64 protein-coding genes and 2 pseudogenes (2 of these 66 only partly in view) are annotated in these 55105 nt (G+C 53.1%); 13 read left to right on the forward strand and 53 right to left on the reverse strand.

The window, feature by feature from the left end; translation table 11 throughout:
• Nucleotides 1-62, reverse strand: a pseudogene (locus BFV65_RS21715) (Tn3 family transposase); it reaches 2925 nt to the left of the window's first position.
• 167 nt (nucleotides 63-229) lie between these two features.
• Here BFV65_RS21715 and BFV65_RS21720 point away from each other — a divergent pair.
• Together BFV65_RS21720 and BFV65_RS21725 are read left to right on the forward strand one after the other, a co-directional pair.
• On the forward strand, nucleotides 230-874 hold the full coding sequence (locus BFV65_RS21720; protein WP_047716076.1) for a recombinase family protein: 645 nt from the start codon (nucleotides 230-232) through the stop codon (nucleotides 872-874).
• Nucleotides 875-1020: 146 nt separating this feature from the next.
• Nucleotides 1021-1551, forward strand: a complete 531-nt coding sequence (locus BFV65_RS21725) for a GNAT family N-acetyltransferase (RefSeq protein ID WP_047716077.1) — start codon at nucleotides 1021-1023, stop codon at nucleotides 1549-1551.
• Between the two features lie 89 nt (nucleotides 1552-1640).
• Here the strand turns inward: BFV65_RS21725 and arsH are convergent, their stop codons facing one another.
• The 11 genes from arsH to BFV65_RS21780 form a co-directional block, all read right to left on the reverse strand.
• Nucleotides 1641-2363 (reverse strand): arsenical resistance protein ArsH, encoded by a 723-nt coding sequence (gene arsH / locus BFV65_RS21730; protein ID WP_047716078.1) that lies wholly within the window; start codon nucleotides 2361-2363, stop codon nucleotides 1641-1643.
• 8 nt (nucleotides 2364-2371) lie between these two features.
• Nucleotides 2372-2695: an ArsR/SmtB family transcription factor gene (locus tag BFV65_RS21735; protein WP_047716080.1), complete on the reverse strand. Its 324-nt coding sequence runs from the start codon at nucleotides 2693-2695 to the stop codon at nucleotides 2372-2374.
• Nucleotides 2696-2806: 111 nt separating this feature from the next.
• A complete protein-coding gene (locus BFV65_RS21740) occupies nucleotides 2807-3820 on the reverse strand; it encodes a permease (RefSeq protein ID WP_069597124.1) in 1014 nt (337 codons plus the stop codon).
• A gap of 275 nt (nucleotides 3821-4095) precedes the next feature.
• Entirely contained in the window at nucleotides 4096-4608 is a 513-nt protein-coding gene (locus BFV65_RS21745; RefSeq protein WP_165764077.1) for a phosphatase domain-containing protein, read from the reverse strand.
• Nucleotides 4609-4771: 163 nt separating this feature from the next.
• Nucleotides 4772-5281 carry an arsenate reductase ArsC gene (locus BFV65_RS21750; RefSeq protein ID WP_047716084.1) on the reverse strand — a complete coding sequence of 170 codons (510 nt, stop codon included), beginning with the start codon at nucleotides 5279-5281 and terminating at the stop codon, nucleotides 4772-4774.
• 72 nt (nucleotides 5282-5353) lie between these two features.
• On the reverse strand, nucleotides 5354-5782 hold the full coding sequence (arsC, locus tag BFV65_RS21755; RefSeq protein WP_047716085.1) for a glutaredoxin-dependent arsenate reductase: 429 nt from the start codon (nucleotides 5780-5782) through the stop codon (nucleotides 5354-5356).
• A 57-nt stretch (nucleotides 5783-5839) separates the two neighbouring features.
• The gene (locus BFV65_RS21760; protein WP_047716086.1) at nucleotides 5840-7129 is read right to left on the reverse strand and encodes an arsenic transporter; all 1290 of its coding nucleotides are present in this window, start codon (nucleotides 7127-7129) and stop codon (nucleotides 5840-5842) included.
• Nucleotides 7130-7169: 40 nt separating this feature from the next.
• Nucleotides 7170-8936, reverse strand: coding sequence for an arsenical pump-driving ATPase (arsA, locus tag BFV65_RS21765; protein ID WP_025714556.1), 1767 nt, complete (start codon nucleotides 8934-8936; stop codon nucleotides 7170-7172).
• Entirely contained in the window at nucleotides 8933-9325 is a 393-nt protein-coding gene (arsD, locus tag BFV65_RS21770; RefSeq protein ID WP_047716088.1) for an arsenite efflux transporter metallochaperone ArsD, read from the reverse strand. The genes arsA and arsD overlap by 4 nt, the downstream gene beginning before the upstream one ends.
• A 24-nt stretch (nucleotides 9326-9349) precedes the next feature.
• Nucleotides 9350-9829 carry an arsenate reductase ArsC gene (locus tag BFV65_RS21775; RefSeq protein WP_025714554.1) on the reverse strand — a complete coding sequence of 160 codons (480 nt, stop codon included), beginning with the start codon at nucleotides 9827-9829 and terminating at the stop codon, nucleotides 9350-9352.
• 56 nt (nucleotides 9830-9885) lie between these two features.
• A complete protein-coding gene (locus BFV65_RS21780; RefSeq protein WP_025714553.1) occupies nucleotides 9886-10239 on the reverse strand; it encodes a metalloregulator ArsR/SmtB family transcription factor in 354 nt (117 codons plus the stop codon).
• 118 nt (nucleotides 10240-10357) lie between these two features.
• On the opposite strand from BFV65_RS21780, the gene BFV65_RS21785 reads away from it, so the two are divergent.
• The 3 genes and pseudogenes from BFV65_RS21785 to BFV65_RS21795 all read left to right on the forward strand — a co-directional run.
• Nucleotides 10358-10540 (forward strand): hypothetical protein, encoded by a 183-nt coding sequence (locus tag BFV65_RS21785; protein ID WP_025714552.1) that lies wholly within the window; start codon nucleotides 10358-10360, stop codon nucleotides 10538-10540.
• 117 nt (nucleotides 10541-10657) lie between these two features.
• Nucleotides 10658-11200 (forward strand): sigma-70 family RNA polymerase sigma factor, encoded by a 543-nt coding sequence (locus tag BFV65_RS21790; RefSeq protein WP_047716089.1) that lies wholly within the window; start codon nucleotides 10658-10660, stop codon nucleotides 11198-11200.
• Nucleotides 11201-11356: 156 nt separating this feature from the next.
• Nucleotides 11357-11713: pseudogene (locus tag BFV65_RS21795) on the forward strand (permease); the annotation flags it as partial.
• Between the two features lie 8 nt (nucleotides 11714-11721).
• Here BFV65_RS21795 and BFV65_RS21800 read toward each other — a convergent pair.
• From BFV65_RS21800 to BFV65_RS21810, 3 genes are all read right to left on the reverse strand, one after another.
• Nucleotides 11722-12024, reverse strand: a complete 303-nt coding sequence (locus BFV65_RS21800; protein ID WP_047716092.1) for a hypothetical protein — start codon at nucleotides 12022-12024, stop codon at nucleotides 11722-11724.
• A gap of 501 nt (nucleotides 12025-12525) precedes the next feature.
• Complete coding sequence (locus BFV65_RS21805; protein ID WP_047353084.1) at nucleotides 12526-12774, reverse strand: hypothetical protein; 249 nt, start codon at nucleotides 12772-12774, stop codon at nucleotides 12526-12528.
• A gap of 108 nt (nucleotides 12775-12882) precedes the next feature.
• Entirely contained in the window at nucleotides 12883-13095 is a 213-nt protein-coding gene (locus BFV65_RS21810; protein ID WP_069597125.1) for a hypothetical protein, read from the reverse strand.
• A gap of 285 nt (nucleotides 13096-13380) precedes the next feature.
• Between BFV65_RS21810 and BFV65_RS21815 the strand changes: the two genes are divergently transcribed.
• The 6 genes from BFV65_RS21815 to BFV65_RS21840 all read left to right on the forward strand — a co-directional run bounded on the left by BFV65_RS21815 (nucleotide 13381) and on the right by BFV65_RS21840 (nucleotide 16567).
• Nucleotides 13381-13683: a type II toxin-antitoxin system HigB family toxin gene (locus tag BFV65_RS21815; protein ID WP_047716093.1), complete on the forward strand. Its 303-nt coding sequence runs from the start codon at nucleotides 13381-13383 to the stop codon at nucleotides 13681-13683.
• A gap of 5 nt (nucleotides 13684-13688) precedes the next feature.
• Complete coding sequence (locus BFV65_RS21820; RefSeq protein ID WP_029403836.1) at nucleotides 13689-14048, forward strand: helix-turn-helix domain-containing protein; 360 nt, start codon at nucleotides 13689-13691, stop codon at nucleotides 14046-14048.
• Nucleotides 14049-14107: 59 nt separating this feature from the next.
• Nucleotides 14108-14602: a thermonuclease family protein gene (locus BFV65_RS21825; protein WP_047716094.1), complete on the forward strand. Its 495-nt coding sequence runs from the start codon at nucleotides 14108-14110 to the stop codon at nucleotides 14600-14602.
• 12 nt (nucleotides 14603-14614) lie between these two features.
• Nucleotides 14615-15112, forward strand: a complete 498-nt coding sequence (locus BFV65_RS21830; protein ID WP_047716095.1) for a hypothetical protein — start codon at nucleotides 14615-14617, stop codon at nucleotides 15110-15112.
• A 346-nt stretch (nucleotides 15113-15458) separates the two neighbouring features.
• Nucleotides 15459-16229, forward strand: coding sequence for a TraX family protein (locus tag BFV65_RS21835; protein ID WP_047716097.1), 771 nt, complete (start codon nucleotides 15459-15461; stop codon nucleotides 16227-16229).
• A gap of 14 nt (nucleotides 16230-16243) precedes the next feature.
• The gene (locus BFV65_RS21840; protein WP_047353078.1) at nucleotides 16244-16567 is read left to right on the forward strand and encodes a hypothetical protein; all 324 of its coding nucleotides are present in this window, start codon (nucleotides 16244-16246) and stop codon (nucleotides 16565-16567) included.
• Here BFV65_RS21840 and BFV65_RS21845 read toward each other — a convergent pair.
• The 37 genes from BFV65_RS21845 to BFV65_RS22020 all read right to left on the reverse strand — a co-directional run bounded on the left by BFV65_RS21845 (nucleotide 16545) and on the right by BFV65_RS22020 (nucleotide 52997).
• The gene (locus BFV65_RS21845; RefSeq protein WP_047716098.1) at nucleotides 16545-17348 is read right to left on the reverse strand and encodes a DUF4225 domain-containing protein; all 804 of its coding nucleotides are present in this window, start codon (nucleotides 17346-17348) and stop codon (nucleotides 16545-16547) included. The two genes, BFV65_RS21840 and BFV65_RS21845, sit on opposite strands and share 23 nt — an antisense overlap.
• Before the next feature lie 1051 nt (nucleotides 17349-18399).
• Nucleotides 18400-19413, reverse strand: a complete 1014-nt coding sequence (gene repA / locus BFV65_RS21850) for a plasmid replication initiator RepA (protein ID WP_045328476.1) — start codon at nucleotides 19411-19413, stop codon at nucleotides 18400-18402.
• A gap of 583 nt (nucleotides 19414-19996) precedes the next feature.
• A complete protein-coding gene (locus tag BFV65_RS21855; RefSeq protein WP_047716262.1) occupies nucleotides 19997-20785 on the reverse strand; it encodes a DsbA family protein in 789 nt (262 codons plus the stop codon).
• Between the two features lie 28 nt (nucleotides 20786-20813).
• Entirely contained in the window at nucleotides 20814-26237 is a 5424-nt protein-coding gene (gene traI / locus BFV65_RS21860) for a conjugative transfer relaxase/helicase TraI (RefSeq protein WP_069597126.1), read from the reverse strand.
• Complete coding sequence (traD, locus tag BFV65_RS21865; protein ID WP_047716258.1) at nucleotides 26234-28831, reverse strand: type IV conjugative transfer system coupling protein TraD; 2598 nt, start codon at nucleotides 28829-28831, stop codon at nucleotides 26234-26236. Before traD ends, traI begins: the two co-directional genes overlap by 4 nt.
• Before the next feature lie 117 nt (nucleotides 28832-28948).
• A complete protein-coding gene (locus BFV65_RS21870; protein ID WP_045898064.1) occupies nucleotides 28949-29260 on the reverse strand; it encodes a hypothetical protein in 312 nt (103 codons plus the stop codon).
• 248 nt (nucleotides 29261-29508) lie between these two features.
• Complete coding sequence (locus tag BFV65_RS23255) at nucleotides 29509-29838, reverse strand: hypothetical protein (RefSeq protein ID WP_126530071.1); 330 nt, start codon at nucleotides 29836-29838, stop codon at nucleotides 29509-29511.
• 46 nt (nucleotides 29839-29884) lie between these two features.
• The gene (traT, locus tag BFV65_RS21875) at nucleotides 29885-30616 is read right to left on the reverse strand and encodes a conjugal transfer complement resistance protein TraT (protein WP_047716257.1); all 732 of its coding nucleotides are present in this window, start codon (nucleotides 30614-30616) and stop codon (nucleotides 29885-29887) included.
• Between the two features lie 148 nt (nucleotides 30617-30764).
• Nucleotides 30765-31454: a M48 family metalloprotease gene (locus BFV65_RS21880; protein WP_047716256.1), complete on the reverse strand. Its 690-nt coding sequence runs from the start codon at nucleotides 31452-31454 to the stop codon at nucleotides 30765-30767.
• Nucleotide 31455: 1 nt separating this feature from the next.
• Complete coding sequence (gene traG / locus BFV65_RS21885; RefSeq protein WP_069597127.1) at nucleotides 31456-34860, reverse strand: conjugal transfer mating-pair stabilization protein TraG; 3405 nt, start codon at nucleotides 34858-34860, stop codon at nucleotides 31456-31458.
• Entirely contained in the window at nucleotides 34860-36224 is a 1365-nt protein-coding gene (traH, locus tag BFV65_RS21890) for a conjugal transfer pilus assembly protein TraH (RefSeq protein ID WP_045898051.1), read from the reverse strand. Before traH ends, traG begins: the two co-directional genes overlap by 1 nt.
• The gene (locus tag BFV65_RS21895; RefSeq protein ID WP_045898049.1) at nucleotides 36221-36484 is read right to left on the reverse strand and encodes a hypothetical protein; all 264 of its coding nucleotides are present in this window, start codon (nucleotides 36482-36484) and stop codon (nucleotides 36221-36223) included. The genes traH and BFV65_RS21895 overlap by 4 nt, the downstream gene beginning before the upstream one ends.
• 17 nt (nucleotides 36485-36501) lie before the next feature.
• Nucleotides 36502-37107, reverse strand: coding sequence for an F-type conjugal transfer protein TrbB (gene trbB / locus BFV65_RS21900; protein WP_047716253.1), 606 nt, complete (start codon nucleotides 37105-37107; stop codon nucleotides 36502-36504).
• Complete coding sequence (locus BFV65_RS21905; protein WP_047353139.1) at nucleotides 37097-37315, reverse strand: hypothetical protein; 219 nt, start codon at nucleotides 37313-37315, stop codon at nucleotides 37097-37099. Before BFV65_RS21905 ends, trbB begins: the two co-directional genes overlap by 11 nt.
• Nucleotides 37312-37800 (reverse strand): hypothetical protein, encoded by a 489-nt coding sequence (locus BFV65_RS21910; RefSeq protein ID WP_047716252.1) that lies wholly within the window; start codon nucleotides 37798-37800, stop codon nucleotides 37312-37314. The genes BFV65_RS21905 and BFV65_RS21910 overlap by 4 nt, the downstream gene beginning before the upstream one ends.
• 9 nt (nucleotides 37801-37809) lie before the next feature.
• Nucleotides 37810-38592 (reverse strand): type-F conjugative transfer system pilin assembly protein TraF, encoded by a 783-nt coding sequence (traF, locus tag BFV65_RS21915; RefSeq protein WP_047716250.1) that lies wholly within the window; start codon nucleotides 38590-38592, stop codon nucleotides 37810-37812.
• Nucleotides 38589-40424 carry a type-F conjugative transfer system mating-pair stabilization protein TraN gene (gene traN / locus BFV65_RS21920; protein WP_047716249.1) on the reverse strand — a complete coding sequence of 612 codons (1836 nt, stop codon included), beginning with the start codon at nucleotides 40422-40424 and terminating at the stop codon, nucleotides 38589-38591. Before traN ends, traF begins: the two co-directional genes overlap by 4 nt.
• Nucleotides 40421-41044, reverse strand: coding sequence for a type-F conjugative transfer system pilin assembly protein TrbC (gene trbC / locus BFV65_RS21925; RefSeq protein WP_047716248.1), 624 nt, complete (start codon nucleotides 41042-41044; stop codon nucleotides 40421-40423). Before trbC ends, traN begins: the two co-directional genes overlap by 4 nt.
• Nucleotides 41045-41054: 10 nt before the next feature.
• Entirely contained in the window at nucleotides 41055-42050 is a 996-nt protein-coding gene (gene traU / locus BFV65_RS21930) for a conjugal transfer pilus assembly protein TraU (RefSeq protein WP_047353135.1), read from the reverse strand.
• Nucleotides 42047-42370: a hypothetical protein gene (locus BFV65_RS21935; protein ID WP_047353134.1), complete on the reverse strand. Its 324-nt coding sequence runs from the start codon at nucleotides 42368-42370 to the stop codon at nucleotides 42047-42049. Before BFV65_RS21935 ends, traU begins: the two co-directional genes overlap by 4 nt.
• Nucleotides 42371-42425: 55 nt before the next feature.
• Nucleotides 42426-42647: a hypothetical protein gene (locus BFV65_RS21940; RefSeq protein WP_015572104.1), complete on the reverse strand. Its 222-nt coding sequence runs from the start codon at nucleotides 42645-42647 to the stop codon at nucleotides 42426-42428.
• Between the two features lie 103 nt (nucleotides 42648-42750).
• Entirely contained in the window at nucleotides 42751-43296 is a 546-nt protein-coding gene (locus tag BFV65_RS21945; RefSeq protein WP_174570161.1) for a hypothetical protein, read from the reverse strand.
• The gene (locus BFV65_RS21950; RefSeq protein ID WP_047716247.1) at nucleotides 43287-43565 is read right to left on the reverse strand and encodes a hypothetical protein; all 279 of its coding nucleotides are present in this window, start codon (nucleotides 43563-43565) and stop codon (nucleotides 43287-43289) included. Before BFV65_RS21950 ends, BFV65_RS21945 begins: the two co-directional genes overlap by 10 nt.
• Nucleotides 43556-43948, reverse strand: coding sequence for a hypothetical protein (locus BFV65_RS21955; protein ID WP_045898018.1), 393 nt, complete (start codon nucleotides 43946-43948; stop codon nucleotides 43556-43558). Before BFV65_RS21955 ends, BFV65_RS21950 begins: the two co-directional genes overlap by 10 nt.
• A complete protein-coding gene (gene traW / locus BFV65_RS21960; RefSeq protein ID WP_047353131.1) occupies nucleotides 43945-44580 on the reverse strand; it encodes a type-F conjugative transfer system protein TraW in 636 nt (211 codons plus the stop codon). Before traW ends, BFV65_RS21955 begins: the two co-directional genes overlap by 4 nt.
• A complete protein-coding gene (gene trbI / locus BFV65_RS21965) occupies nucleotides 44577-44993 on the reverse strand; it encodes a type-F conjugative transfer system protein TrbI (RefSeq protein WP_047716246.1) in 417 nt (138 codons plus the stop codon). The genes traW and trbI overlap by 4 nt, the downstream gene beginning before the upstream one ends.
• Nucleotides 44990-47599 carry a type IV secretion system protein TraC gene (gene traC, locus BFV65_RS21970; protein WP_047716245.1) on the reverse strand — a complete coding sequence of 870 codons (2610 nt, stop codon included), beginning with the start codon at nucleotides 47597-47599 and terminating at the stop codon, nucleotides 44990-44992. The genes trbI and traC overlap by 4 nt, the downstream gene beginning before the upstream one ends.
• On the reverse strand, nucleotides 47596-47781 hold the full coding sequence (locus tag BFV65_RS21975) for a hypothetical protein (RefSeq protein ID WP_047716244.1): 186 nt from the start codon (nucleotides 47779-47781) through the stop codon (nucleotides 47596-47598). Before BFV65_RS21975 ends, traC begins: the two co-directional genes overlap by 4 nt.
• Nucleotides 47778-48332, reverse strand: coding sequence for a type IV conjugative transfer system lipoprotein TraV (gene traV / locus BFV65_RS21980; protein WP_047716243.1), 555 nt, complete (start codon nucleotides 48330-48332; stop codon nucleotides 47778-47780). The genes BFV65_RS21975 and traV overlap by 4 nt, the downstream gene beginning before the upstream one ends.
• A gap of 247 nt (nucleotides 48333-48579) precedes the next feature.
• Nucleotides 48580-48966, reverse strand: coding sequence for a hypothetical protein (locus BFV65_RS21985; RefSeq protein WP_047732199.1), 387 nt, complete (start codon nucleotides 48964-48966; stop codon nucleotides 48580-48582).
• A gap of 45 nt (nucleotides 48967-49011) precedes the next feature.
• Entirely contained in the window at nucleotides 49012-49299 is a 288-nt protein-coding gene (locus tag BFV65_RS21990) for a hypothetical protein (RefSeq protein ID WP_047716240.1), read from the reverse strand.
• 10 nt (nucleotides 49300-49309) lie between these two features.
• Nucleotides 49310-49585, reverse strand: a complete 276-nt coding sequence (locus BFV65_RS21995) for a hypothetical protein (RefSeq protein ID WP_047716238.1) — start codon at nucleotides 49583-49585, stop codon at nucleotides 49310-49312.
• Nucleotides 49586-49598: 13 nt separating this feature from the next.
• Nucleotides 49599-51002, reverse strand: coding sequence for an F-type conjugal transfer pilus assembly protein TraB (gene traB, locus BFV65_RS22000; protein ID WP_047716237.1), 1404 nt, complete (start codon nucleotides 51000-51002; stop codon nucleotides 49599-49601).
• Nucleotides 50999-51739, reverse strand: coding sequence for a type-F conjugative transfer system secretin TraK (traK, locus tag BFV65_RS22005; RefSeq protein ID WP_045898000.1), 741 nt, complete (start codon nucleotides 51737-51739; stop codon nucleotides 50999-51001). Before traK ends, traB begins: the two co-directional genes overlap by 4 nt.
• 11 nt (nucleotides 51740-51750) lie before the next feature.
• Nucleotides 51751-52332, reverse strand: a complete 582-nt coding sequence (locus BFV65_RS22010) for a TraE/TraK family type IV conjugative transfer system protein (RefSeq protein ID WP_047716235.1) — start codon at nucleotides 52330-52332, stop codon at nucleotides 51751-51753.
• Nucleotides 52333-52337: 5 nt separating this feature from the next.
• The gene (traL, locus tag BFV65_RS22015) at nucleotides 52338-52640 is read right to left on the reverse strand and encodes a type IV conjugative transfer system protein TraL (protein ID WP_045898089.1); all 303 of its coding nucleotides are present in this window, start codon (nucleotides 52638-52640) and stop codon (nucleotides 52338-52340) included.
• A gap of 3 nt (nucleotides 52641-52643) precedes the next feature.
• Entirely contained in the window at nucleotides 52644-52997 is a 354-nt protein-coding gene (locus tag BFV65_RS22020; RefSeq protein WP_047716233.1) for a type IV conjugative transfer system pilin TraA, read from the reverse strand.
• A gap of 197 nt (nucleotides 52998-53194) precedes the next feature.
• On the opposite strand from BFV65_RS22020, the gene BFV65_RS22025 reads away from it, so the two are divergent.
• On the forward strand, nucleotides 53195-53836 hold the full coding sequence (locus BFV65_RS22025; RefSeq protein WP_047716232.1) for an Arc family DNA-binding protein: 642 nt from the start codon (nucleotides 53195-53197) through the stop codon (nucleotides 53834-53836).
• 38 nt (nucleotides 53837-53874) lie between these two features.
• On the opposite strand, the gene BFV65_RS22030 is transcribed toward BFV65_RS22025, so the two are convergent.
• Complete coding sequence (locus BFV65_RS22030; protein WP_047353120.1) at nucleotides 53875-54261, reverse strand: relaxosome protein TraM; 387 nt, start codon at nucleotides 54259-54261, stop codon at nucleotides 53875-53877.
• 598 nt (nucleotides 54262-54859) lie between these two features.
• Here BFV65_RS22030 and BFV65_RS22040 point away from each other — a divergent pair.
• Nucleotides 54860-55105, forward strand: the start of a protein-coding gene (locus BFV65_RS22040) for a lytic transglycosylase domain-containing protein (RefSeq protein ID WP_047716231.1). 294 nt of this gene lie beyond the right edge of the window; only the first 246 of its 540 coding nucleotides appear in the window; its start codon is at nucleotides 54860-54862; its stop codon lies beyond the right edge, outside the window.

Raw genomic sequence — 55105 nt, forward strand, 5'->3', positions numbered from 1 at the left:
TCGTCCGGTAATGCCAGTAATGATTCTCTTTCCGACAGAGAAAGAATCTGCCTCCTTGCCATATAGTTTCCCTCATAAATTATCCGATGCGGTATTTTTAACAAAAATGGTTATCGCATAAGGGTACACCCTGACGCCATAATCAAAACGTGACGGCACGCCATTAATGACATAACCTATATGCGATAGAATAAATGCAATAACCTAAATGCTATAGTGCGGTGAAAAAATGTTCATCAGAGCTTATTTGAGAGCGTCGACGGAAGATCAGTTTGCGGATCGGGCAAAAGACATGCTGGAGCAGTTCGTTCAGGAAAGAGGGTATAAAATAGCCAGCTACTACCGGGAGAACATCAGTGGTACAAAGCTGGACCGCCCGGAACTGGGACGACTGCTAATGGACAGTCACCATAATGATATTTTACTGGTCGAGCAGATAGACCGTCTGACTCGCCTGAGCAACAGCGACTGGATGACGCTGAAAAAGCAAATTGAGCAACACGAGTTGCGGATTGTCAGTCTGGATGTCCCCACGTCATGGCAGGCTCTGTCAGATAAAGACCCTTCACAGGTTGACCCGATAACCCGCGCTGTCATTACGGCTATCAACAATATGTTGATCGACCTGATGGCCGCAATGTCACATAAGGACTGGTTGAGTCGCCGCCAGCGACAGCAACAGGGAATTAAACGGGCCCATACGTTGGGGAAATATCGGGGAAAACAGGCCAATCATGAACGACATCAGAAGGTTTTGTATTACCGACAAATCAAAAAACTGAGCATTAGGGAAACCGCCGAAGCTACAGGCTACAGCCCTTCGCAGGTATGCAGAATACAGGCTCTTTATAAGACCGGTGAGAACAATACATAACAGCCGTCGTTGTAAAAGTAGCTGAATGAAGGATGAAAGGCTTTCCTGGTAAAATTTTCTCTTATATTCGTGATAAGTATTCCGTTATATCTGAAGTTCTTTCAGTGGAGTAGGCTTATGCTCTGATCCAGCAAGGAGCCATACCGATGGAAATAACACAAGCAGATGAAAGACATATCACCGCGATTCAGCAGATATACGCTTGGCATGTATTACATGGCACGGCCACTTTTGAAACAGAGCCACCCGATGTGGCAGAAATGACAGCCAGGCAGAAAAAGATTCATGCTGCCGGACTCCCGTGGTTTGTTGCGACAGAGAATGGAGACGTTCTGGGTTATTGCTACCTTTCACTTTACCGGGAAAGATGCGCATACCGGTTCACTCTTGAAGATTCCGTATACATAGCGCCTTCATTCCAGGGGCAGGGCATCGGAAAGTTATTATTGTCTCGTGCTCTGGCCTGGGCAGAGGATCATGGTTTTCGCCAGCTTGTCGCCGTAGTAGGTAACAGTGAAAATATCGCATCTCTTGGACTTCACCGTTCTGCGGGTTTCAGTCATACGGGTACACTCAAATCCGTGGGGTTTAAGCACGGCCGCTGGCTTGATACCATAATAATGCAACGCACTCTTGGTATCGGTGATACAACGCTTCCGGATATAGCATCAGACTGAGGCAGTAATTCATATCCGGAAGGCATAATCCGGGGAGCGCCGATAGCCCTCCCCGGAACAATGAGGTATCGCCAGTAAAAGCTTAGACACTAGATGCTGCGCTGATTAACCCTCTCAGAAAGAGCTTCAGCACTTTCCTTACGCTCGCTGTAGCGGTCGACCAGATACCCAGAACAATTACGGGTAAGTAGCGTAAATTTAATCAGCTCTTCCATTACATCCACAATTCTGTCGTAATAGGCAGAGGGCTTCATCCTGCCTTCTTCGTCAAATTCCTGCCAAGCTTTTGCTACTGATGACTGATTGGGAATGGTGATCATACGCATCCAGCGTCCTAATATACGCATCTGATTAACCGCATTGAACGACTGGGATCCACCACTGACCTGCATCACGGCAAGCGTTTTCCCCTGGGAAGGGCGTACAGCCCCTTCTGTCAGAGGGATCCAGTCGATCTGTGTTTTCATAATACCTGTCATAGCGCCATGACGTTCAGGAGAACACCACACCATTCCTTCTGACCATCGCACCAGTTCACGTAACTCGACAACTTTTGGGTGGCTATCCGGAGCATCATCTGGCAGGGGAAGTCCGGACGGATTAAAAATACGGACATCAGCACCCATAGCGGTAAGCAGGCGTGCTCCTTCTTCCGTAGCCAGCCGGCTGTAAGAACGTTCACGTACAGATCCATAAAGCATCAAAATACGCGGCGCATACCCAGGTGTTTCAGCGTCAGGTTTTCCAGTGATACCTGGAGCATCGAAAATTTCAGGGATGATATTTGGCAGATTGTCATTCAATTTGTTCATTGCAGGCTTTACTCACGGGTTGATGTAGTTGTTGAAACACTGGCTGCGCTGCCCATGCAACATTCATCCAGCAGAAAACCGATAATCTGGCTTAGTTGTTTATACTGCGGCTGGCAGTACAAGGTACGTCCCTGCCTCTCCTGTTGTATGAGACCCACTGACAACAAAGCAGACAGGTGGTGGCTCAGCGTCGAGGCCGGGATATCCAGCCGCTTTTGTAACTCCCCCACTGGTAACCCTGTATATCCGAATTTAACCAGCTCCTTGAAGATACCGAGCCGCGTTGGGTGGCCCAGCTCCTTCAGTGCATCTGCCGCCTTAACAATATCCATAACACCCCCTAAAAACTATATTTCCAGAATAATGGTATATACGTATTTAGCAATCCTGTTAATCTGATGGCAGTCATGACAAAGAAAGCACATCACACATCCCAGGATTGATCAGATGAAGAAATAAGTGGTGTAACCCGTCACTATTGCCATTGTAATAATGACAAGTACGAATGCGGCCAGCAATCTGAATGTGAAAAGAGCACGCAACAGGATCACTTCAGTAAGGCTGGCGCCTGCGCTACCAATGATTAGGGCCAGTACCGTTCCGGCACCCACACCTTTAGCCATTAGTGCAGCTGCCAGAGGAATAACCGCTTCAGCCCGGATATAAAGGGGCACGCCGATAATCGCCGCAACCGGAATGGCAAAAGGGTTTTCCTGTCCCGCATACCGTTCAAGCCACGCCGCTGGCAGGTAACCATAAATTACACTCCCAATAGCTATCCCCGTCAGCAGGTAGGGTAAAACGCCGATGAAATCAGCCCAGGTTTCACGCCATAATCCACTGTAACGGCTGGTTTGTTTTTTAAAGTCAGGTCGAAGGTTACAGCAACTCCCCGTTTCAGCGGTCGTAATATCAGCCTGAAATGAATTGTCTCCGGAGAATTTTTCGCCACAGCCGGAACTACTGCTTTCCATGGTATTGCAGCTTTTAACCGACGGGCAGGAAGGCCCGGCTGTATGCGTCTCGCTGCGTATATACTTATCAAATCCCAGTATTTGCAGTAACCACCCCGCCAAAAGTGAGACCATAAGCGCGGCACCTGCATAAATCACCGTCAGGTTAAGTCCAAATGTCGCGATCATTAAGGCAATAATGACCGGATTCAGTAAAGGAGATGCAAAAAGAAATACCATCATGGGGCCAAATCCGGCGCGGGCGCGAATAAGCCCCTTCAAAACAGGAATAGTTGAACAACTGCAAAAAGGAGTGATTGCCCCCAGACCGGCTGCCAGAAAGTAGCTCCTGAAGCGGCCAGCGCTCAGCAAAGCCTCGATGCGTGCTGGCGGGATATGCCTTTGCAACACTCCTACCAATAAACTGATGAATAAAAATAAAGCGGACAGTTCAACGGCGAGAAACGCAAACATGTCCATGGCATCCTGCAGTTGTGAGGACATATCAAACCCCTGTATTTCTGGATTTATCGAATTATATAGAGGTTAACGCAAGCGGGCACTTGCTTCAATACTATATTTCCAGAATTACAGAAATGAAGGATAAGAAAAATATCTGCAACTGTATACAGCTTCCGGTGGTGGCACCATGCAATATAAAGAGCCTGTTGGTATCGGTCAGTTGAAAGGTAGAGGTCAATAACCATCAGGGGAAATTTTAGTTTCCTCTGATGGTTAACCCTGTTGTCTGTCAGGTATGCCCGTTGAGAAAGGCGCTGTTATTCGTAACCGTATTGCTTATTAAGATAATTAACCTGAACCGGAGAAGTCAGCGATCTCGGCCTGATAATCTTGATTTGTTTTTTCACTTGCGCTGGCGCATAACCTGACTCAAGCATCAGAATGGCGGCCATCATACCTGTCCGGCCAGACCCTCCGTGGCAATGGATTGCCATCGTCACACCTGATTTGACTAAAGTCAGCAGACTCGTTTTCTGTCGGGTAAATGCCTGTTCAAACGGCTCTTCAGGTGCACAACTGTCCTTAACGGGAAGGTGAAACCAGTCCATATGAAGTTCAGCACAAAGAGACGGGAGTGCATCAGCTTGATGTTCAGCAAGTTCAGCCAGTGTCATCATGGTGATAACGGCCTGCGCACCGGCTTCTTTTAATGTTTTTAAGGAATCAGCAACGGGAACGCCTTTTGTTCCGGGGCAAGGGGTAAAAATCAGCTTAGCGCCATTGTCTAAGGTGAGAATATCAAAAGGATGAAACATCAATAAAGACTCCATGCATATTTCTATTAACCTGATTAATACTGTGGGCTTGAATCACCATCCATATGGTCCGTATCGACAGCGATATCCCCTGACGTGCCATCATAAGCGACTGTAACGAGTTGTGGCTGGGCAGCGTTTTTCAGCTTCTCATCCAGCATGCGTCGGTAGGACCTGATCAATGAGCGTCAGATCCAGCATTCCCCATTGCCTGCAACTGATTCTGGAATGAAAGCCGGTCGATTTTATCCAGGGGAAGACTCAAAAAAAGCCGGATGCGTGTAGCTATCTGTTTTTCAACATCCACGAAGGCGTGGTATTTATCCTCATCCGTTCCTTCTGCTAAAGCCGGATCCCGAAAGCCCCAGTGAGCCGTTATGGGGCCACCCGGGAACACCGGACATCCTTCTCCTGCCATTCTGTCACACAGCGTAAATATGAAATCCATTCGCGGAGCATCAGGATGCTGAAAAGTTTGCAGGTGTTTACTTTTCAGCGTTTCAGTGCTGAATCCCTGATCGTTAAGCACCCTGAGCGTCAGCGGGTGAGGTGAACTGGCCGGTTGAGTACCGGCGCTGAATGCCCGGAATTTTCCCCCGCCGAGCTGGTTCATCAGCACTTCAGCAAACAGGCTTCGTGCCGAATTCCCGGAACACAGGAACAGGACATTGTATGTTTTACTCATCATCGCGGCTTACCTTCTGTCAGGCCGGAAAGGTATGATCGGGCCGCTCAGGTGCTGACAGCCCGACCGCTGGAATTACTTCACGACACGCTGCCCCTGGGCATCAATCACCTGTTCGCCGTCCTCTTTGCTGAACGCTCCCTTTTGTGCGTCCGGCAGAATATCCAGCACCACTTCAGACGGACGGCACAGCCGGGTACCCACAGGTGTGACCACAACAGGACGATTGATCAGGATGGGATGCTGCAGCATAAAATCAATCAGCTCATCGTCACTCCATTTATCCTCTGCCAGGCCCAGTTGCTCATAAGGCTCCACATTTTTTCGCAGCAGGGCACGCACGCTGATCTCCATATCAGCGATGAGCCTGACCAGCTCAGCACGCGCTGGCGGTGTCTCAAGGTATAAAATGACCATGGGTTCCACACCACTGTTGCGGATCAGCTCGAGGGTATTACGGGACGTACCGCAGGCCGGGTTATGATAAATCGTAATTGCGCTCATAAATCACTCTCTTCAGGTTTGACGGGCACAGGTCCGTGACGACCGGAGCCAGGTTAATCACAACGAAACGGATAAACGTAATACCAGGGCTACAAGCGTCACAAACAGCACGGGCAGGGTCATTACAATGCCGACCCGGAAGTAATATCCCCAGGAGATCCGGATATCTTTCTGCGCCAGTACATGTAGCCACAGCAGGGTGGCCAGACTGCCGATAGGGGTGACTTTGGGTCCCAGATCGCTGCCAATAACATTGGCGTAAATCATGGCCTCTTTGATCACCCCGGTCGCCGTGCTGCCATCAATAGACAGTGCTCCCACCAGGACGGTTGGCATGTTATTCATGATCGAGGAGAGGAAGGCGGTCAGGAAGCCCGTGCCCAGCGTGGCCATCCACAGCCCCTGGCTGGCAAACTGATTAAGTACGGCTGACAGGTAGTCAGTCAGTCCGGCATTACGCAGCCCGTAGACCACCAGGTACATACCCAGGGAGAAAATCACAATCTGCCAGGGGGCTCCGCGAAGCACCTTTCCGGTATTAATCGCATGTCCTTTTTTGGCGACAAGAAACAGAATAAGTGCCCCGGCAGCAGCAACTGCGCTGACGGGGATCCCCAGAGGTTCAAGACCAAAGAACCCGATCAGCAATAGAGCCAGTACGCCCCAGCCTGTCCGGAAGGTGTTCAGATCGCGGATAGCTTCTTCAGGTGCTTTCAGACGGGAGATTTCATAGGTTGCAGGAATATCCTTGCGGAAATACAGATGCAGCATCACCAGTGTGGCAATGATGGCAGCGATATCAACCGGCACCATAACTGACGCGTATTCATTGAACCCGAGTTTAAAGAAATCTGCCGAGACGATGTTTACCAGGTTCGAAACGATGAGCGGCAGGCTGGCGGAGTCCGCGATAAACCCTGCTGCCATGACGAACGCCAGCGTTGTGCCTTTACTGAATCCCAGAGCGAGTAGCATGGCAATTACGATAGGTGTCAGGATCAGCGCCGCTCCGTCGTTGGCAAACAGGGCCGCTACCGCAGCACCCAGTAAAATAATCCAGGTAAACAACCAGCGTCCGCGCCCGTTTCCCCAGCGTGCGACGTGCAGAGCAGCCCATTCAAAGAAACCCGATTCGTCGAGTAACAGACTGATGATAATGACCGCAATGAATGTTGCCGTCGCATTCCAGACGATATGCCAGACGGTCGGAATATCACCGACGTGAACCACGCCTGAAATCAGTGCAAGTGCGGCGCCGAGCATCGCACTCCAGCCAATTCCCAGTCCGCGGGGTTGCCAGATGACCAGTACAATGGTCAGAATAAAAATAGCTGCAGCCAGCCACATAAAACCTCCTGTCGGGCAGAACGATACCCGCCCTTCTTTATTATTTTTCCGCCTGACGGATCAGACGTTGCAGTTGCTCAATACCCGTCGGCGCTTCCTGTTGCAGAGGGATCAGCGCCATACGAGAGGCCAGCTCGGTCCTGACCTTATTGATTTGAGTAGCTTCGTGTGCGGCCCTCGTCAATAACAGCGGTGAAGTTGTCTCTGTTGCGACCAGACTGTTATTGATGAGCCATGCCCAGGGTTCAATCCCGGCCCGGCGCAAATCCTCCTGTAAACCGGCGGCTTCCAGAACTGGGGTAGTTTCAGGCAGGGTAACGAGCATAATTTTGGTCCGCTCAGGATCCTGCAACTGCATCATTGGTGTCAGATAATGTCCCTTATCTCCCATCCGTTTGGCCACTTCACGATGGTAGGCACCCGTCGCATCAAGCAGCAACAGGGTATGGCCCGTCGGGGCTGTATCCATGACAACAAAACGCTTCCCGGCTTCCCTGATCACACGGGAAAACGCCTGGAACACGGCAATTTCTTCCGTACAGGGAGAGCGTAAATCTTCTTCCAGTAACGCGCGTCCCTGTGTGTCCAGAGCATTTCCTTTCGTGGCAAGAACATGTTCCCGGTAGCGCTCTGTCTCCGTATGCGGATCGATACGACTGACCTGGAGATTATGGCATTGTCCGTTCAGGGTGTTTTCAAGGTGAGCTGCGGGATCGGAGGTGGTCAGGTGAACATCAAACCCTTTGTCTGCAAGCGCCACGGCGACAGCAGCGGCCAGAGTGGTCTTTCCCACACCCCCTTTGCCCATCAACATCACCAGACCATGTCCGTCCCTGGCAATATCATCAACCAGCATTTCAAGGGACGGTGCAGAGATGACCTCAGAGCGTGATATCGCATCAGCTGATACACATGGGATGTTATCTTTGTCCAGCAGACGCCGAAGCGCCTTCACTCCAACCAGATTTTCCTGCTGCAGGCTTAACTTGTCAGTCGGTAGTGCGGTAAGTACCGGCGGCATTCCGGAAAGAATACGTTGTTCTCGCTGGTACAACGCACTGGCAAGATTGTCCTGTGAGGCTTCTCCGGCCGGCATCATCCCGTTTATCACCAGGTACTGGTGCTTCAGACCGACATGCAGCAGTTCATCATGCGTGCGGGCGACTTCAGCCAGCGTTGACTGCTGAGCGCGGGCGACCAGAATTACCCGTGTCTTTTCCCCGTCTGCCAGTACCGATAAGGCGTGCGAGTAGCGTTCCCGTTGTTTTTCCAGTCCGGCCAGCGGACCAAGGCAGGACGCACCGTCAGGATTTGTCTCGATAAAACTGCTCCAGGCTCCCGGCAGCTGGAGCAGGCGAATGGTGTGTCCTGTAGGGGCGGTATCAAAAATCACATGGTCAAAATCATTCAGTAACGCGTCATCGGTCAGCAGGCCGGTGAACTCATCAAAGGCAGCAATTTCTGTTGTGCAGGCACCGGATAACTGTTCTTCAATGCTGCGCACCACCTCTTCGGGAAGAACGCCTCTAACCGGATCAACGATGCGGGCACGATATTGTTGTGCAGCCGCCTGCGGATCGATCTCAAGCGCTGTGAGTCCAGGGACGGCAGAGATGACCGTCAGGGTATTACCGATCTGCTGCCCGAAAACCTGCCCCACATTTGACGCCGGATCGGTACTGACCAGCAGGATACGTTTTCCCTCATCAGCAAGACGAATAGCCGTTGCGCAGGAAAGCGAGGTTTTTCCGACCCCGCCTTTCCCGGTAAAAAAGAGAAACTTCGGAATACTGTTCAGATAGTTCACGATGGGCTCCTGTCCGGCTGAGTTGAGCAACATGAAGTGTTGCCGCCGCCACAGCTTTTTACCAGAGCTCTACCAGCTTTCTCCTCAACAATCCCAAACCAGCGAACCAGATCCTGGCGCGTCGGATAGCGCCCGGACAGGACGAACTCGCCATCCAGCAAAATCAATGGCAGGCTTTCAGCGCCGGAGCGTTCAAGAAAGGCTTTAACTGTCGGGTTCTCAGCAAACGCCATCGGTTGCTGTGACAGATTAAAGCGTTCCACCGATACACCCTGCTGTTTCAGCCATGTCACGTCTGCGGAAAATGACACTAAAGTCTGATCAACTTCCGTACCGCACACACCAGAACTGCAGCAAAGTGCCGGGTCATATACTGACAGTGTTTTCATTATCTCTATTCCTTCAGGTTTAAGTTAAAAAATGGTCTCACCGATCCGGTTCAGTTCAGCCTGAAGACGCTCTTCAGGGCCGGAAATGACTGATGACGGAAGCGACAGAAAAGCTTCAATCCGGTGATGAAGAATTTGCCAGGCCTTTTCGAAAGCAGCGTCGATTTCCTGTTCACTCCCGGTAGCCTTATCAGGATCCTCCACTCCCCAGTGTGCCCTGACTGCCGGAGCAAGATACGCAGGACAGGTTTCACCAGCCGCATTACCGCACACCGTGATCACCACATCAGGTGTCACCGGGAGGTTGTCCCACGATTTACTGTAGTACCCATCCGTGGGTATCTCTTTGATTCTGAGAAGAGCCAGGGAACGGGGATGGACTTCACCTTTTGGCTGGCTGCCGGCGCTGAATGCATGATGCTCTTTCGGTGAAAGCGCATTAAATGTTGCTTCGGCCAGGATGGAGCGGCAGGAATTACCGGTACACAAAAATAGTATATTCATAATGTCACCATATAAATTCGTTAAATCATATATGTTTAAATAAATTTTTATATCTGTTAAAGACACACCGCTCTGCCACCGGTTGTGGAACTGTTACGGGCAACCCGTCTGACCAGAAGCGCAATTTCCTCTTCCTGGCTCAAATAAGCCTGCTCAATGACTGCCGCCGCCCAGGCGGGCATGTGCGCTGAAAGCCGATAGTGGATCCATTTACCCTCACGGCGGTCAATAAGCAGCCCACTTTCCCGTAGCATGGAAAGGTGGCGGGATATCTTGGGCTGGGATTCCTCCAGCGTTCCGCAAAGCTCGCAAACACAGAGTTCTCCTGACGCTCTCAGCAACAGCACGATTTTCAGGCGAGTTTCATCCGAGAGATTTTTGAAAAGCTGAAGCGCGGTGATTGGGGACATAAATACTCCATGGTTTCGTTCGGCTTCATCTTAGTCCTCTCTGAATTCATGTCAACAACACATTCGAAAAATCGAATATTACAATCTATAATTATGATGCTGAGTAAAGGGGGTTAACATGCGTATCGAAAAAGTCATTAGCTGGCTTATCAGGCAGATTCCGGACCGCTTTTTTGACGTTTTATCCGGAACCGAATGCGCGGAAATTGATGGTATTGCGCATGACGGTTTACTACATGATACTGAACACAAGACAGCATACCCTGTTGCAGGAAGAGGTTTCCGAAAGGTGGATAACTGATCGGATGCTATCAGTCCATCACATCATCATGGCACCGACAGTTCCCGGACCCCATCCCCGACAGCATCAGAACCAATATCCTCCCGCTATGCGGTGTATTTAACGAGAGAGTCATAAATGGAGCAACTGAACAGCACGCCGCCTTGCCTTATGAAGGCGTGGAAGAAGCATGAACACGAACTTCTTTGCTGGTTACTCAGACAAGTGGGTAATGAGGCTGATGCTGATGATCTGATACAGGAAACCTTTCTCCGGGCAATACGACAACATGGGAAATTCTGTGCCATCGTGAATGCCAGAGCCTGGCTGTTTGAGGTTGCCCGGCATCTGCTTATTGATAAAAGCCGCCAGCAGCGTCCATTTATGCCTCTCCACGATGATTTATCATTGCCGGATAATACGCCTGAAACTGTCGACTCACTGGCTGGTTGTCTGCCCCGCATCCTGGATAAAATGGCAGAGTCTGATCGGATTATCCTTACGCTCTGTGATCTTGAGGGGATGAAACAGGCTGAGTTTGCAGACCGAAATGGTCTGACACTTGCGGCAACCAAATCGCGTTTATCCCGGGCGAGGGATAGGCTGCATAGGAAACTTTCCAGCAATTGCCAGATCAGACTGGATGAGTATGGTCGGGTATGTTGTTTCACTCCCAAGTGAAGAATCTATTTCCCCTTCTGGGGTTACCGATAAGCTATTGCAGTGAAATCCTGTTCAATAACATTTCTCAGCAAATGAAATAAATCGAAAAAAACTGCATCCTTTTCTGTCAAACAGCGTCTTCCCGAAAAACAACCGTCGTGAGGCCTGTCCGTTATGTTCCAGATTTTCACTGATTTTGCCACCTGGCTGGTCTATGAATGCCTTAGTCTGAGTCCTGCAACCAAACTCGGGGAGGCGATCCACTTTTTTGTCGAAGACGTGAGCAAAATTTTCGTTCTCTTGCTGGTCATGATCTACTTTGTGGCCATACTACGGGCCTCGCTGGATATTGAGAGGGTAAGAAACTATCTTGCAGGTAAGCACCGTGGAATGGGGTATTTACTGGGCTCCTGCTTTGGCGCCGTTACTCCGTTCTGTTCCTGCTCAAGTATCCCGGTATTTCTGGGGTTTACTTCGGCTGGTATCCCCCTCGGGATTACCATGGCCTTTCTCATCACATCCCCCCTTATAAAATGAGCTTAACGTACAATAATTTTCGATATCCAAACTGACCCCTCTCTGGCCAACATAGCCCAACCATTCGCCTGGTTTTCGCGGGAGTAAGGATTCATTTCAAAATAACTATCTACCGCGTCGCTGTCCGCTACAGAACCGTTGTTAGCTCTCTTTGAACCCTGGACCACTACAGCATCAACCTCTGCGTCTTTCCCGTTGCGCTGTACCAGGATTTTAACCGTCTTGGGCTTACGTCTTGCGAGCAGTTTGTTGGCGATAAAAAGCACAACAATCCAGGCCAAAAGCACGTATAAAAATGTATTCATAATGCCCTACTTAGTATGTGATTATTATACCTGCTTCCATTGCAGGCCAAACAGGTTCGGTGCATGAAAAATTGACTTCTCTCCGGCGTATAGCAATCTACTTACTGATCTGTTTTCGTATCAAACTGCATGGTATAACCGAGGGACGTACATGGTGAGTCTATTTTCAAAGGGTAGGGTTTAAAAAGATATGCTGCCAATTCAGCAGTGATCTTGACCCGCTATTTCCGGACAGCGCCTTCTGCGCCGCATCACGGTCAGCTGCATTTTTAACGAGCAAAAGAATAGTCTGCTTCATCTCTGGCGGTAGATTTTCTAAATCGATAAGGATATCACCAGATATTTCATCTACTGGCTCTTCGAAAATATAACCGTAATGCCTGTTGGCCCCAGGTTTACAACATTGCTGGGCATCAGCAAACGAGGTAACAAAAACATTCGAACATTGCTTTTAGTCAAAAAAATGCAGACTCAGCTGCATTTTGCGCATGCGCAAAACATTTAGTTCCTGTGCTGATATCGCGTACCTGGATTATCCGTTCCCCTTAACTGTCGTGAGTAGAAGTTATCGAGGTTGTTAACCGCCTTTCGCGGATCTAAATCAGGTACATTATTCCAGTCAACGGAATAGCTAACGCCAGCCACATCATCATTGAGGTTTTTTTTAGCATTAGTTTCAGCAATATCCCGCCTGAATTCCCGCCAGATATGCTTCATGTCATCAATAAAGTTTCTGGTCCAGTTTTTCATTGCGACCTCCCATACACAATGGTTTGTCTCTGAGATTTTAATTCACCAATCATAAAATATCCCTACACTTCGTATATCACTTAACTGTTACATACCTGATGGTGGTATTCAGCGCTGATAGAGCCTAATCCAATCGATGATCTCGTTAAGCTGGTCGTTATCCAGTTCCGCGCAGATCGCAAAAATCGCTTCAGCTACGCGTCCCTGACACTTTTCAGTTGTTGAGCCGATACCCGCCACGCCACCCATACCTTGCTGGCCGTTGTCGGTAAGCACCTGTCGTCCCGTTGATGTGACAAACTGTTGCGCCTTGATTTCCATCGTTTTATCCCTGTATTAACGCCTGGCTGTTGTCTCAATATACCAGGTCATATCCCGTGCAGCCAGCAGAACTGGACCGCAACTGCGATATCGCAAGGGCGTTAACTTAAAAGCGATAGCCCTGACGCAAAATCATTCCGTTACGCCTCGCGAACGGTTAAATAATACGTTTAACGTAAAAAAAATTCCGGTCTCCAAACTGCCCCTTGTATCTTCAGATAAATTCAAGTCCCATAACGGGACAAAAAACTTGATGCAGTCCTAAAGTGGGACTATCATCATGACATGAAGATAATCGCTATCAAGACACTGAGGGATTTCTGGACGGCGAATCCCGATGCAGAGCAGCCGCTAAAAGCCTGGGTAGATGAAGCCATTAAAGCTGAATGGAAAACCCCGGCAGAAATCAAAGAACAATACCGCAGTGCCAGTATTCTGAAAAACAGGCGAGTGGTTTTTAATATTAAGGGAAATGACTATCGGTTAATTGTTGCGATTGCATACCAGCGAGGATGGATGTTTATCAAATTCATTGGTACGCATAAAGAATATGACAAAATAGATGCTGAAACTGTCAGCCTGGAGTAAACCCTATGCAGATTAAACCAATTAAAACTGAACAGGACTATGAAGCCGCGTTACGCGCCGTAGAGCCTATGTTTGATAACGAACCTCCTGCCGATACCCCGGAGGGAGACTTTTTCGAAATCATGTGTGTGCTGATTAATGAATACGAAAACAAACACTTTCCTATCGAAGCCCCGGACCCGATTGAAGCTATTAAATTCAGGATGGAACAGCAGGGGCTGACGGTAAAAGATCTTGAGCCAGCAATCGGAAAATCTAACCGGGTCTATGAAGTGCTTAACCGCAAACGTAATCTGACGCTGCCCATGATCAGGAAATTACATTCAATGTTTGGCATTCCTTTAAAAAGCCTCGTTGGAGGATAAGCCGAGTTGAAATTTACGAGATTAATACCCGCAGGGTATGCAACCGGGGATAATAAATAATGAAACGGAAGTTCTGCTCACTGGTCCTGTTCGTTGTGGCGTTTTCGGCCAGTGCAGATATCAGCGGCCGGATTGTGCGCGTGCTGGACGGGGATACCGTTGAGATACTTGATCCAGGAAACCGACTGACGCGCGTTCGCCTGGCCGGTATCGATGCGCCGGAAAAGAGTCAGCCCTTCGGCCAGCGTTCCCGTCAGGAACTCTCATCGATGGTGGTTCAGCGGCATGTAACCGTCACCGGAAGTGATACGGATCGCTATGGACGTCTGCTCGGTACCGTGTGGCTTGGCGCGACGGATGTGAATGCCGAACAGATACGCAAAGGCCTGGCCTGGGCATACCGGTACCACGGAAAACCCGCCCGGTCAGACTACGCTGTTCTGGAGGCCGAAGCCCGCCGTCAGTCAGTCGGACTCTGGTCAGAACCGGGTCAGACAGAGCCCTGGCGCTGGCGTAGTCTGCATCAGGAAGTGCGAAAAACGAATAAAAATTAAGGAGATTATTGTATGACTTTAAAATTAACCGAAAGCAAACTGGAAATTCTTGTCGATACGTTAAATGCCATTATATGCGGTGAAGTTAATATTACACGTGAGCAGCGCGAAAATATGGTCAGGACGGTTGCAACTCTGGGAGGCTTAACGGAACGGCAGCGCCTCATCACTGCGGAAAAGGAAGCTAAAAAGCAGGTAAAAGAAGAAAATGAAAAAAAACCACGCCTTCCGGATGAAGTTTTTCCTCGTTCCGGAAAACCGTGGGCACCGGAGGACCTGGACCTTATTCACTCGATTATTGCTGATATTCCGGATGACAGAATCGATGATCATATACTTTGGCTGTCGAAGAAGCTTCAGCGCACCCCTTATGCCATCACCCTGAAGATTGTCAGTGAAGGCCGTATGAACGAGGAATGGGCTAAAGGGTGGAAGCCAGCCGCAAAATCTATTCGTGAAGATTTTGCTCTGGTCAAGGAAAAGGCATCAGCGAATACTGCAAATAATTAATAAACTATCGTGAGTTATTTAAAATTGTCAATAATGTGACATTACTTATGGTGCTAACATAAAAATTTATTAGGAATCTTCCTTCTACACTAAATATAATATTCACACGGCCGATAATAAGAGAGTAAGAAAGGGGGCGGTGTGAACGATTTTCATATTTTAAGTATTTGTATTCAGAATAAGGATGTGGCGGGCGCAATGCGTGTGCTGCGTGATAAATCAGAATTTGCGGTGCGCAAGATTCTGGAGAAACTTAAGGTCAGGGTCACAACGCAAACCGGCAGGGCATTCTGGCATTATGTTCAGGGCTGGCTGTTAACCGCGTGTCGCCAGGGGAATATACAGCATGAATCATTCAGTACCCGACGTTCTTCCCAAAATCCGGAACGCCAGCCAGCTCAGTCCCGCTGCTCTCGATATGGTCAAGCTCCTCGCACTTCTGGCCATGATTATCGACCACACCAATACGGTGTTTCTGTCGCCAGCCTGGCCGGTGATGTATGCGCTTGGCCGGATGGCCTTCCCCCTGTTCACGCTTATATGGGCGATGAACGTACAGCGCACCCCGGAACGACTGCAGAAGAGAGCCAATCGGTTGTGGATCTGGGCAATCATTACGCAGCCGGTGTTCAGCCTGGCCTTCCTGCATCACCAGCCCTGGTGGGCCCTGAACATTCTGTTCGTATTTGCCGGCGTCACGCAGCTGCTTGCCCTGCAGTACCGGCACGGCCGGAAAGGAATGCTCGCCGGATATCTGATTCTGGCCCTAATGATTTGGCCACTGGAGCCGGCAAGCTACGGGCTGGCAGGAATTACGCTGGCCATCAGTATGTCAACCTTATCAGGCAGCGGCATGCCCGGAGTGCAGCGGCTGGCAGCCATCACTGCCGTGCTGTCACTGATTTGTTTAAACGGGTTATCGCATCTACTGGATATGCCCGCAGAAACATTATTACTGGCCACGCTGCCTACTATGGTATTCCCCCTGGTGGTGGTTTCTTTCTGCAGGGAAATCTGTCCGGAAGGCCGCCAGCGTTTCATGCCGCGTAATTTCTTTTACTATGCTTACGCTGGCCACCTGGGGATTATTGGTCTGATACAGTATACTTTCGCCTGATTAGGGAGGACGTAATGGCTATCAGTGAGAAAGACCTGCTTGAGGCAGGTTTCAGCAAGAGCGAAGTGGACAACTTACAGGGCCGGCTTGCAGCAGACGGAGGCACCATGCAGCATCTCATCGAAGCGCTCTCACGGCGCTTCCGGGTGTCTGCATGGATCACGGTCGCGCTGGTTCTGGTTATGCTGGTCACCCTCATCGCCGGTAGCCGGACACACATTCTTTCCGGGGGCATGAGTTCCCTTGTTGTCCTGATCATTGCCTGGGTGACCTTTCCACCTGCGCTGGGCTGGAAAGCATTCCGCCTGCATAAGACTATTTCCCGGAAGGCTCAATAGTCAGTAAATCGAGCGCCACTTTGGCTTTAACCCCCCATCCCGCAATTTTAAGCGCCATTGCGGGACGTGGCGTACCGGATACTTTCCTGAAGAAATCGGGCCTGGTCCAGTACCACAGCCGTTGTGCTTCGGGTTTCAACCTCAGCCCATACGCACCGTAGACTTCACTGAAAAGTGTGACCGCCTTATAGGTTCCCAGACCCTGCTGCCGGCTGAACCCCAGAAACTCCGCGAACTCCATCGATCCGTCAGCAAATATCCCCTCGGTCTGTTTATCGCCCAGGAGACTGTGCGCGGCTTCCCGTGAAATCGTATTGAAACCATTAACGACAATCACCGCGCCGGCCACCACTCCCACCGGCGTCATCGAGGACATCATGACGATCCCACCAAAGATGGCCGCACCGGCCACCACGACGTCGACCGCTGAAATGATGTAGCCCACAATCCTGTTCTCATCCCGAACAACCTTCACTTCAGCGTACAGTTTCGCATAGCCGGTTTTGAGCGATCGGGACTGCTCCAGGAGGCTGGTATTTTCAGCCTGTAAGGCCCGCAGACAGGCCATACAGTCTTCATCCGAGGTTGCCCGGCGCGCCGCTTCAAACTGCGCCATGATGAATGCCCGGATCTCATCCACAAACTGAATCCGGATCAAGCCATCCTGAAGGTGCATCGCCGCCAACGTATTAGCTGTGCTCACCAGTTTCCGGGCCTCAAGATTGATCATGGTTTCTGCCCATGCGCGCGGGTTCTGGCCGGGGAAAAGCAACGTGTCCATTTTATCGCCTTGTTTGTCTGTTTTCTGACAGCATATTCACTGGCGGAATTTTGACAACAAATTTACCCGTATCGTGCCTGTCGGCTCATGAATCCCAGACCAGAGCCGTGTATGCCGCCATGCGGCATAAAGGCGCAGCCGGATGTGGTATATGGCACGGTGTGTGGCCTGCGCCGTGACCCGGCAAAGCCGGTAACGCAGCTGTCAGATCCTGAAGTAAGAATGCCGAGCAGCGCGCAGGCATTCAGGGAATGCGCCAGAGGCGCATAGAGGCGCTCTCAGATGCTGAACAGTGCGCAGTGGTTTACAGCGCCGTGACCCGGCGCAGCCGGTTGCGTTGTTGATAGGTTCCGCCAATTCATCCCCCTCCCTGTTAAGCCATAACCCGCTTACCGCCATGAAGAACGTTTAGTGCGCCGTCGGAGTGGTCCCGACAAGGCATTGCCGCAGTCGGGGCGTATCTCCGCGTTAGCGGGCCGTGAGGGCCGCTTACGGGAGTGTACCCGATACTCCCAGCGACATTACTCACAGCGGTTCTGAATTCTAGTTACAACATTCCTCTTAAGGCGGGGGTGTTCCGGCCCTTCGGGCCGGGGCGGCGTCGGTTTAGCAGGGGTCAGGTAAGTATCAAGTGCCGGATTCTGGCCAGAACGGGGCCCGGCGCTTGCGACGGGAGGTACTTTTGATTTTGTTCTGAGCGCGCGGCCGTGAGGCCGCTGCATGCGAAGGCATTTTACGTTATCCACAGAGTGGCTGAAGACAAAGATTTACTCTGGAATGAAATGAACAGAGAGATAAAAACGGTGTAGTAAGACTGTTTTGCGGAATGTCTTTTATTCATTTCCGGGTTACTTCACTTATTCGTTTGCGGATTTTTGTGTAAAAAAAAGAGACAGTGGCCACTGCGGGCCATCACGACATGCAGAACGTCATGGTGAACTGAAAGAGAAAGGAGTGAAGGGTGAAATATGAGCAGAATGGCCGAGAAAAACCAGCACGAAAAGCCCCGGTGAGGGGCCTGTAAACAGCAAGACTGTTATGTCGTTTGTGACTAGTCCGGTGGAGAAAGCGCCAGATCCAGCTGGTAAAGATGCTGGATGGCCAGCGCCTTCAGGCGCTCTGATGTGCACCAGTACGCTTCGTCAGGCGGCAGGGTGCGGTAAATCCATTCAGACATTGCATGGAGTCGTTCATCTGCCGGCAGCTTAATCAGGTTGTTGGCACGTTTACGCTCCGCGCCTTTTTTGCGGCGGTAAACGAGTGCCTCCCTGCGCTTACGGCCGGACCAGCATTTCCGCGCAGAGTGGGGCTGAACATCATCATGTTCGCTCATCACCCCTTCCCGGATCAGCTGCTCACGCTCGGCGCTCTGGCGGAGCTTCTTCTCCTGCTCTTTAAACAGCTTGTCCATATCGACGCCCAGCATCTGGAATCCAACGGCGGTGATATAAACATACGTTGGCAGCCAGGAGCGGGATTCACGATCCCAGGTGCGTTCTTCCGCAAGGCCCAGAACGCCAAACCGTACCTGTTCCTCAATAAGCCGTGAAAGGCGTGACACCGTCACCTCCGTTTCAGGAATGACATTGCCTTTTGCGTCCTTTGCACTGAGCTCTTTTGCAAGACGGGTGATACACATGCCAACGGTATGCTTGCCGGCATCACAGAAGCTGATGAGCACTGGCCAGAGCGCATCGAGCAGGCGCTGACGTTCCGGACGGAAGCCATATTTACGTCCCGCTTTACGGCGGCCGGCGACATAGAGAGGGTGACGAGAAACATGCATGCGCAGGCTGACCTGCCCGGTTTCTTTGTCTTTTTTCACCAGGCGATTGTAGGCATGACCGAGCTGTCCGGAGAGCTTTTTATAATGCTCCGGGCGATACCAGGCCGGGTTCTCACATTTGGCTTTTGTGGAATGCTCACCGCGTTTGCGGCGGGTCAGTTTTTTGACCGGCGCAATGAGGAAATTACCCTGAGTGCCGGCATCGACATCCTGCCAGAAACGGGTTAGCTCATCTTTGGGTAGATCTGACCAGTGAACAGAAATCTGATTATCATTCACGGCGGCCTGTTCTTATGGCGGCCGGGTGTTGTTTTCTATGGTGCATGCGTTATAATCCTTCACAGGCAACGCGCCTGCTTTTGGACCCCCTGATATCTGACTCTTCCGCCAAGTTGATGACAGATTTCGGGGGGTTTGTGCATTCAGGCTCCGGATAATCCCGTCACCTGCTCCTGAACGTTATTACTGGACACGTCCTGCCCTGTTTGTTTCCGGAAGTCCGCATTTCTCCCGTAAACGCTTTTTGCCACCCACCCACCTGCCTCACCACAAAGCAGTCAAACCATCAGTTTGAGTTAGGTCACAAAAGTATTCTGAATCAACAATCTGTCCCACCACAAGACGATCGCAGACGATCCGAATACTACCTTCTCGCTGGCAATATTTCCAGATGTCAGGCCAGATTAGCGTTCATTGTTTGCGTGCTAATTGTTCTGAAGGGACTTTTAACCGGCAGCGCTCGCCGCAGCATCAGGCCGGAAGGCCTGATCGAGGAAGCACAGGGGAACGAAAAGGGAAAATGGCATTTACGCGCGGAACATGAAGAACAGTCTCTGGCGGGAGACGTTCGCCGGACGGAGGACTATTGACCCTGCGAGGCCTTCCTTATAGCGGCCTGTAGTCTGTCAGCGGTAACGGCTTCCGGGAAAACCGTGATGGTTTCCGGTGTGGCGCCAGTGACGGGCATCACGATGATCCCCGGCGTTCCGGTGAGCCCCAGCACCTCCGCCAGATTGCTGTTTTTCTCCAGGGACGCTGTATGCTCGCCCGGAGCCGGCGTTGCCAGTCCTGCTTTTAACGCAGCCCCGTGAATATCATCTGCCGTCAGTTTGCCTTCATTATGGCCGGTGGCGTAGATCGCATTGTGATAGGTGACATAGGCCTGAGGCCCTTTCTTTTGCCAGACCGTCAGCCCCTGATGCGCGGCCTGAAGTGAAGCTTCCCAGCGACCACCAAAAATTGGCCACTCCTTAAAGAGGTAGCGGACGTCCGGATGCGCTTTCATGACCTTTTCCAGTTCCGGCGCGAAGCGGCTACAGAACACGCACTGGTAATCAAAGAATTCAATCACCGCGACCTCTGCATTTGCAGGTCCGACAGCCGGTGTGTCCGGGTCATGAAGAAGGCTCGCCTGATTCTCCATCACGCTGAGTGCAAACATCTTCTGCTTACGCGCCTGCTGCTGTTCCTGTAGGTTTTTACTGACCGTCACCAGTATCTCCGGGTGGGACACCAGATAGTCTGCTGCGATTTCCCCGATACGGGCCTCTTGTTCCGGGCTGAATACCGGCTGCGGGGCCGAAGCGTGTGTTGTTGAAATAAAGCCGATGTATGTTGTAACTATAAATGCTGCTAATTTGTTTGCTTTCATTGCCTGATTCTCATGGTTTAAAAGGGGATTAGCGTTCTTTCTGAATGGTACGGGTTAGGGTCTGTTCTTCACGCTCCGGCATGCGGCCGCGTTCAGCATTTTCTGCCGCCCTGAGCATGTCGCGTTCAGCGTTTGCCAGATCTGCAATCACCCGCGATGCCCGCGACAGTTCACCGGATGTCCTGTCAGCACCTTCCAGCTCATTTCTGACTTCTGCTGCGGCTTTCATTTCCTGTCCACCGGTGTTTTCCTCACCTCTCACCCTGACGATCACATCAGCATCCGGGTTGAATGGTTCCGGTTTACGCGGGTTAATATCTTCCGGTTTCAGTCTGATCACCTCTTCCTGTGGAATTTCCGTCAGCAACGACTCTGGCTGCCTGTTCCGTCCGGCGTCTTCATTGCGAACCTGATCTGCCAGCATCTGCTCGCGCAGCTGCTGTACGTTCTGCTCGTCCGTCTGCGTGGAGACAATACCCGGTGACACATCCTGTTTTGTCCCGCCGCTCACCTTAAGCAGCCATGCTGAAGGCGGCTCATCGCCGGTCTGCCAGACCACGCCGTCCTTCGGGTGATGTCGTACAGCATCGAGTGCGGCAGTCAGGTCACTGGCCACAATCGTGTTTCCGGACTGACTCCGCTGCAGCACGGCACCACGTGCACGCTCTGTCATAACCATCCGGGTCTCCCCCTGCGTCATCCGGCCTTCCGGGCTGGCGACCAGGGAAACCAGGGCCAGGCCCGCACTCCGGCCATTGTTGTCATACACCGGCAGCGCCAGAGCCGGTTCGGGAAAGCGCCGGGTGGCCGGGATAATTTTTGCCGTCAGTGACGCGTCCTGCATGCCCTGATGGCGCACCCAGGCGCGGCCAATGGCCGTTTTATTCACCGGCTGCCCCATTGCCCAGATGGCTTTCGCCTGTTTCCGCTGCGTTTCGGGTGCCAGCGCATCGTGCGCCGTTTTGATATCCCGCTCCGGCGTTTTTACCGCCTTAACCCAGTCCGCTTTCCCGTCGGTATAAATCTGGACGTGCTCCTTCACGCGCGAGGCCGTGATGTAGAAGGCACGACGGGAGGCAAGCGCCTTACGCCCGCCTTCCGTGCCCTCAAGCGCAATGACATAATCGGTACTGGCCCCCTGAGCACCGTAACCGGTGACGGCCCAGCCGTAGTCGATATGCTGCTGCGCCCGGACGTTCTCCGGATTGATGGTGACGCGACCGTTCTCCCCCTTCAGACGAATATTCCCCTTCTCGCTGACCGACTCCACCGTATAGCGCTGGTTGGCCATCTGCCCCTGTTCGCGATCGGTCGCCGTGAACTTAAGCAGATCGCCTGTGCGGACTTCCATCTCGCTGCGGCGAAACAGCTGCACGTCGCCGGTGATCAGCTCCTTCGGGGAATACAGACCAATCTTCCCCTCCTCATCACGTACCGTCACCGTTCTGCCGTTACGGTCAACGGCCAGTACATCCTGGTAGCGATCGCCGCGTTTAACCACCATTCCCGGCTGCCAGGCCTCGGTTTTATTGAACTCATGGCGGGTGTGGGTGATTTTATCGAGCACGGGCACCGTAATGGCTTTCTCTCCCAGTTCACCCCGCGCAGCCAGCGCGGCATGAATACCGGCATTTATCGCCTTACGGTCGGCGTTCAGCTGCGCAATGATTAGCGTGCGGGACCGTGCCTCCGGTGTGCGGTCCGTCCAGTCGGCCACGATGTCGGTAACGGGCGTCTCCGTTTCCTGAATGGCACTCACGGGGAGCGTGGCCGAAGCGCCACGCGCCACACGGTCTGCCGGCTGAGTTTCAATCCGCTGAAGGGCCGCATCGATCCGGTTATCAATGATGTCGTGAACGGCACCGCGCAGCTGCATGTCCTTCTGGCGGACGATTTGCTTCATGATGGCCACATCCATCGGGCTGCGCTCCTGCATCAGCTTAAAGGGTGCGCCCACGTCGACCGCTTCAAACTGATCGATATCCCCCATCGAGACAGCGCGACCGCCGCCGCTGGCAATGGCCTGGAACAGTGCCGCCGTATCCTGGTTGCCTGCCATTGAGGACTCATCGATAAGAAACACCTGCCCTTTATAGTCAGGCTTCCCGCCTGCGGCCGTGGCCTGATCATGCTCAACGATAAAGGATTTGATGGTCTGCGCCCGGACACCGACGTCGCTCATCTCTTTCACCGCCTGGTGGGTTGGAGCAAGCCCCGTCATAACCGGACGAACGTCCGCCGGTATGGTCTCCAGTGCAGATATCACCGCCTTCAGCTGCGTGGTTTTCCCCACGCCGGCATAGCCCTGAATCCCGATAAACTGATCCGTGGTGCCCAGCACCAGGGTGGTCGCCTTTTTCTGCCCCTCAGTCAGGCCATTCAGCACGGCCTCGGGTACCTGTTCCAGCAATGGCTGCTGCGTACCTTTCCCTTCCTCCACCACGCGCAGAATGGCTTTTTCCATCTCCCAGGTCGCCCGGGAAACCAGCACCGGCTCTCCGCCTGCTGACACGCAGAGCAACTCGCCGTTTTTGACCATCGCCCCGATTTCATTCCCGATGGCCTCAAGGTCGGGATGATATTTCTGCGCTTCTGTCGCAAGCTTAAGTTCGCTGAACACCACGGTGCGCTGGTCATTGATGGCACGCCAGACGGCCAGCCCGGCGTCCGTCCGGACGCTGTCATGCAGTGAATCAACCGCCTGACTGACGTCATCATGGCCACTCAGGTTTCTGACCAGCTGCACGGGAGAGACACTGGTCTTCATACGCTGCATCCGGGCTTCAGCCCGGTCCTGCACTTCAGCGGTGAACACTTCCGCCCGGTGGCCACTCTGTGCCAGCGAGTTCATGGTCCGGGATGAGATGTCGCGGCTGTTCAGTGCGGCCAGCACCACACCGGTATCGTTATCCCGGCCGCCCGGCGCGGTCACGTAAGCATGTGACAGATAGAGCGGCTGGTCTTTTGGCAGCGTCAGGGTGTCTTCCCCCCGTTTAACCTCAATCCCCTTTTCACTTATCCCGGTCACCTCAAGACGGTCTTTTGCCTTCAGGCTGTGCTCACGATCCCCCGCCACGGCCAGCAGTTTTTCGCCGGTGGCCACGCTGAGGGTTTCACGGCTGAAGAGACGCCAGTCAGCGCTGATATCCCCGATTTTCATCCGTGTCAGCACGCCGTCACCGTCGATTAGCGAGAGAACCCGCGTGTCCTCATGCACCCGGTCAATCACATACGATTTACGGTCTTTTGCGTCCGTGCGATCTTCAAGCACCATGCCGGGACGGTATGAACCCGGCATGCGGCGTGTTTTGCTGTCAAGCCAGACCGGCTGCCGGGCCTCTATCTCCACACCGTCGCGCCCCAGCTGTCCTGCGTTCTGCAACGCCTCACGCACCAGACCCGTCAGCTGCGCCTGTTCACGCCTGCCGACCACGACGGCGGTGACGTTTTCATGGCCGCCGCTCAGCTCGGCAAACCGGCTGGCCAGCGCTTCGTAACGGTCGCGTTTGTCCGGAATACTGACCACTTCGGCCTCAAGCCCCGGAGACGGCTCCGTGCGGCGGGAGCGGGCCACACCGGCGGACTCCAGCACGGACATGGCGTTACCGTTCGCCTGACGCCCGGCGCTGTCGAGAAAGACCAGCTGCGCATCCTGCGCGCGCGCTTCGCCCAGCAGAACCAGCGTCTCCTTTAGCCCAAGGCGCTCCGCCCCTTCGATAATCAGCGTGCTCTGGGGTTTCAGGTGAAAATCACCGCTCAGAACATGCTGCCGGCTGATGATCCGTTCCCGCAAATCGTCGGATTTTGCCAGCGAAATGGCGCGTTCGGCAGAGCTGGCCAGCACCTGCACGTCACGACCGTTCGCGCCGGCAATACCGGCCAGCTGCGCGGTCAGGTCACGGATGCCCGCCACGCCTGACGGGGCATTCATCAGAACCAGGGCGTCTTTCTCCACGACCTCCAGCGCCGCCGGTGCGTACTGCGCCGGGCGGGTGAAACTGACGACCTTTGTGGATTTGAGATGCTCCTGACTCAGCGCCTGGATCGAGAGTTCATCCAGGAGGTGAATACGGGAGGTGAAGACCCCTTTCTCACTGTCCAGCGGCACAATCATGCCGTCCTTCAGCGCCGCATCGATGGCCACACGGATATCCTGAATCTCCGGCAGCCGTTCGCTCAGCTCCGCCGTGGTCAGCATTAGTTCACCAAACGTAAAACGTGTTTTACTGTCGCTTAACTGCGAGATGGCCAGCCGGACTGCCTCAGCCAGTTCCGGGCGGGCCATTTCCATGTCCGGCTGCGCTGCGGGAAAGCTCCTGGCCACCGGCGTTTTTCCGGGTCCGGCCTGTGCCGGCTGACTCACTGCGTCAGCCGGCTGTGCTACAGGCTGACGGGACAGACTCTCCCGTTCTGCGGTCTGAGCAGGTGTGTCGGGACGTTTTTCTGCCCTCAACGACGCCTGCGGGGTAACCTGTTCAGGCCCGGCAGGAACCGGCGTCGCCTGAAGACCTCGCTCCGGCTGAGGCGGTGTGTCACGAAGACCTGCATCACGCGGAACGACGCTCTCCTGATATGCTTTCAGGTCAAATCCCTTCTCCTTCATTTGTCCCAGCCAGCGCTCCATCAGGCGCATACGCGAAGGGTCAACTTTCGCCCTGCGGGTGTCTTTCGCGGCCACATCCCGGCTGCGCAGCGTGGCTTCAGCCCCCACGGCCCCCTGAATTTCCCGGCCCCGGGAGGAATATTCGTCCCTGACGTCTTCCGGAACGCCCTTGATCTCCCACATGCCATGTTTACCGACTTCTTCTACCTCATGACCGAGCGCTTCAACCCGTTCACGCAGGGCACTGCGGTAAATTTTACCGAGCGTGACCTGGTGCTTCATGACGGTCTCGATAAACCCGGCATTATGAATGTAATCAGTGGCCAGGGCTTTCCATTTGCCCGCATACTCCGTCATGTTGGCGATGAGCAGGTGGGTGTGCAGCTGCGGATCAAGGTTGCGGGATGTGTCATGCGTATAGGCGGCGGCCACCATCCTGCCGGTGTGCACGATGGACGTGACGCCGTCTTTCGTGTCGCGCGCAGAAATAAGCTTCTCCACATAGCCGGCTGCCACACGGACGGCATGGTTGTGCGCTTCCACCATTTCTTTATCGTTGCCGATCAGGGCCAATATCGAGACACTTTTGGGGGCAGAAAAGGTCAGGTCATGGCCGGGACGGTGAATGTGCTTACCGTTAACCTCCTTGCCAAGCCGTGAGCCGTCCGGCAGACGGCCCTCAAGCACGGCCGTCAGGTCATCGCCACGGACATTGCCCTCAAGGCCCAGCGCTTTTGCACCTTCTCCCATCCACAGACTCTGAAGACTGCCCAGAAAATAGTAGTTATCGGAATTACTGTAGTAGCCTGCTGCCTCGCCGGCTGACGCTACGGGTGCGACTGACATCATATATCATGCTCTCTGTCGTAATAATGCTGATCGTTTTCGTCGTAACCCGGGTCGTCCGCGTCACGGTGAAGTAAAATGTTCTCTTCTTCCTGCGCCAGCTGCCGGTTCGCCCGGTACGCTTCTTCCGTTTTTACCGGCGCGACCGGCTTACCCGCTGTCGTCACACTCAGGCCGCCGTCAGGCAGTTCTGTTACCTTCATTTCGAGATTCATGGACTCACCACCACCGTTATCTTCCGTCTGCTGCTCGCTTTCCGAAGCGGCCGGTCGCTGGCGTGCCCTGTGCAGCATGCTCAGGGGCGAGGCAACGGGCTGTTCTGGTAAGTTGTGACGATTGCGCAGAGCTTTGATGGCCTCGGGTACTGCTGGAGCTGAGCCGGTGGCAGACTCATGAGCGACCACCTGTGTGGAGGGGTGTGGCCTTTCGGATACGTCATCTGTTTTCTGCACCGGCGCGGAAGGTCGGATCGAAACGACGTTATCTTTTTTCTCTTCAGTGACGGGGGGTTTCACCGTGCTGTGCTTTTCAGGGGCTGGTTCAGTATCCGGCACCTTAGACTGGGTGGGGACGGGAGCCACGGCCGGCCGTACAGCAGGTACAACCAACCCGGTACTGACAGGGGACTTTCCTTCCACCGGCTTGTCCTGACGCGGTACAGCGATTTGCGTCGCAGCCGTGGTGCCGGCAGACGCTACTGATGCGGCGGCGCCAGTCACAAATATGGACTCCCTCCCCTTCTCCAGCGCTTCATCACCGCTCGGGAATGTAAGTCCTGCGGCAGCAGCAGCGCGTTCGTTCTCCTGAATGATTTTTTCCAGCTCCGGGCTGAGCGCATCACGAATGTTGCGTTCTATCAGGCCTGCATGGCGTTTTTTCATGGCGCGGTACTTCAGCTTCAGGCGAACAACCGGGTATTCACCCGGGAGACGCACGTAGAAGTTGAGGTTTGGCAGACGCATGATTTGCTCGTAGTCGACGATGGGATTATTGACCTCATCCTTGCCGAGGGACACACCGTCACGCACCTGGTCCAGACCGTAGCTGTTCTGCTCGCGGATTTTTCGCTTACGCTGGTTGCCCAGCTCTTCTTCCACCACCTTGGCCATCTCAGCACTCGGTGAACGACCGTACATGCGGGTGTTCATCAGGTCGAAGATGCTTTTGGCCAGCTCACGGCCGTAGACGTGAACCAGCTGCGCCATGTTCTGCATGCCCAGCACAAAACATCCCCCGAACTTACGCGCTTCAGCCAGTGTTTCGGCCAGCTCCGGGATTCGCTGAAGGCTCGGGGCTTCGTCGATAATGAACCACACCCGGCGATCACTGTTCTCACCCATGCTCTGGAGCATCAGCGTGGCCAGCGATACCCACAAGGAGATTAACGGCCTCACGCTCTTACGATGACGGGCCTGAGTGGAGATAAACAACCAGCTGTTGTCATAGCGCGCCTGCGTCATCCAATCGCGGATAGTAAAAGGGGGCCGGGTTCCGTCATCCAGTCCCTGTAGATAGCGAAGGGCTTTGGCGTAGTTAGTCACTACCGAGCGAATGGAAATGGCTGTTTTCTCGATCTTCTCTTCAACCAGGTTGGCTGAGGGCGTGTTGGCCAGATAGGTACGCAGATTTTTCATGCTGAGTGAGAGAAGTGTTTTGAGAAACTTCTCAATGCTGCGTTCCGGGTCTACAGACATACGTATGGCCAGGTCAGCGTAGATAGTGCGCGAGCTGGATACCCAGAATGGGTCTGAATCCCCTTCGACCGGGATAAGGCTGGCGGCCAGGTTGTCATAGTCGACTGCATCAACACACTCTCCCCACATCTGCCAGTTGGCACAGCGTTCATCGTGAGCGTTTAGAATGAAATCGGTGTCGGGGTTGTAATGGGTTTCGGTAAAGGTACAGCCGGAGTCGTAAATAATGGCTCTGTCACCGCGCTTACGGATGTGATCCAGAAGCCAGCGTATCAGCGTCGACTTCCCCACCCCGATGGTGCCATGCATCAGGAAGTTCAGCACTTCTGCCATCCTGACCATATGCAGATCACCCACCCGAAGGTCGGACAGTTCACCGTTTTTACGCAGCAGTTTATTGACTTCTACCGGCTTGTCCGTCAGCTCCATGCCGGAAATGTATTCATCTTCGCTTTCTTTCCGCCCGATATCCGCGATAAACCAGGTCACCGCCAGGAACACCACCAGGCTGAAGATGCCACTGGCACCGGCCGCCCATTGCAATTCACGCAGACACTGATCGCCCATTGCCTGCATGTACGGGTCGGTATAAATCTGTGGTAACGTCATTTTCAGCACCATTGCCGTCGCGGTCGGAGCATACCAGTAGTGAACGTCGTATATCTTTGGCGTCCCCGTTGCCGGCATTAGATCGATAAAACTGCTGTTGATACTGGCGAACCACCACAGGGAGCCGTTATCCAGGGCTTCCTGGGGAATTCGCCAGAGAAAGATGGCGGTAGTCAGCACGGCGAACAGGATGAAGATCCAGAATCCTATCCAGTTGTTCACCTGAATGAACATGCGCCAGCGGTAGGCGGTCATCTGCCCGCCCTGGGTAAGGTTTTTTCCTGCGAAGCTCATAGAGTGTTGTCCGGCCGTTATCGCATCACCTGTCTGGTGATGTGTGTTATCAGGGAAGAAAAGTTAAAAAGGGGTGATGAAAAAATGTGGTATCGCGTGGGGTAAATCGTCGGGTTATTACATCTGACTCAGTTCATACCTGGCCTGCTGACATCCGTCCTCCCAGTCCTGGTTATTAATGTATGCAGCCACAGAACGGACTGACGAGGCCACATCCTTATAAACCGCTGAATGCCACTCCCGGGGTTCCAGATCATAAAGGGTAAATTCATAGCCAGCCCAGAAAGCAACAATGGTCATACCCTGCCCCTCAGGAAGTGAACCAAATACATTCATCCAGGCCCTTGCTGCCATCAGCTCGCTTTCCAGATGGATAAGCGACCAGAATTCAGCTGAGTAATCTGCACGTTCATTTATCTGATGCATCATGATGGACGAACTCCTTTGAAATTAAGGACGCAACGCTCGCCGCAGACAGGGCTGTGCCTGGCGCAGCCATGCGAGGAAGCGTCATTTCAGGGGGCTAACAGAAAGCACCGACGCACTCTGCTCGAAGTGAACTCGGTCTGGTGTCAGTTAGAAAGGAGAGGTACTAATTACCGCACTGAGGTGTGGGATATCTTTTCAGTGCGGTTTGAATGATAACGAGCTGTTAGCTCACTATTGTTGCAGGCGACTCAACCACCAACCGTAAACCCTTTCACCTTCATGCAACTGCGCCATGCTGACCCGGGTTTATCATTATCAAGTGAGGTAGACTCAACATAAGGGAAACCTTTAAGCTGATGTGTTTCCTGTGAGGAATCACCTACTCGCACAATAGTGGCTTCGTCTTTAAGGATTGAAGTTAATTTTGTCGTACCAGTTTTATTTTTGGAAGTGACAATTACTTGATCAGAACACTGACGTGCTGCTGCCATTTCTGGTTCTTCCTGGGATGATTGAGAAGAACAGCCCACGAGAGCAGCCATAATCAATGTCAAACATACAATTCCAACTTTTTTCATATCTATTCCTAACCTTAGGTGTAAGAGCGTTTTTTCAGCTCAATAATTACATGATGCCAGCGATGGATTTCGCCAGCTGTGCTTCCAGGACAGGTTTCGCCTCTTCGAACTTGAGGTTTACCTTGTTGGCATTAGATACCACACGGGTCTGGTATTTGGCGCGGTTGCCCTGCTCTGAGCTGGTCTGAACCTTCACGCCTGAAGTACCCTGTTTCAGGGCAGAAATGTTGTCGGTAGTAACGGTCGCTTTGCTACGCTCGGAGATTTGCAGGTCGGTTACCATCGTATAGTTGACGTCTTCAACCATTGCATCGGCAGCCATACCAATCAGTCCCGTGGCCAGCCCTACACCCAGTGTCGCACCTGCTGAACTGGAGTTGTACGCGGTGATGCCTGCTCCCAGAGCTGCGCCCATGGCTGCTCCTTCATAACCTGTTTTGAGGAAGCCCTGAGCATCACGCAAATCCATTTTTTCGGCTTTCAGCACGTTTGCCTGAATCCAGTAGTAGGCGGTGTCCGGAGAGCTGGAGACGCGGTAGCCTTTCGCGGCCAGTTCATTTGTAATTTGTGCCTGTAGCCCAGACATGTCCTTGTCGGAAGTATTACGGATCTGCAAATAAACAGTCTTCTCGGATGATGGCTCCAGCCAGATGGTCTCACTCATCTGAGTTTTGACATCTAGATTACGCTTCTTCACCGCGGTGGACATGGCACCACAACCTGACAGTGCAAGAGTAGAAGCGATCAGACCTACAACGGCTAATTGTTTTAATTTCATGAATTCTTCCTGTGCATAGAAAAACGTCCCCGTTAGCGTGATATAGCTAACAGAGACGTTATCGGCTGATTTGAAAGGTAATTTAGTTTAAAAAGATGATTTAGCTTTGATTACTACAATAATTAAGGGGGCCATTGCCCCCTTACTTTCAGTATCCCCGGTTAGGGTCATACGTATTTGAAGGTTCGTTGAAGTTTGTTCCCCAACTGTTTCCGTGTATATCCAGGCCAGAGATGCCACCAACCATTGGCATTCCTGACGCAGGGTTCACAGGTATTCCGTTGCTAAACGAATCGTTGAAGGAAGTATTCAAAGGAATATTGGTTATGCCACCATCCTGGATACCTATTTGACTGCCTGAAAAACTGATAATTTTGTTGTCAGTAGTGCTTATGAGCTGAGCTTCATTATCTGTCAACACATGAGCTCTCCCATTCCGGATAACATATACCCGGCCATCATCTTCATCCTTAAGAAGGGTATTATCCTTGTAAGTAATAGGCCGTAAGACTACCCCTACAAAGATGAAAGCTATCAGCGAGTGAACAGCTATGCCTGCTATTAAAGCACTTTCGGTATCATTTCCTACAAATTCCACCAAGAAAGTTAGTAAGACTGCAAGCAGCGTGTTAAACAGGAGAGTCGCTTTTAGATTCATCCCTCTTTTGCTGCTTCGTAACGACCAAAAGCAGAAAATATAGATGGCGCTGGGGATTACTGATAAGAGCATGCTCTTAGCCATAAATGGCACGTCAAAAAGTAATTGCAGGCTTAAAGAATAAGCTGCATAAATGCCGATTGGAATGAAACAACAATAAGCACTTACCTTTTTGGTCATTTTATCCTCCAGTTTTCTTCCTTAATTCTGCCACTCTCTGTTGCAGCTCATCTGGTTGGAGATCATTAAACGGATTGAGTTTACTTGATTGATCCAGTTCAGCTTCAGCACGACCAAGCTTGAATCGCCCTTGACCGATTAAGTTTTCTCCTTTCAGGATATCACTGGATGCCTGAACAGTGGATTGTTTTTTATCAATTACCCCAGCAGATTCTTTGATTTTATGCTCATTTTCAGATCTTTGTTCCGCTACACGTCGCTGGATATCATTTTGTGGACCAAAACCCTGACCTGACTGTTCATGCAGTTTTGCCTGGTTTTCTTTGAAAGACGCCTGCATAGCATTACCCTGAACCCGCTGCTCCTCAACATTCATGGTTGCAGGGCTATGGCTCATTTCGTTCCTGTGGCCTGCTGCTCCCCCTTGTTCCCGTAAGGTCCCGGATTGGCGTAATTCCTGCTGCATCCCAGCGCTGGAGTCAGAGCGTTGCCTTTCAGTCGAATGTCTTCCGGTATCATGATCACTGGATTTAATGGAGAGGCTATCCTGTTCGCTTCTGTGAGTGCCTGACTGGATTTGGGAGCTTTGTTCCTGTCTGCCGTAGCCAGAATGTACTTCGTTATGGCTGATTTCCCGTTGACCGGCTAAGTTCTCACTGTCTGTTTGATTTTGCGCTAACAATGATGACTCATGGCTACCCGAAACAGAACCGCCTGTTCTCACAGACACGCTCCCCCCCCCAGATGAAACCTGTCCACCGTAAGTGCCCGCATATTCCGTCACCTGAGACGCTCCGTCTGTATGGTGGTTCCCCGTGTCGTTCGAATTATAAGAGCCACTCTCGACAGGGCTGTAACGTATACCTCCATCATTACTTGCCGGGCCTGATCCGTGCTGACTGCCGAGGGCTGGCTGAACCACGTGCTCACCACTGAATGCTGCATGCTCCTGACCGCTGGTAAGATCTGAACGGCCCTGCTGATAATCCCCCATGATTTCAGGTTTGAGACGCTCATTAACGAACTCCATCGCTGCTTCGCGCGCCGATGGCGCACTTGTCAGCATGGACTGAGCCTTATCACCGTATTTATTAGCCGCCCAGTCCACAAACTCCTGCGTATAGTTTGTATCGAGGCTTGCACTCTGGTTCTGCGCAACAGTGGCCATCCTGCTGAACTCGCTACTCTGCGTCGAACTGGTGGTGTACTGATGGTACTGGCTCTCAGCATCATTAAGCGTTGCGGCCAGCTGCTGAACATTGCTGCTTGCAGCATTCTCGGAATGATTCGCGCCATCAGTGATTCGGCTACTTTTGACCATATCCATGCCCTGGCGGAAGTCATTAACGGCCTGGCTGTTCTGATCATGTCGCATATCTTGCGAATGGGAATCTGAATTCTGAATTCCTCTTGAACTGCCCGTCGAATGCCGCAAATCGCCAGAAACACTTCCTTCAGCACCAAACTTAACAACGCCCAGATTAAGTCCCCCTCCGGCTGTCCCTTTAATACCTGCTGATACAGACCCCTGATTACTGATATCCATCAAATTGTTATAGGCTTCCTGCGTCGAGATATTGTTAGCTTTCGCATAGCTTTCAGCAGCCGACATCATCATGCTGGCGCCGCGCGTCGCATTAGTGGCATGGCTGTTTTCACTGCCTCTGATCAGGCTGTCACTGGTACCGGTCTGGTTAGACAGCTGGGAGAGCTGTGACCAGCCACTGGTGACGCTGTGGTTGTAGCCATCGAGCGCCGTCTGCGCCTGAACCTGCGACTGACGGGCTGACTCCTGGAAACCACTGCTTGCCAGCTGGCTGAGCTTCATGTTCACCGGCAGATTCGACATTGCACCGGAACCGTCGATAACCGTGTGGCCACCGGCCGTCTGGGTCTGGGTTGAACCATTATCCGCCTGCCTCGTCTGCTGCCCCTGGCGCTGCACCAGGTTCGTGTCCATCTTGTTCTGGCTGACATTGTCCATCGACATGTTGTTAAACGACCAGTTTCCGTCCGCAGTGGTCGCTGCCACACCGGCAGAGGTGAATGCACCTGAACTGAGTATGCTGCCGGTAACCTGAGAGCCAATTGCCGCCGCCCCTCTGGTCAGATAGAACGAGAGCACCGGAATGGATAGTGCCAGGTAGCCTGCCAGATTCGCCACATCAGAATGTTGCAGCGCAACAATATCCTTGTTGGCCAGAACCAGGGGCGTGCCTCCGGTCTGGCTCTGTAGCCAGTAGTTTGAGGCATAGTTCAGAATCGCGAACATCACCGGCCACATCTGGAAGTAAATAAAACCGCAGACATAAATCTTCAGCGTGTTAAGACCGAAGAGGGTATGGTTCGATGCGGCCAGCGCAATCATAAGCGGGAACAGGCACACCAGAATCAGCATCAGCAGGGACTGCGCAAACGGCAGTGTACGGGTGGCCAGTTCGTTACCTGCTGCCCAGCTCAGGCGTTGTTTCGTTGCCGCGTTCTCTGTGGCCAGGTTCAGCAGGTTGGCGGTATCGGATGAGCGCGCCGCAAACCCTTTTATCCCCTGCCGGACTGCGCTGTTGGTAATGTTATTCTTCATGATCTGCGCGGCTGTCATGCCACCGGAGTAGAAGTAACCGTAACTCTCCCCCATCGCGTTAGACAGTAAGGCTGCACCGTTCAGTTTGTTGCCAAAGACTTTACGCGTCAGCCAGGTGAACGTTGCACTACCCGGGTTCACATCGGTATTCGCCAGGGATTTAATCTCTGTTGCGGCCTGCTGACAGGTCAGGAACTGGCGAGTGGTCGAGGTCATTTTAAAAATGCCACGCAGCGGACTGGGATTACTGGTTATCAGCGTGAGCGGATCGGTGGAGTTCAGTAACTGGTTAATCGTATATTTCCCGTTCAGCAGAATATCGCCGATCACACAGTTTTCCACATAGTCCGGCAGCATCTGTGCCAGCTCCGGATTCTGCGTGGAGAAGTCGCTGGTTTCCGCCACAATCTGCGAACCGAACAGCATCCCGGTTTTGCTGTAGGTCACCGAGTCGGGTCTGGCCATCAGCATGTCGTACACTGACGCCATCTTGTACCCGATACTGGTCGTCAGCGACGCGATGGCTGCCAGCCCGACCGGTACATTATCCGTTTTCCACACTGCTGCCGGATCGGAAAGGTCAATGATTTGTACGGAACGTTTCGGTACCAGCAGGATGGATGTGATGACCATAAAGATGGCCAGCCACTGAACGAAAACCATCGGGTTGCGTTGTTTAATGAAAGTAAACAACACGGCCAGCACCCCGAAGGTGCCGGCAATGCGCAGTAAAGTGTGGAAAGTATTCTGACCGACAAGGGTGACAACGGCGTCCAGCGCCGTTTTCCACATCCCCCCGCCATAGATAGTGTATATCTCAAGCATCAGCGATCACCCCAGTGATAGTTGCTCTGATAAGAACCTGAAACGATGGTGGACACCTGCTGTTGCAGGTACTGCATGTTGCGGTCGATACCGTCCAGCGCATTCTGGTCTGCCGCTGACTGTAATTTCATGTCGGCCAGCAGTCCCTGAGCGTGAATGACGTTGTCACGCAGTTTGGCGGCGGCTTCTTCGGGGAAGTTCTTGCCGGCCAGTGACAGGCTTGCCTGCTTCACAAGCTCCTGGAGGTACTGGATCATCAGGTCCTGGGCAATAAAGTCGGAAACCTGAAGCAGATACGTCGCGCTCATGCCCATACTCTGGGCGTTGGTCAGGTATTTCAGTACCGGTACGGACGTGGTGTTCACGAAGCCTTTTTCCTGATCGGTCAGCGGTTTGTCATCGACAAGTTTGTTCTGCATGGAAATCATCAGATTTTTGACCAGTGTGACCAGAGCGCTGGACTCAGTAATCGTCAGGTTAGTGACGACAGGCCCAAGACAGAGTGTTGCCTCATCGCACCCATAGACCTTCGCCGTTCCCCCCCGCATCAGAACTTTGATCAGATCGCGGTTATCGACCAGTGGTGTCAGGATTGTCACGCCTCCGGTTTTATTGAAGATGATGGAGCCGACGGTACTCATTACCAGCTCCTTCAGCGCGCGATCATTAGCGAGCAGCCCGTTCTTACTGAGCGTGTCCCAGATAAGGTTTTTGTTTTTCAGCACCTGGTCTTTTTCTGCATCCCCTGCCCTGGCCGTGACCTTATCCCCCTGACCTCCGACAGTGCAGCCCTGACGGGATGCAGCCCAGTCGGCAAACATATTGGTTTCACCGGCAATGTCCTGACAGATTTTCTGCTGCGACACCTGCGTCACCGGCCACAATCCGCCGATAATGCCCTGCGCAGCCTGACATGAACTCATGTTCATGGAGTTAACATCACTGGCCAGCTTCTGAAGAAAGTCTTTTGCCTGTTTCAGCTCCGGGACCATCGTCTGTAGAGCCAGATCGAAGGCATAGCCGGCGGCGTTGCTCATGATTTGCTTCACGAACCGCTGAATTTCCTCACCGCTGATCATGCTGAATGACCCCAGGTAGGCATCGATACCACCGCAGCCGGCGTTCAGGGACGGCAGCTGCATCGAGATCAGCTGGACGTTTTTGACGGGGTTTCGCAGGTAGACCGAGCCGCCGGAAAAATACCCGGCCGCCTGCCCCTGCCAGGCCTGCGCCTGGGAGACGTTGCCGCTGTAGCCCAGTTTTCCAAAGAAGCCGTTCAGGTCACCGTTGACATCGGCCTGAGCCGGCAGCGCAGCCAGGCCTGCGAAAAAGACCAGGCCAGCGGTTATAAGTGCCTTGATCATGCAATTTCCTCCCTGCGTTTCCGTACCAGGCTCTGACGGCATACGTAAAGCCCGGCGGCGATGGAAAAAAAACCGATACTCAGCGAGATGAGAAGAAGTACCGGAAAGTCCAGCAGGCAGGTCGTCAGCTCAGGGCGGTTCATGACGCTGACCACCCGACAGGCCAGCCCGCCATAGAATGCAGCGGACACGAGCAGCGTTACGCTGAATAACAGCCACACGCGTTCGGTACGCGAGAGCGCATACGAATTTGTAGTCATTTTGTAGTCCGGTTGTATTACTGAGGGGTGACCTGCGTACTTGCAAGCATGGGCGGCAGCGCTTTCGGATCGACGTTATCCATATCCGCCTGAATCAGGCTGGCCATACGGCTTTCAAGTGCGGGAATATCCATCACGCCCTGGGTCAGCGGATACGCTTTCAGGGTGTTGACGTTGACCACAAAAGCCGTCGGTGTCGCAATCGGCAGACCGTTTCCGAAGAAGGTCACAATCTCGTCTGCAATGGGCGATCTAAGATCGCTCTTGCGCGGTACCATCGGCGTCGGAAAGGAGACATCGCCGCCACCGTCCAGGGTGTACGGATAGACCTTAATTGCATGCTCATCAGCCCAGCCCTTCAGCAGCGGATCGAACTTTGCGCTGAATTCACAGTGAGCCTGCATAAAGAGCACCACGGCATAATCTTTCATGTTTGCCCTTCGTCCATCCGGCAATGCCATCAGGCTGGACGGTGCCGGAACAGGAGAAGCGGTGATGGCCGCAGCAGCAGAAGGTGGGGCGGACTTTGCTGCCTCAAGCGCCATCAGTTCTTCGCGTACCCCGGCATGTGTCAGCAGAGGCAGGGACAACAGCAGCAAAGTGAACCCGGTTTTAATGTTCACGGTCGACCTCCTTGTGCGTTTGCCCTCTCTCAAACCTGAACCAGCGGTAGCCGGCATACACCACCATGCCGGCGGCACCGGCCCACATACCATTGCACAGCCACAGCAGCCCCTGCTGTGTATGCTCCACGGACCAGGTCATCAGTTCGCTCAGTACGCGTGCCATCGTGCCCCAGAAAATCAGTCCTGCGAGAATAGCTGGTTTCATTCCTGTGTCTCCCTGTTCTTCCGTACCAGAACCGAATGTGTGTCTGGTGAAATACGCTTTTGGGCAGCAAGAGAGAGACGACGGGAAACAAACCACAATCCGGCACCAAACATTACCGCCATCCCCCAGAAGTTTCTCAACGTTGCATCCACAGAACGCGCCCATGAATCGCTGTCCACGTAGCCACGCTGACACAACACTTCAGGAGGGGCTTTCTCTAACGCAGGAGCGGGCTTTAACTTCTCTCCGGGCTCTGGCGGTGAAAAGCGACTGACCATCTCGTGTTCATTAACACACGCCATCACATTGCCGGCAGGTACGCCGTCAGTCAGGTCATGAAAGGTCGTCAGGAACTGACGGGACAGTGAGCCATCATACGCCGCTAACATCACCAGGACATACAGCACCAGGGCCGGGCCGAGGACAAGGGCGTACAGGGAAAACCGCCCTGCATCACGGATGAGGGTGAAAAGTATTTTTGTCATAAAAGACTCTCAGGAATTGGGTTTAAAACCGGTGGCCACATTCAGGAATCGCTTTGACAGGTCATCCTGTGTCATGAAGCCGTAGGACAGGGCACGGTAGTTCTGGTTGCGGGGATCAACCAGGAAAAGCGCCGGGAAATGTGTGATGTTCATCGAGCGGGACTGACCGGTATCCGGACGACTCTGCGGCAGGCCTGGTGCCACCTGGCCGTCGACCGAGACCGGGATAAGCGAAATCCCGTTGGTTTTCGCGAAGTCAGCCACCACCCCCGCCATCTGCACGTCGATCGGGTCGCTGCCCCGGTAGAAGTAAAACAGGCCGTAGTGCTGCGCCAGTTGTTCCACCGCATTCTGCCGGGTCTGCTGATCACGTGTCTGAGTAAACGGCGCCATGCTGTTGTAGTGCGGGTATTCAAGGTTGTAATCGAGGTCAGGATGGCTCAGCTGCGCTGCCGCAAAGGACTGGCTGAACATCGATGCCCGGTCCGTCCAGAACTTCTGCCAGCGCAGGAACGTCGCCGTATTTTCCCGCGAGGGGTACAGGATGGCGCGGTTAAGCGCCTCCTGTGTATACCCTTTCAGCACCCTGGCCTGCTCCATCGGGGACATTTTGCTGAGATCCGGGATGGCTTGCGGTGCTGGCTGCTGCGGTTTTCGGGGCTGCTCAGGGGGCTTTTTCGGTTCGTTGTACCAGGACCAGCCGGTGAACGGCTCTGCCGGCGTCACAATCTCCTCGCCCAGTGCCGTATGGCTCGCCAGCGCCATAAGCAGGCCACAGAGGGTACGCTTCATTTGCCACCTCCCTGCTGGTTCACCTGCGCTGCGATGCGATCCTTAATCTGCTGAACCTGCGCACTGGTATCCGGGATTTTCTGGTTCTTCATCAAATCCTCATAGAAATCCGAGAAGTTGATTTTATCGAAGTCGATACTCTGCAACTCCGGTACCGTAATGCCCCGGCAGTCCGGGCTGTCGCCGCTGCCGAACTTCACGCCCAGTTGATCACGACGCCCCTGCTCCTGAATGATACGGGCAAGTTTGCCGTCGAAAACACAGTACACTTTACTCTTCTGGATACAGGCCCCCAGGACCTTATGGTCACAGCGCTCTCCCACACTGACGGTGATTTTCTTGGCTTTGGCCTTACCGAGAGCCAGTTCATCATCGTTACAGGCGGCAAGACCTGTGTCCTGTCCCCAGCCAGAATCCTTGCAGCAGTTGGAGAAGCCGGCAAACGCCTTACGGCAGCTCATGGCTTTACCCGTGAAGGCCCTGACATCTATAGTGCTGTTCTGATCCCTGACATCTTCTGCCGCAGAGGCCAGACCCGCGAGTTTGGCCACAGCCGTATCAAACCCGTTATCACCGGTACCGTTCGTCTCATCGCAGGCGCCGGACTTACAGATATACTCCCCGCCGCAGACCAGACCACTGGATGACCAGGTTTTCTGACACTGATACGTTTCTGACTGATGGGTACAGATGCCCGACTCAGTTGTTGTACAGGAATGGGAAGAGAGCGTGCAGGCGGGATTATCCATCAGCGAACCGCAGTTCCCGCGAGAACTGGTCCCCGTCACATAGGAATCTGAATATGCCCAGCAACTGTTTGTCTGGCTGTACTCCTTCCCGTCGACAGTGATGGTACGCGTGCCGCCTGGTTCGGTACAGATACTGCCTGCGCTGGACAGGGCCGATTTTTTGTCAAAACCACAACTTTCAGTCCAGGTCGTCTGTGGAACCCATACCTTTGTACCGGTACGGTAAACGATGGTGATGACGAAATGGTACATTTGATTTCTTTTCCCGTCTTTCCAGACGTTCACGACTCTTTCGGGTATATTCTGTTTGTTGTTAATCGTAATTGTCAGTGCCTCTCCTTCGGAGAAACTCTTCCCCGGTGACAACTCATACGAACCAGACGTTTCGTACATCGTCATCAGCCTGCCGAGTGTTGTGATGTTCAGGTACCAGATATCGTTGCTGAACGCTAAGTCCTTTCTGAACGTATAGCTCATCTTTGCCGAATAGACTGTCCCTTCCGGCATGGTATACGTTACTTCAGGGCTACTGACGTCCAGATTGTCTGAATCAATGGTAATAGTCCTGTAGCTGTAATTATCCTCATAATGTCCGGTGATACTGGCTGTTCTTCCGCACGTCTGGATCACGGCCACATCCCGGTCGCAGGTAAAATTCTCAAAGGTCGATTTTGAAACCGTCGTCTCTTTACACTGCTGGCTGCTGCCATCCATGATCCCGTCAGCCGTACCCTCCGCATTTTTACCAATAGTGATAAAGGGCGCATTCGGATCAATCGTTGGGGTCGGATTTTTGGTGCCGGAACTGATCACCGACTGTGCCGCGTCATTTCCCTGCAGGGCAGCCTGTCCTTTTCCCGCCAGACCGCCATCGCCCCCGTTTACACCACCGTAATACCCCTTTTCCGGTGGGTTCGCGGTATAGCCCGGTATCGCTCCGGTGACCGCGCCGGGATTTTTCAGAGCACCGGTTCCTGCGGCAGCGTTCCCCTTACCAAAACTCGCACCCGCCTCAAAGGCAGGATCAGCGGCGACAGCGAAAAGCGGGAACAGCAACAGCGCAGTTGAAAGCATTTTTATCATTGGGCGGCCTCCAGGAGATGGCGTGCCGTTGCCGCGCACTCGCCGCTTTCAGCCACTTTCTCAAGGGCCTGTTTCAGGGGCAGGCTTCCCCGGATAACGTCATGGTGGCCAGGACAGGTCACCACCAGGGCAGGTACCGTGGTGATGTTGTACTGAGTGAACAGCGTCGGATCGATTTGCACGCCGGCGTCCCTGTCCTCCTTACTCAGCTCAAACATAGCTGCCGCAGTCTGGCGCATGTCGTTATTGACGAGGCCACGCAGCGTTGGCGGTATGTTGTAACGGCGGGCCTCCTTCAGCATCGGCAGCAGGCCTTCGCGAGGTATGCCGAGGCTTACAAAGTAAATCGCCTGGAAGGTGTCTTTTTCCCCCATCGTGGTGGTCTGAGCCACTATATTTCCCTGTAGTCGGGTAATAAGATCCTGCTGCGCCTGCGGTAACACGTATGAACCGGCAGACTGGCTTTGCAGATCGTCCTTCATAGCCGCCAGTGCGTCCTGCTGGCTTTTGATCCAGCTATGGTCAGTGACGGAGATATCAGTCTGGGCGCTCGCCACGACCATTGGTGCGAAAGCAACCATGACGCTGAACGTCAGCGCCCGGAGATAAGCGTTTTTCATTGTCATGTCCTTAAAGGAAGACGCAGTTACGTTTGCGCCAGAAGAGGTAGCCGAAGTTCTTTTTCGATGAAGGTGAGTTGTGTGTGGTGCCCCACAACTGCGTACTGGCACCGAAAGGGTGGCAGTTGTTCGTTTCGGGGTACATGTTCACCATCTGGTACCGCCACCGTTCCTTGGGAATGATGGGTGAAGGATACTGGTTGCAGACGGCGGTATCCGCGCCGATGGAGTTCCAGACCAGTCCTTCACGGTGCATCTTAAAGGCCATACGCTCACCGACGAGCAATGAGGCCTCCAGCGGGGAAAATTCACCACTGGTATAGCCCGTCAGCGGGTACATTGACCCCTGACTTCCCGCACACCAGAACAGCGGTGACAACGGCAGGCCAGCTGACGCGGCGGCGGCATCAGCCGCGCATGCGCCCTGGGCAACCAGGTTACCGAAGAGTGCCGCTTCGGGGTTAATCAGCATCGAGAGCGTGCTGTCATTCCAGAGAGGATCGACCTCAGACAGATAGGCAATGTCCATGTCTCCGGTCTGCAGACATCCCAGGCTGGTGATGATGTTAAGCCAGAAAATCAACGGGTATTTGTACCAGTGAACATGGTAGAACGCGCCGGCGGCGGGCCTGTCACTCTGCCCGGCTGTGCCTGTGCCAGTACGCCCCAGGTCGATCTTAAAGCCGCCCATGTTGACCATCACCCCCGGCTCACGTGTCACATCCACCATCGCCATCGGCTCCCAGAACCCGATGGCCAGCCCGATGCGATACAGAATACCCACCGGACAAATCTGGATAGGCGAGGACGGGTTGGTTGTGTCTTTCTGAGGACCGGAAGCCAGCTGGATATTACCGAGCGTCATCGGAAACAGGCATTTCCAGCAGACGTCAGTGATGGGATTCACCCAGCGCCCGTCGCCTGCGTTGCTGGCAGCAGTGGCCTGAACCGGCGACCAAGACATGAAAACAAGCATCAGGCCAGCAAGCCATGAAAGACGCTTCATTTCACCTCCCGCAGCCAGACACAAACCGGGCCGTCATCAGTGTCATGAATGGAGCCAATGAACCAGCCTTCACCCGCTGGCGCCGAGGGCTGCCAGTCGCTGATGTCGGCTACGCCATTTTCCCAGGCGGCGATCACCTGCGGAGGCGCATCATTTTCCATCCAGCGGGTGGCACAGGTCAGGTTGTGCAGACGCATCCAGTCGCCGAATTCTGACTGCCCGGCCTCATCACTGGCGGGGGTAAAATAGCGTGGGTGCGTCCAGAAGCCGTTGCGGTCACGGGTAACCGTCACCGGCCTGACAGGATCAGGGTGAGTCATGGGATATCTCCGGGCGTGCCGCAACCACCGGACGGCGGGAGGGCTTAAGATATGGTCAGTGGTTTTTGGCTTTATCAGCCGCTTTCATGATGATGGCCAGACGTTGTTCCTGGCTCATTTCGTACAGGGCAAGAATGGCTCCGCGCAGCACGTGCGAAGGTTTGTACAGCGGGTTATCGTTGAGGATTTCATCCAGCTGTCGGGCCGAACCCTCATCGTGACGTACTGACGAGATGGTGACATTCCGGCCCTTTTCAGTATCAGGGTCTTTTTTCATGGCGTTACCTGGTCGGGGTTAATCGGAAACCGGGAAGACATTCAGGCTGAGGCGGAGCGCAACGCAGTGAGCACCGAACATCCTGAAGGTCAGCGCGGTTGAATTAATGGGTCGTTTGTGGCTTTGTGATGTACCACCCAGCGCTTTCACTTCCGCGAATAAGCACAGTGAGCCACCTGCCGGCATAGCCATCGTTCACCGCTGCGTCTTCACTGTCTTTCATCATCTGCTCAGTCACTCTCGGCGTCATATCCAGCTGACGAGCCCGGAAAACCCTGCGGCTGATTTTCTGCCGGTCTGCCTCTGGCAACGTCACGCGCTGTGATCCATCACGCGTCAGCTCATAGCCCGCGTCAGTCACGGCTTTTTCCAGTTCGGCCAGCATAATCTGGTAATACTCCCGGTTGGCAGAGGCGTGAACCACATCGGCATGCCAGGCACTGCCAAAGTGGGCCGGCGGAACGGGCATTCCCGGTCGACTCTCCCACGCCCGGCGCTCACGCCGGGCACCTGCCAGGTACTGAACAACAAGCCAGCCAGTGAGCAACCCAACCACGACAAGAATACCGGTCAGGCCTTCAGTGTCGCGCAAACAGGTAAGTACCCCCTGTAGCCCCTCCGGACCGGTGAAGCAGCTGATTAGCGCCATGCGTTCATCTCCTCCATTCTGTTGCGGATAAGCCTGACGAGGTAGAAGGGAAACGCCTCATCACGTTTTTCCGGCGCTATCGGCTGAAGCTGGTTCTCCACGCACCACTGACGCCAGGCACCGGCAATCAGCTCCGGTTGCCATGATGCAATTTCAGGGTACAGCTGACAGAGGCGATTCACATCTTCGTCGCAGCCTTTGGTTTCAGCATTGTAGCCAGTCATGCGGTGAGGCATTCCCGGCACCACTGCATCGTGTCTTAGTGACATTCGGTGCTCTCCTGCCCTTCCCCCGCAAATAACCTGTCGAGACGTTCGGAAAGTGACAGCGTCTGACCCTTTTTACGTTTCGCGCTGTCCTCGGCCCGCATATTCTCCAGTAAGAGGTGAATGATGTAATCCGGGAAACGTTCATCTCGTTTCGACGGCTCCCGGGCTTCCTGCTGATGCTGATCGCACCAGTGAAGCCAGGCTTTAGTGACCAGCACCGGATGCCAGGAATCCAGCTCCGGATACAACGTTTTGAGCCGCTCTGCCGTCCCCATTCGGGATGTAACAACTGAGGCTTTACGGGGTTGTTTAGCATAGCGGCGATGCGGAGTAATGGCCTGCCGCAGGTGTGGAAACAACTCTCCTAATGTGGTTGCGCTCATTTTTTTGCTCCTGAAACCGGAATTTCTTCTACTTTCATCACGCGGCCGTCGCGTGAGATACGCGCGGGGACGTGCTCAAAACCAAATTTACGCGTCAGTACGCCTGCCTGGTCGAAGTAGATACGTTCGTTCAGCGCATCGCTGGTTTCCTTAATGTTGCCGTTCACCAGGATCACCTTCAGGTTCGTCTGGCCGGCAAGCTGCTGCCGGGTCCAGTTCACCTGCTCTTCATCATCGCCATCGATGAAAAAGAGCACCTGACTGAAAGGCACCTTATCCAGAGGATTGACCGTGTCGCCCTTACGGGCGATCACGTTGCCCTGCATGTCAGTGATCGTCTCCTTCACAGTAAATGTCGGGTCCCAGGCAAAGCTGCGGTATTCCTTCGCTTTTGTGAGGCCTTCCACCGGCGTCGGACGAACCGCATGCTCCTTCACCCTGTCCGTTGCCTCCCTGCGCAGGCGGTCAAGTTCGCCCGTCTGCTCCATTCCTTTCAGGCGATTCTGGATGAACGCCAGCATGTCCTGCTCGGTTGGTTCAAAAACGTTACCCCAGGTACCGAGATCTTTCGCCCCGCTGCCGGCGGAGAGCATCATCAGCAACATCCCCATCAGCTTTAGTCGTCTTTTCACTGGCCCCCCTGAGTGCGGCGCGCAATGTCGGCACGGATCTCATTCGTGATATCCCGCTGGTCGCTCATCACCGCCGGTTTCACCAGAATGATGGCGTTATGTGAGGCCTGCCATTCACCGAGACTGTCTGACAGCGCGGAATTGAAACGCGTTGTCAGCACCCTGGCCTTGTCTTCATCGAGCTGCAACTGGGCGGACTGCTGCATGAACAGGTCGACTGTCCCCTTCATATCGAAGACGACGATCTCCGGCTCAGTGGATTTCATGTAAAGCCATGTTATCCCCGTCATAATCATCTGGGAGACAAGCACAAAGGTTGCTAATTTCATGCTTCGGGAGGTCAACCATCCCACCATCGTTACGCCATCGCGGACGGAGTCACCGTCATATGGCTTGTCCTGTTGTTCACTCATGCCGCTTTCACCCATTCCTCAAGTTCACGAAGCTCACTGCCGAATTTCTTCTCCGCCAGCAGATACGCCGCTTCTTCCGCAGTGGCCCCGGCCTCTCTCTGCAATTTCTGCATGAAGGCAAAGTCTTCACCACGCGAGCTGAACATGGCGCGTGTCACGGGATCGACGAACAGACGGTGGAAGGAGCTGTATTCACCGGCACTTATCAGCAGGGAGCTGTAGCCGGTCTGTAGCGCAGGCTGGAAGCCACGTATAACTTCTTTTTCCATGTCCGAGAACTGATCCGGGTTATCGGCAAGGTACTGTTTAAACGCCTTCGCATCCTGCAACAGGGTGATTTTGGTGGAGCTGTTGTTCCAGGCCGCTTCTGCTTCCTTACTGGCGCTGAAGTCCTTGATACCCTGGGTGATGGTGATGAACGCGCCACGGTGACGACGCACGGTGCGGTAGCCAGTTTCGATAAACCGTGCCGCGTGCGGGTTAGAACCACCCAACAGGCGCCAGGCCTCGTCGATGATGCAGACCTTTTTGAGGTCGCGCGGGCTGTGGTACATCTTTTCCTGAATCGCCAGGATGAGTGAAAACAGGATGGACGAAAGTAACTTCGGCTTGTCTTCCAGGCTCAGCAGCTCCAGCACCGCGAAGCGGGTGTCACCATCGAGCGTCGGGTTGTCAGCGTTGAAGTATTCACCGTCCGGCCCCCAGGTGCAGTAGGTATCGAGCAGCATGGCCAGCTCAGCGAGGCGAGCGATGATGGTCGGTTTGTCTGCAAATGCCTGATTGATGTCCTCATTGGTCAGGTAGTTATGGACGTCATCGATACGGGCTTTGTTTCCTTTTTTCTCCCACGCATCCATCACCGCTTTTTGCAGAATCGCTTCGCAGACACCGTCCAGCGGCTGGGTCGGGCTTGCCAGCACCGTCAGCAGACGCACAATACCTTCCGCAGAATGGTTGATGTCTTTGACGTTGGCGAACGGGTTAAAGCGCAGCTTCGCGCCGTCAAGATAAACCCCACCGGCCTGATGACAGTAGTTCTTGTAACTGTCACCCATGTCGATTACCCAGGCGTACCCCCCGGCATTCAGCACGTCACGCAGAATACCCTGCGTCAGGAAGGATTTTCCCGCGCCTGAAGTGCCGGTCACGGCGATGTTAAAGTTGGTACTGCCGTTCTCCTCACCAAACATGTCGAAAAATGCCACCTGGTTGCGGTATGTCGGCAGCGGCATACCCACGTTGGACAGCTGGCGTTCAGCCACGACCGGCATCAGGCTCACCGCGTTCCATGATTTGGCGCGCAGCGTTGCGCCTGTCATCTTCAGGTCTTCCCACATCCCTTCCTGCATAACAAACGGGAAGCCTGCCAGCCAGTTACGCATCTGCTGGTAATGCACCGTCACCATCTCCAGCTCATTTTTGCGAAATACGTTCACGGCAGCCAGTTCGCAGGCCTGCGCGTCGGTATTATTGTCAGGCGCAAACAGGGTCAGGTTGAAATAGGTATTACAGAGCGCAATTTCGTTACTGCTCAGCTGTTCACGAGTACGCCGCCATTCTTCCGCCGCTTTCTTGGTATTGGGGAAAAGAGCCGCGTAGGCCGAGTTGGCTTTTTTTGACAGGTCCTGGTCTTTACGGAACGCCTCACTCTGGCTTTTGGTCTGCTCCTCCAGCTCGGTAGTCCAGGTCAGCATAAACGGGCAGGGAATACCGAGGTCGGGAAACCGCAGATTCTGGAGGTTGTCAGCCCCCTGCCAGAGCGCAAAACGACGCGGATTTTTGCTGAGCTGCATATTGATGATGCGACATGACGATGCCGGCATTCGCGTCCCTCCCGTATCGAAGGTCTCCGGCAGTTCCATCCGGATATGAGACGGATGCACCTTAAGGTCAATACCCGGGTCAACTACCTGGCGGTTGAGCTTCTCGTCTTCGTTGTAGTCCCCGGAAGAGGTCAGCACCTGCTCCTGACGGTAATTCATCTGCTCTCGTACCGCAGACAGGAAACCATTCACATCGACGTTCATGCTGTCGATACGTGCGGCCCCCAGGGATACGCGGATGGTGTTGCGTATCTGAATCAGGTCATCAATCACCCGCTGCGTCTGGGAGGCGCGTTTCAACGGCTGACCATAGACAAGAAAGATACGGTAGTTGCGCAGATAGAGCGGGTATTCGCGTTCGTTGGCCAGACCGTGCAACGCAGAGCGCTGCCAGAACGCGCGAGTGATTTTATTGAGATGATCGGCCATCCCGCCTTTCCACATGTCATTACTCACGCCGCGATCGATACGCTCACCGACGCACTTGCTGGCAAGGAGAATGACAGTCACCGGCGTTTTTCGGGGCAGCTTTTTGCGCAGCATGTCGTCCAGCGCGGCCATGACCTGTTCGTTCGCACCGGGTAACGGAGCAGCTTCCATCATGAAACCCGCAGAGCCGGCATTGACGAAAATTTCATTTGTATCGTCGTAGTACCGGTACGGCAACGCAGCAACCAGGGACGGATAGTCCCATGTCTGGGAGAGGTTATTTCGTGCCGTGGCAGCACCGTCTTCCTGCCCGCCGTTTTTCAGCATATCCATCAGGCTGTCGACAAAACTCATTTTCGGCCCTCCGCTGCTTCCCGGATCAGTTCGAGACGACGCTGACGAGCCTCCTCGGTGAGACTGACGCTCACCGGTACATCAGCGTTCAGCTCCATTCTGTATGTGGAATTACTCAGCATTTTTCCTTCGGCCATCATGCTAAGTTCAGCCAGCGATGGATCGTTACTGAATCCGATCATTCTCCGCCCTCCCCGATAACGCGGTAGCTCTCATCCCAGTGGGATTTGTTTTTTACGAACTCGACCACAGCCGGCTGATGAAAGTTGTCGTCAGTGTCCACCCAGGGCGCAATCCACAGGCGCTGCGTCGCATCAGGAATACGCTGAGCGGGGACGTGACCCGCTGTGTTGACTGCAACTGGCGTTGCATGACTGGCAGAAGCCAGAGGCGTCACCAGAGAATCAGACGTCCCCGCCGGGGCAGTAGTAACAGGACGAGACGCAACCGGCCTGGCGGTGGTCGTTCCGGTTGCTGCGACGGAGACAGGCCGGAACGGATTCACGACCGGAGCCTGATTTCGCAGTGCCGGCAGGGTTTCACCCGCAGGCTTTTTTGCGGCTTTATCGGCCGTCAGGTCATCCAGGCTTTTACCCTGTGCGGCCAGCCTGTTGGCCTCACCGGTCGTCAGACACTGGTCGGTGGCAGTCTTGTTACAGTCAAAATCTGAATTGAGACCGGCGCAGCCGGTCAGTGCGCTGCACAGCAGTGCAGCACCCAGTAGTTTTTTCATGGGATAACTCCGGTTTTAGTTCAGGGGGTCTTCAGGGAGGGGTAATACTCAGTTTCCATTATTTGCAGTTGCACTGAAGCACAGTGAAAACCAGTGCAGGAATGAGGATATAACGATCGTCGTGCAGGCTTTTTAGCAATGAAGAACGTGTTCTGATTGCAGACATAATCACTCCGGTGAAATGAATTACAGGAAAAAAGTGATGAGCAGACTGTTATTACGCTCTTTATCACGCATTCCGGCTTCCTTATTTAGCGGTTATGCAGGCTGATATCAGCGATGACCGGAGTACACGAAACTCAATCACATCGTTCCGCTCAACAAGTTTTAGCGCTTCGGGAGAACAATTCATGGCGGCCTTAAGCACCAGTGACACGGCCAGACTGCGGTAACAATTTTCCAGAACGGTGGGGGCGTTCTGGGGTACGGCTGATAACACCTGCTGATATGCTTTCCAGGCATCCGACTGGGTCATTGCTTCACGTTCCACAGATTCAAGCTGTATTGAATCCTCCATCTCTTTTTTGGCAGTAGCGGCTGTCTGGTTAAAAATCACCGCTGCTGCACTGGCATTCACCACACCTGGTAATGCCAGTGAGAGCGCCATAAACAGGATTGCGGTATTACGTTTCATTTCCCCTCCCGGTTGTTGTGCAGAAACTTCGGGTCAGCTTTCTCTTCAGGCCATACCGTCGCCTTCTCCTTCCGACGCCTTTTTGCTGTCGATGTCAGGTCTGTTGTAATACTCAGGTGCGATACACCACAAAATACCGCCTGTACCAAATGCAACGATGCTCCACATGCTGTTATGGCTTTGTCCGTAGAAAAAAAGGCTTACCACGGCTACCATGCATAAGAGCAGAAATGCTCCGTACAACCGGTCGGCCAGCTTCCTTTTTTTGCTTACGTTCACATCCTTTGTTTTGCGGTCGGACACCCCCTCCCGCGATGTTCTTTGTGCCGCCATCTGCGTTTCCTCATCGGTTGATGGTGTTGCCGGAACCAGGAGGGTTAGCCTCCTTTTCTTCCGGTGTTGCGTCTGAAGGTGGTGAGTGCAGCTCACGCCACACCATGCCACCGGGAATTGATTCAGCCAGAAAAAGATTTCCTGCCGCCCAGAGACATAATCCGGTTAGCTGTATCCACTTAAAACTGGAGAAAAGCGTGGCGAACAAAATGGACCATGAAACGATGAATGTCAGTCCTGGCCTCCATCTGGTTGTTGCCCAAAGTAGTAATTTTCGTGCTTTCATCTTCACTCCCTCATTAGTTGATGGTGTCACCGAGGCGCAACTGGCTGGCCTGGCGTAGAACGTCGTCCGGGTTGATGTTGCCGACGGAGGCAGTGCCGGATGCTGTGGTCTGGCTCGCAGGTTGCGGAGTCACGGCGTTCTGCACGGCGTTGCCGGCTTTCTGCATTTCCTCTTTCGCCTTCGCTTCCTCAGCATCCTCGATGGTTTCAAGGCGGAAGCCTTTCTGGAACACAACAGTAACCAGGTTGCCGGCACCAATATCAATTACCGGGTGATACTGCTCTGCGCGCTTAATCCAGTACTGGCTCAGCGTATCAGCAGCCTTACTGGCCCCGCCGCCAAAGCCCTGCTTAAACACATCTGCCGCGCCAACGTCAGCTGTGGCGCCGATGCCCACGGATGGCGTTGCCGCCGATTTGATACCCTCGCCAAAGCCAGACAGGAGGCCTGCTGCCCCCGCATAGCCGACAATCATGCCGTTTCGCATAACGGGCTTACCGCGAACACCACCTTTACCCTGATAGCTCACGTGGCCATCGAACGTCATATCGACATGTTTGCCGTTTTTCAGCACGCAACTGAGTGATTTCGTTCTGACAACGCCGCGCTCGCTGGAGATATCACCCCAGATTTCACCCACCACAAAGCAGCCGTCTGCGCTGTACTCTTTGTTGTTGGGCATCTGGATGTTCCCCAGCAGACGAATGGTGACTGGCTGGGTGTTCTGCTGACCGGTGACGCTGGCGTTGGCGTCAGCGCCTTCAATCAGGATGGCATCAGAGAACGAGCCGGACGGAATCCAGGGGAGTCTGGTTGGCTTTTTCTTCAGGCTTTCATAGCTGAATTTTGTGGTCGACAGCCCGCCCGTCATACGCTGACCTGAGCCGCCCGGATAGAACCCTGTGCCCTGCCCCATGTTGACACCAGTGGCGGCCGGTGCTCCTGTGGGGGTCACAGTGTATTCGGGAGGTCGGGCCTGACCGGCAGCAACGGGGCCGGGGAGTGGTGTTCCGTTCTGACCGGCAGGTGGTGTCTGCTGGCCAGTGGTCGCGTTGCTGCCGGGGGCTTTCGAGAGTTGGTCATTCAGGCGCTGAATTTCTTCATCCTTTTTGGCCAGCTGTTGCTCGGTAGTGAGCTTGTTCTGTGCAAACTGCTGGGTGAGCGTGGTGAGCTTGTCCTCAAGTGCGGAGGTCTTTGCCTGCTGCTGTGCCAGTGCGGCATCGTTAACCTGCTGGTTAAACGCGGCGGTAACGACACCGGTCATATTTGGGGCTGCAACTGGTGCGGGTTGTTTCTGAGCCTGCTGATACTTGCCGTACCATATGACACCGCCCGTTGCAGCCGCGCCCCCTATGATAACGGCGGCAAGGATGGCCAGTTGCTTTCGGCGGGTTTTCAGATTTTCATTCAGGTTCATGGGCGGGTGTCTCCGTCATCTGAAAACACAATCCAGGCGTAGCCTTCGCCACCGGCGTACAGTTTGTTTTGTGACAGCATTACGGCTCTGACGCCCTTGTGCCAGAAGTCACGCTCGCGCAGGTCGCGGGTGATGTTTCCGGGGTTGCTCATCCGGAAGCGCACGACACGCAGGTGGTTACCCACAAACTGGCGTTCCGGTGTCAGGCGTACATCACTGGCGGGTGTGTATGCCGGCATGCGGCTGACCGGATATTCCTGGTAGTCGTCCGGTACCTGGCCGTTGACTACGGCACGGGACAGTGCGACCAGCGTTTTTTCGTAGGTCTGCCCTTCTTCCCATGCCTTCGCGTCGTCATTCTTGCGAAGTGGTGGTGACGCTGGGGTGAAGCGCAGTGTTTTGCCATTACCCGGCTGCGGCCTGATGTTAAGGCTCAGGGAGGAGCCGCGGTCGGTCTGGATGAACAGCGTGAAGTTCTGGCCGACGAGGGGGGACAGGATAAGTGCTCCGTCATCGGTTGTGCTCTGGTCGTAGGCACCGGTTGGTCCGCTGATGCTGGTAATGAGTTCTCCGTCGACAACAACCTTGCTTGGGTTGGTGTTGCTGAGTGTGACGTTAAAGGCGGCGTCGTTCTCAAACGGAATGGCTGCGGGTGCGGAAGCGGCCCGAAGGCCGCTTGTGAATAATCCCGCTGCCAGAAACACAGCAGCAGCTGCCGGTGAAATGCGAAATTTCATGGGCAGTCCTGTTAGTTAGTGGGAGATGCCGGCTTGAGTTCTTCAAAGCTGTGGAGGTTAATCACACCATTGTCATAACTCAGTTTTAGTCGGTAGGTTTTTTCCTGGTCTTTCAGTGGCGTGGTGATTGCGCCGTTGGTGGTGGATGGTTTCAGGACTCCGCTGTACTGCACGGTGTTATCATCAATAACACGAATTTCTTTCGTATCGAACCGGGTGGTTATGCCCGATTTTTTGATGCGTTCAGCTTCAATGTCCAGGGATTTCTTGAGTACGTCCCGCTCGGCGGAAGGGACGAATCCAAGAATCATTTTCTGGTTGTTGTCGATGTTTTCCGGGCTTACGTTCAGTCGCCAGTAAATAAAGGAAGCGGCGAATTGTGTCAGGCCGGTGGCATCCACACTTTTTGAATCGGATGCGAACGGGCGGTTAAACGTTAATGGCGTGGTGATGGTTTTCTGGGTGGTGGCGAAATACCATGCCAGTGAGCCAGTCAGTACATTCCCTGCGCCCATGAGTAAAGTTAAAGCTGAAAGACCAATAAACGCATAGCGGAGTTGTTTATCGCGCTCTCCTTTAATATTCAGTTTCATGAAAACTATGCCCTCCAGTGACGGAAACTTGAGTCGGGTATCTGGCGAAATGTGACTTTGAATAAAAGTGATGGCAGGTGCCAGTAGCAGAAATTAAGCAGCCAGTATGACCCCTGCCCTTTTTTCAGATATCGGACAAGAAACCAGAGCAGGCCTGCAATTACTCCAAGCTCGACCGACATGTTGTTAAGCACCCCCAGTAAAATAAGGGGTGCGGTAACAATTAGCTCATCAATCGGTAAGCCTAAATAACGTTCCTGCTGGTTCAGAGTTTCCGGGAAGTAGTATTTATCTTCTTCCCTGCTCATCATTTAACTCGCGATGCCGAAGGCGACACGGGTAAAGATAATTGCCATCACGATACCGACGAATACCAGCGGTGAGCGAGCCTTGATGTAAATAAACAGGCCCATGATGATTTCGGCAATGTAAAACCATTTAATCAATGATGAGCCAGAACCGAAGGTTGAATTAACCGTGGTGTTCTGTGAGGAAAGAAGGTCGGTGCCGCTGGCGAATGCCGGGTGAGTGACCATAAGTGCAATTAAAAAAGCGCCTACTGACCTTAAGTAAAATTTAGTCTGGCGATTTTCGCGTGCTTTGCGGAATAAAGACGCTACCGCCCATCCCTTACCGACGTTAAGGGCACTGCCTTTGGTTAACATGATTGTTTTCTCCGAAGTAAACAAAAGTGAATCGCGTAAGTGCTTGTTTACGCGGGCGCAATTGTCCCATGACCCTAAAAAAAAAAAACTGTGACGCATGTCACGCTTTCATATAATCATTCGGATTTATCTGAATATGTAAGTGAGTAGGCTTTGCTGACCAGAAAGTTCAGAAATGGCCTGCGGGATCTATAGCTATGAAAGTTAAAGAGAAAATGTGGGATGGTCGCGGCCGTCCAAGGAAGTTTCAGCCGGGTGAAGCTGTGGAATGGCGGTTGCGGGCTCCTGATAATTTGCTTATGGAGTTGAGAATATGCGCCCGGGCTGGCAACAGGAGTGTAAATGAAGAAATTATTGCCAGGTTGTTGCTGTCCCTTAATTATCAAACCGGGAAGCCTGTTATTAAAACAGCGGAGGGAGAGAGGTTAATAGCTTTGGCGGTGAGATTTGAGGAGTGGCTTGGAAGATTACTTGATGAAGAGTCCGTTGAGGTTGGGGGTGAAATTAAAACACCGCTCAAGCAGGAGCAATTGTGGGTGTGGCGTGAGGGTGAAAGAATTTTGCTCCCCGGGAAAACAATTGGCTACAGTATGCGTATTCCTGAGAATCTTGCAGATGAAATCAGGGCAATGGCGAAGGTGCATAACCGTAGTCTTAATGACGAAATGCTTACCCGCCTGATGAATACGCTGGGTTATTTCACGGAAAGGTTACTTGACCAGAACGAGGATGCGCAGGCGCTAAAAGTGCTTTGCATGGAGTTTGAGGTGTTCCTGAAGGAAAAAATAAGGGAGGTGGAGAAAGGCGAGCTTCCGTGGAACGAAAGACCGTCTCAGTGATCGATTCTGGCCGGAGTGTTCCGGCCAAAGTTGCTAATTTATCCTGCAAGGAAGTGGTCTTTTTCGGCTTTATCTTCCGCATCGTTAATTGCACTGATGTTGGTGTTTATGAGTTCTTCCAGTTTCACGCCAGAGTCGGGGCCTTTAAGTGTGACGAAGATGTCAGAGACAAGGGCGGTCAGAATCATAATACCTTCGCGTGACCCGGAAACTTTTTTTATCAGGTCACGTCTGAAGCCATCCAGGTCAAATGTACTTCCCTCTTCTTTCGATTTGTAAACCATTAGCCCAAGACGTACTAATTCGTTGACAATTGATGAATAGTTCATCTCAGATGTGGTGGCCCCTTTCTGTAGTTCTATTTCAAGAATATCATGTATTTCGCGGTCAATTTTGTCTTTAAAGTAAATGTTCTTTCTTGGCATAATAATGTCTCGATGTTCTAAGGTAGTGCCTAATGCGGCACTGCAATGGCGAACTTTAACAGCTATCAGTGGTACAGGGTTCAGGTAACCATCTGATTTTATAGATAACCCATCCCTAAAAATGTGTGCTAATCAGGCACTACAGTGTGTGTGCATTAGGCACTATGAAGTGTGTGGTTCAGGCACTGTCTATTTTTAAGTTACTCTAATAATTGAATACACACAATCCCCACACTTCAAAGTGCTGTATTAGCACACATTGCAGTGCCTAATCAGGCACAGCAATGTGTGTTGGGCAACACACTTTAAGCCCGTACACTCAAAAATTACGAAAATAAAAACCACTCATTCCACTGAATTTAAAGAAAAAAACTGCAAGACGAAGTCTTGCGTGGGGTGTGATGTTTTAAAGGGTTAGTAAAGAGCGGCATGTTAATACCGTCTACTGCTCTGACATGTTTATTTCGGACAGGTGTTAAATCCCTTCAGGAGAGCGCTCACGCGCGTTTGTAGTGAATTAACTTGATTACGACGATCCGCCGGGGTATTTTTTAAGGCGACTCTCCAGAGCCCGTTTATTTCGTTAAAAGGCCAAACCATGAAAATATCGTTACTGCCTGCGGCATTGCTGACTCTTTCCATGTCTGCTGGTGCAACTCCCCAGATGTGCTTTGATCAGGCCGGGAAAGATTATCAAATTGATCCGCTGCTGCTTATGTCAATTTCGATTAAAGAGAGCCATCTGGTACCGGATGCGATAAATGGATCAAACAGGAATGGGACAGAAGATGTCTGCGGTATGCAGGTAAACAGCTCTCATTACGGTAAACTTAAAAACTTCAAT

Source organism: Enterobacter hormaechei subsp. hoffmannii (assembly GCF_001729745.1).
Lineage (GTDB): Bacteria > Pseudomonadota > Gammaproteobacteria > Enterobacterales > Enterobacteriaceae > Enterobacter > Enterobacter intestinihominis.

Coding starts and splice junctions, on each gene's coding strand:
- BFV65_RS21950 (WP_047716247.1), bottom strand. CDS start 43,565: ATGTCACTAAGACACGATGCAGTGGTGCCGGGAATGCCTCACCGCATG.
- BFV65_RS21910 (WP_047716252.1), bottom strand. CDS start 37,800: ATGACAAAAATACTTTTCACCCTCATCCGTGATGCAGGGCGGTTTTCC.
- traD (WP_047716258.1), bottom strand. CDS start 28,831: ATGAGCTTCGCAGGAAAAAACCTTACCCAGGGCGGGCAGATGACCGCC.
- BFV65_RS21740 (WP_069597124.1), bottom strand. CDS start 3,820: ATGTCCTCACAACTGCAGGATGCCATGGACATGTTTGCGTTTCTCGCC.
- BFV65_RS21840 (WP_047353078.1), top strand. CDS start 16,244: ATGGCTATCAGTGAGAAAGACCTGCTTGAGGCAGGTTTCAGCAAGAGC.
- BFV65_RS22030 (WP_047353120.1), bottom strand. CDS start 54,261: ATGCCAAGAAAGAACATTTACTTTAAAGACAAAATTGACCGCGAAATA.
- traK (WP_045898000.1), bottom strand. CDS start 51,739: ATGAAATTTCGCATTTCACCGGCAGCTGCTGCTGTGTTTCTGGCAGCG.
- traG (WP_069597127.1), bottom strand. CDS start 34,860: ATGCTTGAGATATACACTATCTATGGCGGGGGGATGTGGAAAACGGCG.
- traC (WP_047716245.1), bottom strand. CDS start 47,599: ATGAGTTTTGTCGACAGCCTGATGGATATGCTGAAAAACGGCGGGCAG.
- arsC (WP_047716085.1), bottom strand. CDS start 5,782: ATGAGCGCAATTACGATTTATCATAACCCGGCCTGCGGTACGTCCCGT.
- BFV65_RS21905 (WP_047353139.1), bottom strand. CDS start 37,315: ATGAAACCAGCTATTCTCGCAGGACTGATTTTCTGGGGCACGATGGCA.
- BFV65_RS21810 (WP_069597125.1), bottom strand. CDS start 13,095: ATGGAAATCAAGGCGCAACAGTTTGTCACATCAACGGGACGACAGGTG.
- BFV65_RS21825 (WP_047716094.1), top strand. CDS start 14,108: ATGAAACGGAAGTTCTGCTCACTGGTCCTGTTCGTTGTGGCGTTTTCG.
- BFV65_RS21955 (WP_045898018.1), bottom strand. CDS start 43,948: ATGAGCGCAACCACATTAGGAGAGTTGTTTCCACACCTGCGGCAGGCC.
- BFV65_RS21830 (WP_047716095.1), top strand. CDS start 14,615: ATGACTTTAAAATTAACCGAAAGCAAACTGGAAATTCTTGTCGATACG.
- BFV65_RS21800 (WP_047716092.1), bottom strand. CDS start 12,024: ATGAATACATTTTTATACGTGCTTTTGGCCTGGATTGTTGTGCTTTTT.
- BFV65_RS21995 (WP_047716238.1), bottom strand. CDS start 49,585: ATGAAAGCACGAAAATTACTACTTTGGGCAACAACCAGATGGAGGCCA.
- BFV65_RS21785 (WP_025714552.1), top strand. CDS start 10,358: ATGCGTATCGAAAAAGTCATTAGCTGGCTTATCAGGCAGATTCCGGAC.
- BFV65_RS21820 (WP_029403836.1), top strand. CDS start 13,689: ATGCAGATTAAACCAATTAAAACTGAACAGGACTATGAAGCCGCGTTA.
- BFV65_RS21720 (WP_047716076.1), top strand. CDS start 230: ATGTTCATCAGAGCTTATTTGAGAGCGTCGACGGAAGATCAGTTTGCG.
- BFV65_RS21880 (WP_047716256.1), bottom strand. CDS start 31,454: ATGACCAAAAAGGTAAGTGCTTATTGTTGTTTCATTCCAATCGGCATT.
- traH (WP_045898051.1), bottom strand. CDS start 36,224: ATGATCAAGGCACTTATAACCGCTGGCCTGGTCTTTTTCGCAGGCCTG.
- traF (WP_047716250.1), bottom strand. CDS start 38,592: ATGAAGCGTACCCTCTGTGGCCTGCTTATGGCGCTGGCGAGCCATACG.
- traU (WP_047353135.1), bottom strand. CDS start 42,050: ATGAAGCGTCTTTCATGGCTTGCTGGCCTGATGCTTGTTTTCATGTCT.
- BFV65_RS21775 (WP_025714554.1), bottom strand. CDS start 9,829: ATGAATATACTATTTTTGTGTACCGGTAATTCCTGCCGCTCCATCCTG.
- arsH (WP_047716078.1), bottom strand. CDS start 2,363: ATGAACAAATTGAATGACAATCTGCCAAATATCATCCCTGAAATTTTC.
- traT (WP_047716257.1), bottom strand. CDS start 30,616: ATGAAATTAAAACAATTAGCCGTTGTAGGTCTGATCGCTTCTACTCTT.
- traI (WP_069597126.1), bottom strand. CDS start 26,237: ATGATGTCAGTCGCACCCGTAGCGTCAGCCGGCGAGGCAGCAGGCTAC.
- traL (WP_045898089.1), bottom strand. CDS start 52,640: ATGAGCAGGGAAGAAGATAAATACTACTTCCCGGAAACTCTGAACCAG.
- BFV65_RS21895 (WP_045898049.1), bottom strand. CDS start 36,484: ATGACTACAAATTCGTATGCGCTCTCGCGTACCGAACGCGTGTGGCTG.
- BFV65_RS21835 (WP_047716097.1), top strand. CDS start 15,459: ATGAATCATTCAGTACCCGACGTTCTTCCCAAAATCCGGAACGCCAGC.
- BFV65_RS23255 (WP_126530071.1), bottom strand. CDS start 29,838: ATGAAAAAAGTTGGAATTGTATGTTTGACATTGATTATGGCTGCTCTC.
- arsD (WP_047716088.1), bottom strand. CDS start 9,325: ATGAAAACACTGTCAGTATATGACCCGGCACTTTGCTGCAGTTCTGGT.
- BFV65_RS21985 (WP_047732199.1), bottom strand. CDS start 48,966: ATGAAACGTAATACCGCAATCCTGTTTATGGCGCTCTCACTGGCATTA.
- BFV65_RS21935 (WP_047353134.1), bottom strand. CDS start 42,370: ATGACTCACCCTGATCCTGTCAGGCCGGTGACGGTTACCCGTGACCGC.
- BFV65_RS21870 (WP_045898064.1), bottom strand. CDS start 29,260: ATGATGCATCAGATAAATGAACGTGCAGATTACTCAGCTGAATTCTGG.
- trbC (WP_047716248.1), bottom strand. CDS start 41,044: ATGAAAAACGCTTATCTCCGGGCGCTGACGTTCAGCGTCATGGTTGCT.
- trbI (WP_047716246.1), bottom strand. CDS start 44,993: ATGAGTGAACAACAGGACAAGCCATATGACGGTGACTCCGTCCGCGAT.
- traV (WP_047716243.1), bottom strand. CDS start 48,332: ATGAAAAAACTACTGGGTGCTGCACTGCTGTGCAGCGCACTGACCGGC.
- BFV65_RS21805 (WP_047353084.1), bottom strand. CDS start 12,774: ATGAAAAACTGGACCAGAAACTTTATTGATGACATGAAGCATATCTGG.
- BFV65_RS21745 (WP_165764077.1), bottom strand. CDS start 4,608: ATGGAGTCTTTATTGATGTTTCATCCTTTTGATATTCTCACCTTAGAC.
- BFV65_RS21780 (WP_025714553.1), bottom strand. CDS start 10,239: ATGTCCCCAATCACCGCGCTTCAGCTTTTCAAAAATCTCTCGGATGAA.
- BFV65_RS21760 (WP_047716086.1), bottom strand. CDS start 7,129: ATGTGGCTGGCTGCAGCTATTTTTATTCTGACCATTGTACTGGTCATC.
- BFV65_RS21845 (WP_047716098.1), bottom strand. CDS start 17,348: ATGGACACGTTGCTTTTCCCCGGCCAGAACCCGCGCGCATGGGCAGAA.
- BFV65_RS21940 (WP_015572104.1), bottom strand. CDS start 42,647: ATGAAAAAAGACCCTGATACTGAAAAGGGCCGGAATGTCACCATCTCG.
- BFV65_RS21815 (WP_047716093.1), top strand. CDS start 13,381: ATGAAGATAATCGCTATCAAGACACTGAGGGATTTCTGGACGGCGAAT.
- BFV65_RS21855 (WP_047716262.1), bottom strand. CDS start 20,785: ATGAAAGCAAACAAATTAGCAGCATTTATAGTTACAACATACATCGGC.
- traN (WP_047716249.1), bottom strand. CDS start 40,424: ATGATAAAAATGCTTTCAACTGCGCTGTTGCTGTTCCCGCTTTTCGCT.
- BFV65_RS21945 (WP_174570161.1), bottom strand. CDS start 43,296: ATGGCGCTAATCAGCTGCTTCACCGGTCCGGAGGGGCTACAGGGGGTA.
- BFV65_RS22010 (WP_047716235.1), bottom strand. CDS start 52,332: ATGAAACTGAATATTAAAGGAGAGCGCGATAAACAACTCCGCTATGCG.
- BFV65_RS21790 (WP_047716089.1), top strand. CDS start 10,658: ATGGAGCAACTGAACAGCACGCCGCCTTGCCTTATGAAGGCGTGGAAG.
- BFV65_RS21725 (WP_047716077.1), top strand. CDS start 1,021: ATGGAAATAACACAAGCAGATGAAAGACATATCACCGCGATTCAGCAG.
- BFV65_RS21975 (WP_047716244.1), bottom strand. CDS start 47,781: ATGATCGGATTCAGTAACGATCCATCGCTGGCTGAACTTAGCATGATG.
- BFV65_RS21990 (WP_047716240.1), bottom strand. CDS start 49,299: ATGGCGGCACAAAGAACATCGCGGGAGGGGGTGTCCGACCGCAAAACA.
- BFV65_RS22020 (WP_047716233.1), bottom strand. CDS start 52,997: ATGTTAACCAAAGGCAGTGCCCTTAACGTCGGTAAGGGATGGGCGGTA.
- BFV65_RS21735 (WP_047716080.1), bottom strand. CDS start 2,695: ATGGATATTGTTAAGGCGGCAGATGCACTGAAGGAGCTGGGCCACCCA.
- BFV65_RS22025 (WP_047716232.1), top strand. CDS start 53,195: ATGAAAGTTAAAGAGAAAATGTGGGATGGTCGCGGCCGTCCAAGGAAG.
- BFV65_RS21750 (WP_047716084.1), bottom strand. CDS start 5,281: ATGATGAGTAAAACATACAATGTCCTGTTCCTGTGTTCCGGGAATTCG.
- traB (WP_047716237.1), bottom strand. CDS start 51,002: ATGAACCTGAATGAAAATCTGAAAACCCGCCGAAAGCAACTGGCCATC.